This window comes from Kitasatospora sp. NPDC001119 (genome assembly GCF_053598475.1).
Window position 1 is genome coordinate 112,504 of the sequence record NZ_JBSFKI010000005.1, and the last position, 56,234, is coordinate 168,737.

At 72.4% G+C, this 56,234-nt stretch carries 51 protein-coding genes and 1 tRNA gene (2 of these 52 only partly in view); 16 read left to right on the forward strand and 36 right to left on the reverse strand.

From position 1 onward, the window contains the following. Window positions 1-603 carry the 3' portion of a hypothetical protein gene (locus tag ACWDD9_RS07895; RefSeq protein ID WP_449811120.1) on the forward strand. Its footprint begins 129 nt before the window's first position, so 603 of the gene's 732 nt are visible here — the last part of the coding sequence; the start codon falls outside the window, past its left edge; the stop codon is at window positions 601-603. A 187-nt stretch (window positions 604-790) separates the two neighbouring features. On the opposite strand, the gene ACWDD9_RS07900 is transcribed toward ACWDD9_RS07895, so the two are convergent. After that, complete coding sequence (locus ACWDD9_RS07900) at window positions 791-2,371, reverse strand: MFS transporter (protein ID WP_449811175.1); 1,581 nt, start codon at window positions 2,369-2,371, stop codon at window positions 791-793. Between the two features lie 205 nt (window positions 2,372-2,576). On the opposite strand from ACWDD9_RS07900, the gene ACWDD9_RS07905 reads away from it, so the two are divergent. Continuing rightward, the gene (locus ACWDD9_RS07905) at window positions 2,577-3,569 is read left to right on the forward strand and encodes an Lrp/AsnC family transcriptional regulator (RefSeq protein ID WP_449811121.1); all 993 of its coding nucleotides are present in this window, start codon (window positions 2,577-2,579) and stop codon (window positions 3,567-3,569) included. A gap of 64 nt (window positions 3,570-3,633) precedes the next feature. On the opposite strand, the gene polA is transcribed toward ACWDD9_RS07905, so the two are convergent. Then, window positions 3,634-6,321 carry a DNA polymerase I gene (polA, locus tag ACWDD9_RS07910; RefSeq protein WP_449811176.1) on the reverse strand — a complete coding sequence of 896 codons (2,688 nt, stop codon included), beginning with the start codon at window positions 6,319-6,321 and terminating at the stop codon, window positions 3,634-3,636. Window positions 6,322-6,545: 224 nt separating this feature from the next. Here polA and ACWDD9_RS07915 point away from each other — a divergent pair, with 224 nt between their 5' ends. The 6 genes from ACWDD9_RS07915 (at window position 6,546) to ACWDD9_RS07940 (ending at window position 13,464) form a co-directional block, all read left to right on the forward strand. Then, window positions 6,546-7,058 (forward strand): PaaI family thioesterase, encoded by a 513-nt coding sequence (locus ACWDD9_RS07915; RefSeq protein WP_380738784.1) that lies wholly within the window; start codon window positions 6,546-6,548, stop codon window positions 7,056-7,058. Window positions 7,059-7,659: 601 nt separating this feature from the next. Continuing rightward, complete coding sequence (locus tag ACWDD9_RS07920) at window positions 7,660-8,886, forward strand: branched-chain amino acid ABC transporter substrate-binding protein (RefSeq protein WP_049651560.1); 1,227 nt, start codon at window positions 7,660-7,662, stop codon at window positions 8,884-8,886. A gap of 177 nt (window positions 8,887-9,063) precedes the next feature. Next, window positions 9,064-9,993 (forward strand): branched-chain amino acid ABC transporter permease, encoded by a 930-nt coding sequence (locus ACWDD9_RS07925; protein WP_049651559.1) that lies wholly within the window; start codon window positions 9,064-9,066, stop codon window positions 9,991-9,993. Window positions 9,994-9,998: 5 nt separating this feature from the next. After that, the gene (locus ACWDD9_RS07930; protein ID WP_449811177.1) at window positions 9,999-11,930 is read left to right on the forward strand and encodes a branched-chain amino acid ABC transporter permease; all 1,932 of its coding nucleotides are present in this window, start codon (window positions 9,999-10,001) and stop codon (window positions 11,928-11,930) included. Between the two features lie 8 nt (window positions 11,931-11,938). Next, the gene (locus tag ACWDD9_RS07935; RefSeq protein WP_049651563.1) at window positions 11,939-12,751 is read left to right on the forward strand and encodes an ABC transporter ATP-binding protein; all 813 of its coding nucleotides are present in this window, start codon (window positions 11,939-11,941) and stop codon (window positions 12,749-12,751) included. Then, entirely contained in the window at window positions 12,748-13,464 is a 717-nt protein-coding gene (locus tag ACWDD9_RS07940; RefSeq protein WP_049651557.1) for an ABC transporter ATP-binding protein, read from the forward strand. Before ACWDD9_RS07935 ends, ACWDD9_RS07940 begins: the two co-directional genes overlap by 4 nt. Before the next feature lie 59 nt (window positions 13,465-13,523). Here the strand turns inward: ACWDD9_RS07940 and ACWDD9_RS07945 are convergent, their stop codons facing one another. Then, window positions 13,524-14,180: an ANTAR domain-containing response regulator gene (locus ACWDD9_RS07945; protein WP_049651556.1), complete on the reverse strand. Its 657-nt coding sequence runs from the start codon at window positions 14,178-14,180 to the stop codon at window positions 13,524-13,526. A gap of 100 nt (window positions 14,181-14,280) precedes the next feature. Here ACWDD9_RS07945 and ACWDD9_RS07950 point away from each other — a divergent pair. Next, a tRNA-Leu gene (locus ACWDD9_RS07950) sits at window positions 14,281-14,353 on the forward strand. A gap of 74 nt (window positions 14,354-14,427) precedes the next feature. Here the strand turns inward: ACWDD9_RS07950 and ACWDD9_RS07955 are convergent. The 3 genes from ACWDD9_RS07955 to pyk all read right to left on the reverse strand — a co-directional run bounded on the left by ACWDD9_RS07955 (window position 14,428) and on the right by pyk (window position 16,624). Then, entirely contained in the window at window positions 14,428-14,727 is a 300-nt protein-coding gene (locus ACWDD9_RS07955; RefSeq protein WP_117487392.1) for a helix-turn-helix domain-containing protein, read from the reverse strand. Next, window positions 14,724-15,083, reverse strand: coding sequence for a type II toxin-antitoxin system RelE/ParE family toxin (locus ACWDD9_RS07960; RefSeq protein ID WP_117487393.1), 360 nt, complete (start codon window positions 15,081-15,083; stop codon window positions 14,724-14,726). The genes ACWDD9_RS07955 and ACWDD9_RS07960 overlap by 4 nt, the downstream gene beginning before the upstream one ends. A 110-nt stretch (window positions 15,084-15,193) precedes the next feature. Next, entirely contained in the window at window positions 15,194-16,624 is a 1,431-nt protein-coding gene (gene pyk / locus ACWDD9_RS07965; RefSeq protein WP_049651553.1) for a pyruvate kinase, read from the reverse strand. A 343-nt stretch (window positions 16,625-16,967) separates the two neighbouring features. Here pyk and ACWDD9_RS07970 point away from each other — a divergent pair, with 343 nt between their 5' ends. The 5 genes from ACWDD9_RS07970 to ACWDD9_RS07990 all read left to right on the forward strand — a co-directional run bounded on the left by ACWDD9_RS07970 (window position 16,968) and on the right by ACWDD9_RS07990 (window position 23,004). Further along, complete coding sequence (locus ACWDD9_RS07970) at window positions 16,968-18,056, forward strand: substrate-binding domain-containing protein (RefSeq protein WP_049651552.1); 1,089 nt, start codon at window positions 16,968-16,970, stop codon at window positions 18,054-18,056. Beyond that, on the forward strand, window positions 18,053-19,708 hold the full coding sequence (locus tag ACWDD9_RS07975) for a VWA domain-containing protein (protein ID WP_449811122.1): 1,656 nt from the start codon (window positions 18,053-18,055) through the stop codon (window positions 19,706-19,708). Before ACWDD9_RS07970 ends, ACWDD9_RS07975 begins: the two co-directional genes overlap by 4 nt. Further along, window positions 19,695-20,255 (forward strand): hypothetical protein, encoded by a 561-nt coding sequence (locus ACWDD9_RS07980; protein WP_449811123.1) that lies wholly within the window; start codon window positions 19,695-19,697, stop codon window positions 20,253-20,255. Before ACWDD9_RS07975 ends, ACWDD9_RS07980 begins: the two co-directional genes overlap by 14 nt. A 267-nt stretch (window positions 20,256-20,522) precedes the next feature. Next, a complete protein-coding gene (locus tag ACWDD9_RS07985; protein ID WP_049651205.1) occupies window positions 20,523-22,358 on the forward strand; it encodes a bifunctional metallophosphatase/5'-nucleotidase in 1,836 nt (611 codons plus the stop codon). A 76-nt stretch (window positions 22,359-22,434) separates the two neighbouring features. Then, window positions 22,435-23,004: a Uma2 family endonuclease gene (locus ACWDD9_RS07990; protein ID WP_049651206.1), complete on the forward strand. Its 570-nt coding sequence runs from the start codon at window positions 22,435-22,437 to the stop codon at window positions 23,002-23,004. A gap of 55 nt (window positions 23,005-23,059) precedes the next feature. Here the strand turns inward: ACWDD9_RS07990 and ACWDD9_RS07995 are convergent, their stop codons facing one another. From ACWDD9_RS07995 to cseB, 25 genes are all read right to left on the reverse strand, one after another. Then, a complete protein-coding gene (locus tag ACWDD9_RS07995; protein ID WP_049651207.1) occupies window positions 23,060-24,517 on the reverse strand; it encodes an aldehyde dehydrogenase family protein in 1,458 nt (485 codons plus the stop codon). Window positions 24,518-24,567: 50 nt separating this feature from the next. Beyond that, window positions 24,568-25,434, reverse strand: coding sequence for a helix-turn-helix domain-containing protein (locus tag ACWDD9_RS08000; protein WP_049651208.1), 867 nt, complete (start codon window positions 25,432-25,434; stop codon window positions 24,568-24,570). Between the two features lie 324 nt (window positions 25,435-25,758). Beyond that, window positions 25,759-27,219: a glutamate synthase subunit beta gene (locus ACWDD9_RS08005; RefSeq protein ID WP_049651209.1), complete on the reverse strand. Its 1,461-nt coding sequence runs from the start codon at window positions 27,217-27,219 to the stop codon at window positions 25,759-25,761. Beyond that, complete coding sequence (gene gltB / locus ACWDD9_RS08010; RefSeq protein WP_198959309.1) at window positions 27,212-31,813, reverse strand: glutamate synthase large subunit; 4,602 nt, start codon at window positions 31,811-31,813, stop codon at window positions 27,212-27,214. The genes ACWDD9_RS08005 and gltB overlap by 8 nt, the downstream gene beginning before the upstream one ends. A gap of 416 nt (window positions 31,814-32,229) precedes the next feature. After that, a complete protein-coding gene (locus tag ACWDD9_RS08015) occupies window positions 32,230-32,955 on the reverse strand; it encodes a VIT1/CCC1 transporter family protein (RefSeq protein WP_107418648.1) in 726 nt (241 codons plus the stop codon). Window positions 32,956-33,114: 159 nt separating this feature from the next. Further along, entirely contained in the window at window positions 33,115-34,173 is a 1,059-nt protein-coding gene (gene lgt / locus ACWDD9_RS08020) for a prolipoprotein diacylglyceryl transferase (protein ID WP_449811124.1), read from the reverse strand. A gap of 118 nt (window positions 34,174-34,291) precedes the next feature. After that, window positions 34,292-35,155 (reverse strand): DsbA family protein, encoded by an 864-nt coding sequence (locus ACWDD9_RS08025; protein ID WP_380782918.1) that lies wholly within the window; start codon window positions 35,153-35,155, stop codon window positions 34,292-34,294. Between the two features lie 51 nt (window positions 35,156-35,206). After that, window positions 35,207-35,716, reverse strand: coding sequence for a MauE/DoxX family redox-associated membrane protein (locus ACWDD9_RS08030; protein ID WP_449811125.1), 510 nt, complete (start codon window positions 35,714-35,716; stop codon window positions 35,207-35,209). Window positions 35,717-35,844: 128 nt separating this feature from the next. Continuing rightward, window positions 35,845-36,048 carry a hypothetical protein gene (locus ACWDD9_RS08035; protein ID WP_049651214.1) on the reverse strand — a complete coding sequence of 68 codons (204 nt, stop codon included), beginning with the start codon at window positions 36,046-36,048 and terminating at the stop codon, window positions 35,845-35,847. 261 nt (window positions 36,049-36,309) lie between these two features. Next, a complete protein-coding gene (gene trpA / locus ACWDD9_RS08040; RefSeq protein WP_375873970.1) occupies window positions 36,310-37,119 on the reverse strand; it encodes a tryptophan synthase subunit alpha in 810 nt (269 codons plus the stop codon). Window positions 37,120-37,121: 2 nt separating this feature from the next. After that, entirely contained in the window at window positions 37,122-38,390 is a 1,269-nt protein-coding gene (gene trpB, locus ACWDD9_RS08045) for a tryptophan synthase subunit beta (protein WP_074000949.1), read from the reverse strand. Window positions 38,391-38,443: 53 nt separating this feature from the next. Continuing rightward, window positions 38,444-38,593, reverse strand: a complete 150-nt coding sequence (gene trpM, locus ACWDD9_RS08050) for a tryptophan biosynthesis modulator TrpM (RefSeq protein ID WP_188296911.1) — start codon at window positions 38,591-38,593, stop codon at window positions 38,444-38,446. 10 nt (window positions 38,594-38,603) lie between these two features. Next, window positions 38,604-39,410 carry an indole-3-glycerol phosphate synthase TrpC gene (trpC, locus tag ACWDD9_RS08055; RefSeq protein ID WP_049651216.1) on the reverse strand — a complete coding sequence of 269 codons (807 nt, stop codon included), beginning with the start codon at window positions 39,408-39,410 and terminating at the stop codon, window positions 38,604-38,606. Between the two features lie 341 nt (window positions 39,411-39,751). After that, window positions 39,752-40,201 (reverse strand): DUF2752 domain-containing protein, encoded by a 450-nt coding sequence (locus tag ACWDD9_RS08060; protein ID WP_049651217.1) that lies wholly within the window; start codon window positions 40,199-40,201, stop codon window positions 39,752-39,754. A 110-nt stretch (window positions 40,202-40,311) separates the two neighbouring features. Next, window positions 40,312-40,575 carry an HGxxPAAW family protein gene (locus ACWDD9_RS08065; protein WP_049651218.1) on the reverse strand — a complete coding sequence of 88 codons (264 nt, stop codon included), beginning with the start codon at window positions 40,573-40,575 and terminating at the stop codon, window positions 40,312-40,314. 156 nt (window positions 40,576-40,731) lie between these two features. Further along, window positions 40,732-41,262, reverse strand: a complete 531-nt coding sequence (locus ACWDD9_RS08070) for a TIGR02234 family membrane protein (RefSeq protein ID WP_241852746.1) — start codon at window positions 41,260-41,262, stop codon at window positions 40,732-40,734. A gap of 176 nt (window positions 41,263-41,438) precedes the next feature. Then, on the reverse strand, window positions 41,439-41,891 hold the full coding sequence (locus ACWDD9_RS08075; RefSeq protein ID WP_053111997.1) for a Uma2 family endonuclease: 453 nt from the start codon (window positions 41,889-41,891) through the stop codon (window positions 41,439-41,441). Window positions 41,892-41,911: 20 nt separating this feature from the next. Further along, on the reverse strand, window positions 41,912-43,435 hold the full coding sequence (locus ACWDD9_RS08080) for an anthranilate synthase component I (RefSeq protein ID WP_049650355.1): 1,524 nt from the start codon (window positions 43,433-43,435) through the stop codon (window positions 41,912-41,914). A gap of 40 nt (window positions 43,436-43,475) precedes the next feature. After that, complete coding sequence (gene hisI / locus ACWDD9_RS08085; RefSeq protein ID WP_074000946.1) at window positions 43,476-43,847, reverse strand: phosphoribosyl-AMP cyclohydrolase; 372 nt, start codon at window positions 43,845-43,847, stop codon at window positions 43,476-43,478. A gap of 57 nt (window positions 43,848-43,904) precedes the next feature. Continuing rightward, entirely contained in the window at window positions 43,905-44,474 is a 570-nt protein-coding gene (locus tag ACWDD9_RS08090) for a hypothetical protein (protein ID WP_449811126.1), read from the reverse strand. Between the two features lie 153 nt (window positions 44,475-44,627). Then, window positions 44,628-45,050 carry a GNAT family N-acetyltransferase gene (locus ACWDD9_RS08095; RefSeq protein WP_449811127.1) on the reverse strand — a complete coding sequence of 141 codons (423 nt, stop codon included), beginning with the start codon at window positions 45,048-45,050 and terminating at the stop codon, window positions 44,628-44,630. A gap of 67 nt (window positions 45,051-45,117) precedes the next feature. Further along, window positions 45,118-47,676, reverse strand: a complete 2,559-nt coding sequence (locus ACWDD9_RS08100; RefSeq protein WP_449811128.1) for an ABC transporter permease — start codon at window positions 47,674-47,676, stop codon at window positions 45,118-45,120. A 65-nt stretch (window positions 47,677-47,741) separates the two neighbouring features. Next, a complete protein-coding gene (locus ACWDD9_RS08105) occupies window positions 47,742-48,476 on the reverse strand; it encodes an ABC transporter ATP-binding protein (RefSeq protein ID WP_074001196.1) in 735 nt (244 codons plus the stop codon). A gap of 168 nt (window positions 48,477-48,644) precedes the next feature. Beyond that, a complete protein-coding gene (locus ACWDD9_RS08110) occupies window positions 48,645-49,943 on the reverse strand; it encodes a HAMP domain-containing sensor histidine kinase (RefSeq protein ID WP_449811129.1) in 1,299 nt (432 codons plus the stop codon). 5 nt (window positions 49,944-49,948) lie between these two features. Then, entirely contained in the window at window positions 49,949-50,620 is a 672-nt protein-coding gene (gene cseB / locus ACWDD9_RS08115) for a two-component system response regulator CseB (protein WP_234348271.1), read from the reverse strand. Between the two features lie 880 nt (window positions 50,621-51,500). Between cseB and ACWDD9_RS08120 the strand changes: the two genes are divergently transcribed. Next, entirely contained in the window at window positions 51,501-52,145 is a 645-nt protein-coding gene (locus ACWDD9_RS08120; RefSeq protein WP_074000941.1) for a TIGR03085 family metal-binding protein, read from the forward strand. Between the two features lie 77 nt (window positions 52,146-52,222). Here the strand turns inward: ACWDD9_RS08120 and ACWDD9_RS08125 are convergent, their stop codons facing one another. Together ACWDD9_RS08125 and ACWDD9_RS08130 are read right to left on the reverse strand one after the other, a co-directional pair. Next, window positions 52,223-52,813 (reverse strand): PASTA domain-containing protein, encoded by a 591-nt coding sequence (locus ACWDD9_RS08125; protein WP_449811130.1) that lies wholly within the window; start codon window positions 52,811-52,813, stop codon window positions 52,223-52,225. Next, on the reverse strand, window positions 52,813-53,352 hold the full coding sequence (locus ACWDD9_RS08130) for a SigE family RNA polymerase sigma factor (protein WP_255357401.1): 540 nt from the start codon (window positions 53,350-53,352) through the stop codon (window positions 52,813-52,815). Before ACWDD9_RS08130 ends, ACWDD9_RS08125 begins: the two co-directional genes overlap by 1 nt. A gap of 219 nt (window positions 53,353-53,571) precedes the next feature. Here ACWDD9_RS08130 and ACWDD9_RS08135 point away from each other — a divergent pair, with 219 nt between their 5' ends. Continuing rightward, entirely contained in the window at window positions 53,572-54,351 is a 780-nt protein-coding gene (locus ACWDD9_RS08135) for a VOC family protein (RefSeq protein WP_375873978.1), read from the forward strand. 71 nt (window positions 54,352-54,422) lie between these two features. Here ACWDD9_RS08135 and hisF read toward each other — a convergent pair whose 3' ends face one another. The 3 genes in view from hisF to priA are tightly spaced (each overlapping or abutting the next) and all read right to left on the reverse strand, a layout consistent with a single transcriptional unit that may run on beyond the window. After that, window positions 54,423-55,193, reverse strand: a complete 771-nt coding sequence (gene hisF, locus ACWDD9_RS08140) for an imidazole glycerol phosphate synthase subunit HisF (protein WP_049650364.1) — start codon at window positions 55,191-55,193, stop codon at window positions 54,423-54,425. Next, entirely contained in the window at window positions 55,190-55,753 is a 564-nt protein-coding gene (locus ACWDD9_RS08145) for a RidA family protein (RefSeq protein ID WP_380776779.1), read from the reverse strand. The genes hisF and ACWDD9_RS08145 overlap by 4 nt, the downstream gene beginning before the upstream one ends. Continuing rightward, window positions 55,750-56,234, reverse strand: partial view of a bifunctional 1-(5-phosphoribosyl)-5-((5-phosphoribosylamino)methylideneamino)imidazole-4-carboxamide isomerase/phosphoribosylanthranilate isomerase PriA gene (gene priA, locus ACWDD9_RS08150; protein WP_107086387.1) — the 3' portion only. 241 nt of this gene lie beyond the right edge of the window; only the last 485 of its 726 coding nucleotides appear in the window; the start codon falls outside the window, past its right edge; it ends in the stop codon at window positions 55,750-55,752. The genes ACWDD9_RS08145 and priA overlap by 4 nt, the downstream gene beginning before the upstream one ends.

The following is a 56,234-nucleotide window of genomic DNA, read 5'->3' on the forward strand; positions in this document are numbered from 1 at the left end:
CCCCTCGGCCCCACCGAGGCCGAACTCCTGCGCGCACCACACAACACGCCGGAAGCCGAGGCCGTAGAACTCGTCGCCTTCCCCGCCCCGCGCCCGCCGGAGACCACGGACGCCCCCTGGTGGACGGTCCGCCCGCCGTTCACCCCCACACCGCGCACCCGCTACGCCAACCACGCCACCAGCCCTGCAGGCGACCTCACCGTCACGGTGAACCCCGCGAACGGACAGCGGCTCGGCATCCACCTCGACAACTGGGACCGGCTTCCGTACGCCCGACGCCGGTTGTCCCGCCGCAGACTGTGCTTCAACGCGGGCCCGGGCTCCCGCTACCTCCTCATCGGCGACACCGACGTGTCGGCCATCTGCCGGCGCCTCGGCAGGGACGACCCGGCGCACCACCCGCACACCGACGACATCCGCGCCTACGTGCGCGCCGGGCATCCGCTCCGCTGCCTGCGACTGCGGATCGACCCCGGCGAGGGGTACCTCGCCCCCACCGAACTACTGCCCCACGACGGCTCCACAACGGACCTCCCCGAGCCCTCCACCGCCGCGTTCTGGCTCGACCACTGGCTGATCGGGGCGTTCCCCTCCCCGATCTGACCGACCGGACACGAGGCCGGCTGCGACGGGTGACACCGCGGACCGCCGCCGTCGGCGGGAGAACGCGTGCGCAGGAAGTCGGCGGGGCCGACTTCCTGCGCACGGGTTGGGGCGGTCCGGACGGCGAAGGGCGGCCACCGCACCACGGGGATCGCCCCGGAGCGCCGGTCGGCCGAGCCGGCCGCTGTCACGGGGTGTGCTGCGACCCCTGGGTGGACGCGCTGCCCGCGGTGACGAGGACGGGGCCGGCGGCGGTCCGCGGCGCCGGGGCCCCGGCGCCGCGACGGCCGGGCGCGGCGGGCGCGGCCGGCCGCAGGAGGACGGCGCAGGCGAGGGCGGCCAGCAGGGCGAGCGAGGCCGACACGACCAGGCAGAGCTGGAGGCCGTCGAGGAAGGAGCCGCTGAGCGCGCTCAGGGCCGGCCTGGTGGCGGGGCCGAGGTCGAGCCCGGCGACGGCGCCGAGGCCCTGTTCCCGGGCGACGGCGAGGACGTGGCCGCCGGTCTCCGTGGGCACGCCGGCGTCGGCGAGGCGGCCGGGCAGGGCGTCGAGGGCGCGGGTGGTGAGCAGGGTGCCGAGGACGGCGGGGCCGAGGGCGCCGCCGAGCTGGCGGAAGGCGTTGTTGCCCGCCGCGGCCATGCCGGCCAGGTGGTGCGGTACGGAGGAGACGGCGGAGGCCGTCATCGGGGTGAGGACGGCGCCGATGCCGAGGCCGAGCAGGACCAGGCGCCAGGCGAGCGACCCGTACGAGGTGGCCGCGTCGACGCCGGTCAGCGACAGCAGCGAGCCCGCCATCACCACCAGACCGGTGGTGATCATGACCCGGGGGGAGACCCGGTGCATCAGCCGTCCGACCGGGACGCCCGCGACCAGGGACGTCCCGGACACCAGGACCATCCGCAGTCCGGCCTCCCACGTGCTCAGGTGCTGCACCAGGCCGAAGTACAGGCTCAGGACGAAGAAGAAGCCGATCAGCCCCAGGAAGCTGATCATGGCGACCAGTGACGTGGCGGCGAAGGCGGGGCTGCGGAACAGGGCCAGGTCGAGCATCGGGCTGTCGCTGCGGCGCTCCACGAGGACGAACGCGACGGCGCTGACGGCGCCGATCACCAGGGCCACCACCACGGAGGGCGTGCCGAAGCCGTCGGCGCCGCCCTCGATCACGCCGTAGACGACGGCGGTGACCGTGACGGCCGCGCTGATCTGCCCGGGCCAGTCGAGCCGCCGGCCGTGCGGCGCCCGGGAGTCGGGCAGCAGGAAGGCCGCGACGACCAGTACGACCAGGGACACCGGGATCGGCAGGAGGAAGATCCAGCGCACCGCGACGTGCTGCTGCAGCAGCCCGGCGATCAGCGGTCCCATGGCCAGCGAGGCCAGCATGGACATCGCCCACAGGCCGATGAACCTCCCGCGCTCCCGGTGGTCGGGGACGGCGTGGCTGATCAGGGCCAGCGTGGTGGGCAGCAGGGCCGCCGCACCCAGTCCGGAGGCCGCCTGCCCGACCCACAGCGACTGCACCGAGTCCGCGGTCAGCGAGACGGCCGCGCCCAGGGCGCAGAAGGCCATGCCCGCCTGGAACACCCGCTTGCGGCCGTGGACGTCGCCCCACACCCCGGTGGTCAGGATCAGCGCGGCCATCGGCAGCACGAACGCGTCCGAGACCCAGGACAGTTGGGAGGTCGAGGCGCCCAGCACCCGCTGGAGCGCCGGCAGGCTCACGGACACGGTGGTCACGGGGAGGTAGGCGACGAAGACGCCCAGGCAGGCCATGACGAGCGTGACGCCTCGTCCGGCCACGGGGCGCTGCACCGTTGCGGAGTTCACGGGGTGGTTCCTTCGACTGCGGGATGCCGCGCGGGCACCGGTTGCTGGGGGCACCGCAAAGCTTCGGCCCCACGGGCGGGGAATCCCCAAGCGATCCCGGTAGACGTACCGGAACCTCCGTTCCGGCCCGCACCTGTGTCAGGATTCCTCCGTGCCTGACGATCTGGACCGCAAAATCATCCACGGGCTCTACAGCGCCCCCCGGGTCTCGTTCCGCCGCCTCGGCGAGGTCGTGGGGGTGTCCGAACAGACCGTGGCCCGCCGCTACAACGCGCTGCGGCGCGGCGGGATCCTGCGCGTCATCGGGCAGCGGAGCCCGTCCGCCCACGGGCAGGCGGAGTGGGTCGCGCGGCTGCGCTGCCGCCCGGAGGCCGTGGGGCCCGTCGCCGACTCCCTGGCCCGCAGGCCCGAGGTCGGCTACGCCAGCATCGCCTCCGGCGGGTCGGAGATCATCTGCACCATCCGCTCGGCCGCCGGCACCGGGCGCGACGACGTCCTGCTGCGGCAGCTCCCGCGCGCCGCCTCGGTCCTCGACATGAGCGTCGACCTCCTCCTGCACGCGTTCGGCGCCCCGGACGCGGTCGGCTGGGCCGGCGGGGAGCGCTCCCTGACCGACGAGCAGGTGCGACTGCTGACGGCGGAGCGCCCCGTGGCCGCCGGGCCGCCGCTCGCCCCGGCCGACGAGGACCTCCCGCTCTTCGAGGCCCTGGCGGAGGACGGCCGCGCCTCCCACACCCGCCTGGCGGAGGTCACCGGCTGGTCCACGCCCCGGGTCGCCCGCCGGCTGGAGGCCCTGGAGGCCTCCGGCTCCCTCGCCTACGGCATCGACATCCTGCCGGAGCGCCTCGGCTACGAGCTCAACGCCGTCCTCTGGCTCCAGGTCGACCTGCCCGGGCTCGACCGGATCGGCGAGGAGCTCGGCCGGCACGACGAATGCGCCTTCGTCGCGGCGACCAGTGGCAGGCACAACCTCATGGCCGTCGTCATCTGCCGGGACACCCCCGACTTCTACCGCTACCTCAGCGGCCGCCTGGCCCGCATCGAGGGCATCAGGGGCTACGAGATCAGCATCCGCGTCCGCCGCCTCAAGCAGTCCGTGTCCCTGATCCACCACGGACGGCTGATCCACCCCCCGCTGGGCTGACGCGGGCGCACCGAGGAACGGGCCCGGACGCCTCGCGCGCCCGGACCCGCCCGAAGGCCACCCGTCAGTGCGCGGCGGCCTCCCAGTTCGGGCCGACGCCGACCGAGACGTCCAGCGGGGCGCGCAGCGGGTAGGCGCCCGCCATCTGCTCGCGGACGACGGCCTCGACCCGCTCGCGCTCGCCGGGGGCCAGCTCCAGCACGATTTCGTCGTGCACCTGGAGCAGCATCCGGGAGGTGAGGCCGGCCGTGCGCAGCGCCTCGTCGACCCGGAGCATGGCGATCTTGACGATGTCGGCGGCCGAGCCCTGGATCGGGGCGTTGAGGGCCATCCGCTCGGCCATCTCGCGGCGCTGGCGGTTGTCGCTGTTGAGGTCCGGCAGGTAGCGGCGGCGGCCGAGGAGGGTCTCGGTGTAGCCGGTGGCCCGGGCCTCGTCGACGACCCGGCGCAGGTAGTCCCGGACGCCGCCGAAGCGCTCGAAGTAGGTGTCCATCAGGCCCTGGGCCTCGGTCGGCTTGATGCCGAGCTGCTGCGAGAGCCCGTACGCGGACAGCCCGTACGCCAGGCCGTAGGACATCGCCTTGATCTTGCGGCGCATCTCGGCGTCCACCGCCGCGCCCGGCACCTCGAAGACCTGGGAGGCGACGGTGGTGTGCAGGTCCTCGCCGGAGGCGAAGGCCTCCAGTAGCGCCTCGTCCTCGGACAGGTGCGCCATGATCCGCAGTTCGATCTGCGAGTAGTCGGCGGTGAGCAGCGACTCGTAGCCCTCGCCGACGATGAAGGCGCGGCGGATCGCCCGGCCCTCCTCGGTGCGGACCGGGATGTTCTGCAGGTTCGGGTCCTGCGAGGAGAGCCGGCCGGTGGCGGCGACCATCTGGTTGAAGGTGGTGTGGATCCGGCCCTTGGGCGAGACGGTCTTGAGCAGGCCCTCGACGGTGGTGCGCAGCTTGGCCTGGTCGCGGTGGCGCAGCAGGATGACCGGCAGTTCGTTGTCGGTCTGGGTGGCCAGCCAGGTGAGCGCGTCGGCGTCGGTGGTGTAGCCGGTCTTGATCTTCTTCGTCTTGGGGAGCGCGAGCTCGCCGAAGAGGATCTCCTGGAGCTGCTTGGGCGAGCCGAGGTTGAACTCGCGGCCGGCGGCGGCGTGCGCCTCCTCCACCACGCGCTGGATCTCGGCGGCGAACTGCGCCTCCAGCCGGGTGAGCCACTCGCGGTCGGCGGCGATGCCGTAGCGCTCCATGCGGGCGAGCAGGGCGGCGATGGGCAGTTCCATGTCGCGCGTCAGCTCGACGGCGCCGACCTCGGCGAGGCGGGTGTCGAAGAGCGCGGCGAGGTCGAGCACGGCGCGGGCCTGGAGCATCAGCGACCGGGCGGCGGCCGTCTCGTCCTCCTCCGGCGCGTCGAAGGAGAGTTGGCCGCTCTCGGTGGCGGGGGCCGGGGTGAGCGAGCGGCCCAGGTACTCCTCGGCGAGCACCTCCAGGGTGAAGGTGCGGCGGCCGGGCTTGATCAGGTAGGCGGCGAGCGCGGTGTCGGCGACGACGCCGTCGATCGTCCAGCCGCGCTCGGCGAAGGCGCGCATGACGTGCTTGGCGATGTGCAGGGCCTTGGGGGCGGCGGCGTCGGCGAGCCAGCCGGCGAAGGCCCGCTCGTCCTCCTCGGCGAGCAGCGCCGGGTCGAACCAGGCGGCCGTCTCTCCCGCGGCGAGGGCGACTTCGGTGACCTCGCCGGTGCCGAGCGCCCACTGGTAGACGGCGGCGAGGGCGACGGTGGTCTTGCCGTCGGAGGCGTGCTCGGCCAGCCAGGCGGCCAGGGTGCCCGGGTCGGTGAGGAGTTCGCCGTCCACCTCGACGCCGGGGGCGAGCTCGGCCTCGGCGGCGTCCGAGCCGGTGGACGGGTCGATGCCGAAGACGCGGTCGCGGAAGTTGGCGTTGCGGAACTCCAGCGACTCCATCAGGGTGCCGACGGCGTCCTTGTCGAACGGCTTGCGGTCCAGGTCGGTGACGCCGAGCGGGAGTTCGACGTCGCGGACCAGCTCGGTGAGCACCCGGTTGCGCTTGACCGAGTCGAGGTGGTCGCGCAGCTTCTCGCCGATCTTGCCCTTGACCTCGTCGGCGCGGGCGACGAGTTCGTCGAAGGAGCCGAACTGGTTGACCCACTTGGCGGCCGTCTTCTCGCCGACGCCGGGGATGCCGGGCAGGTTGTCGGACGGGTCGCCGCGCAGCGCGGCGAGGTCCGGGTACTGGCGCGGGGTGACGCCGTACTTCTCGGCGACCTTCTCCGGGGTGTAACGGGTGAGCTCGGAGACGCCCTTGGTCGGGTAGAGCACGGTGACGTGGTCGGTGACCAGCTGGAGCGAGTCGCGGTCGCCGGTGACGATGTCGACGTCGTAGCCGGCCGCCTCGGCGGCGGTGGCCAGGGTGGCGATGATGTCGTCGGCCTCGAAGCCCTCGGCCGTCAGCCGGGGGACGTGCATGGCGTCGAGCAGTTCGCCGATCAGGCCGACCTGGCTCTTGAACTCGTCCGGCGTCTTGGCGCGGTTGGCCTTGTAGTCGGGGAACTCGACGGAGCGGAACGTCTGCCGGGAGAGGTCGAAGGCGACGGCGAGGTGGGTGGGCTGCTCGTCCCGGACGGTGTTGGCGAGCATCGAGGCGAAGCCGTAGACCGCGTTGGTGGGCTGGCCGGTGGAGGTGTTGAAGTTCTCCACGGGCAGGGCGTAGAAGGCCCGGTAGGCCATCGAGTGCCCGTCGAGCAGCATCAGCCGGGGCCGCGGGCCGGCCCCGCCGCCACCCGTCGCGCCCTTGTCCGTACTCTGCGTAGCCACGTCAACGTCCGTTCCTGCCGATTCCACTACCGGCCACCGATCCTATGGCCCGGCACCGACAAAAAGGACGCCGCGCCGGTCCGGCCACCGCTGCTACCTATGAGTAGGACGGTCGTACGATCACAGGCGGCACACCCCCGAGCGGCAGGAGTTCCCCCATGACCGACGCGGTCCCCGACACCGCCCCCGAGACCGTCCCCGGCACCGCCCCCGACAGCGCGCACGACGGCACGCCCGTCCTGAACGTCCCGCAGGACGTGCTGGACCACTTCGCCAAGCTCGGCGTGAACGCGCAGACCTTCTCCGGCGGCCACCTCGGCGAGAAGCTCGGCATCCGGATCGTCGAGGCCTCCGGCGACCGCGTGGTCGGCACCATGCCGGTGGAGGGCAACCAGCAGCCGTACGGGCTGCTGCACGGCGGCGCGTCGGCGGCGCTGGCCGAGACGCTGGGCTCGATCGGGGCGATGCTGCACGCCGGTCCCGGCCGCTACGCGGTCGGCGTGGACCTCAACGCCACCCACCACCGCTCGGCCACCTCCGGGCTGGTGACCGGGGTGGCGACGGCCGTGTTCAAGGGCCGCACCGCCGCCACCTACGAGATCGCGATCACCGACGACACCGGCCGGCGGATCACCAGCTGCCGACTGACCTGCATGCTGCGCGACCTCTGACCGAACTCCGAGGCGTGACAACGTCCGCACAGCGGACCGGAGTTCACTCCGGACAACATCAAGTCCCTTTTCCGCCCCCTTGTTTGACCTTCCGCCACCTTGGGCAGGCGTTGGTCTGGACAAGGGGGCGTTCACATGTCCGGGCGCGGTCGGCACACATCCCGCGCTCGTAACGCTGCGTAACAAGTAGGAAATCCGATCAATTGCCGGTTCCGAGGCCTTCAGGCGCCCCGGGACCACTCGACCGCGCCCCCGTTGTCCGCAATGCGGACGCTCAAGGTCGGAAGCAGGGCATCGGACACGAGCGTCCGATAATCGGCGCTGCCAGCTGCAACCCCCATTTCTGGGCCTTACATCGCCCTACCAGCGCGTAAACGCCCGCCATCTCGGGATCGATCGAACCGGAACGACCACATGGTGAGACAAATACTCCGTGTGCTCATAACAAGAGAATCACAGCCTGCGCCCAGTACTGCCCGAGTCGCCCAAGGGCATCTAGAGTCACGGCCAGTCACCGCGCCATTCGATTGGGCCAGGCCCTCCGCGCACTCCGGCTCCCGCCACTCCGGCGCGGGCGCCTCCTGAACCGAAGGGGACCCTCGTGCGTCACCGTTCAGCAGTTGTCGTGAGCATTGCCGTTATCGGTGCCCTCAGCCTCAGCGCCTGCGGCTCCCGCGGAGAGAAGAAGGCCGACGGCGGCAACTCCAACTCCGGCTCCACCACCGTCGTCATCGGCGTCGACTCCCCGCTCACCGGCGACCTCTCCGCCCTCGGCCTCGGCATCCGCAACTCCGCCGACCTCGCGATCAAGAAGGCCAACGAGACCAACGAGGTCCCCGGCGTCAAGTTCGAGATCAAGGCCCTCGACGACACCGGCAAGCCCGCCCCCGGCCAGCAGAACGCCACCCAGCTGGTCGGCGACCCCAAGGTCCTCGGCGTCGTCGGCCCGCTCAACTCCAGTGTGTCGCAGTCGATGCAGCAGATCTTCGACGACGCCAGCCTGGTCCAGGTCTCCCCCGCCAACACCGGCGTCGCCCTCAGCCAGGGCGAGAAGTGGGCCAGCGGCGAGAAGAAGCGCCCGTTCACGTCCTACTTCCGCACCGCCACCACCGACGCCGTCCAGGGCCCGTTCGCCGCCCAGTTCCTCTACAACGACGCCAAGAAGACCAAGGTCTTCCTGATCGACGACCAGAAGACCTACGGCGCGGGCCTGGCCGGCACCTTCAAGGGCGAGTTCACCAAGCTCGGCGGCCAGCTCGTCGGCGAGGAGCACGTCAACCCCGACGACCGCGACTTCGCCGCCATCGTCACCAAGGTCAAGAGCTCCGGAGCCGAAGCCGTCTACTACGGCGGCGAGTACCCCGCGGCCGGCCCGCTCTCCCTCCAGCTCAAGGAGGCCAACGTCAACATCCCGCTGATGGGCGGCGACGGCATCCAGAGCGGCGACTTCATCAAGCTCAACCCCAAGAGCCAGGGCGACTACGCCACCGCCGTCGGCCTGCCGGTCGAGAGCCTGGACACCGCCAAGAAGTTCATCGCCGACTACAAGGCGGCCGGCTACAAGGACGCCTACGAGACCTACGGCGGCTACTCGTACGACAGCGCCTGGGCCATCATCCAGGGCGTCAAGCAGGCCGTGAAGGACAACAACGGCAAGGTCCCCGACCGCAAGGCCGTCCGCGACGCCGTCCAGAAGGTCAGCTTCGCCGGCGTGACCGGCACCGTCTCCTTCGACGAGTTCGGCGACACCACCAACAAGCAGCTCACCGTCTACACCGTCAAGGACGGCAAGTGGGCCGTGGAGAAGTCCGGCACCTTCAAGGGCTGATCCAGGGCCGGTTCAGGGACTGGCCGAAGAATCGCCCTTTCAACTGACTCCCAGTCACCACCGGTACCGCCGACGCCACTTCACCACCACCACGCGCGGGGGCGCCACGAGTGCCCCCGCGCGCACCCACATCCACCACCCACGCGGACACCCCGAACGCACTACGGAGGCCCAGCGGTGCACGACCTACCGCAGCAGCTGGCCAACGGCCTGATCCTCGGAGCCCTCTACGGGCTCGTCGCGATCGGCTACACGATGGTCTACGGCATCGTCCAGCTCATCAACTTCGCCCACGGCGAGATCGTCATGGTCGGCGGCTTCGGCGCCCTGACCGCCTACCTCGCCCTCCCCGGCGGCACCACCCTGTGGCTGGCCCTGCCGCTCATGCTGATCGCCGGCATCCTGGTCTCCACCCTCACCGCCGTCGCCGCCGAGCGCTTCGCCTACCGCCCGCTGCGCAACGCCCCACGGCTCGCCCCGCTGATCACCGCGATCGGGCTGTCCATCCTGCTCCAGCAGCTCGTCTTCTCCTTCTACCCGGACGCCAAGAAGGCCCGGGTCTTCCCCAAGATCCCCGGCGACCCGTTCAGCCTCGGCTCCGTCACCATCCAGCGCAGCGACCTCTTCCTGATCATCGCCGCCCCGCTGTGCATGCTCGCCCTCGGCTGGTTCGTCACCCGCACCCGCTCCGGGCGCGCCATGCAGGCCACCAGCCAGGACCCGGACACCGCCAAGCTGATGGGCATCGACACCGACCGCATCATCGTCATGGCCTTCGCCATCGGCGCCGCGTTCGCCGCCGTCGCCGCCGTCGCCTACGGGCTGCGCAGCGGCCAGGTCGACTTCCGGATGGGCTTCATCCTCGGCCTCAAGGCCTTCACCGCCGCCGTCCTCGGCGGCATCGGCAACATCTACGGCGCCATGCTCGGCGGCCTCGCCCTCGGCCTCGCCGAAGCCCTCGCCACCGGCTACATCCAGCACCTGCCCGGCATGCACCTCTTCGGGGGCGGCGCCTGGAAGGACGTCTGGGCCTTCGTTCTCCTCATCCTCGTCCTCCTGATCCGGCCCCAGGGCCTGCTCGGCGAGCGCGTCGCGGACAGGGCGTGACCACCATGACCACCACCCACACCGAGACGACCCCGGTCATCCCGCTGCCGGCCCGCGCCGCCGCCGCCGTCACCGGACTCGGCGCCCTCGCCACCGCCGCCTCCGCCGCCATGTCCTGGACCTGGACCTCCGACTTCCCCGGCGACCTCACCTACTACGGCTCCCCGGCCGGCCTCCAGTGGCTCGCCCTCGCCGCCGGCCTGCTCACCCTGGTCCTGCTGCTCGCCGCCCAGGGCGTCCCCGGCCTGCGCTGGGCCGCCCCCACCCGCAGCAACAACGCCGTCCTGTACGCCGCCACCGGCGCCCTCACCGTCGCCGTCTACGCGGTCGCCGCCATCTCCTCCGAGCTCGGCGGCACCACCAACCTCGAACCCGGCGGCTGGGTGCTCGCCGCGGGCGGCCTGCTCGCCGTCCTCGGCGCCCTCGGCCTGCCCCTCGACCGCCGCACCGCCGTACCGCTGCGGATCCTCGACAGGCGCCTCTTCCTGCTCGTCCCGGTCGCCCCCGCCGCCTGGTTCGGCGCCCACGCCATCCCCGGCGACAAGCCGGTGGCCCCGGTCATGACCGCCCTGTCCGGCGGCCTCGCCATCGCGGCCGCCGTCGTCCTGCTGCTCCAGCTCGGCCACCTCGCCAACAGCGGGCTGCGGCTGGGCCGGATCGACCGCCCGCTGGCCGCGCCGCGGGCCCTCCCCTCCTGGGTCGAGGTGCTGCTGATCGCCCTCGCCTTCGGGACCGGACTGTTCGCGATCACCTTCGGCATCGACACCGAGTACGGCGAACTCTTCACCGGCTACCTGCTGTTCGTCGCCCTCGCCGTCCCCGCCCTGACCAGGTCCGGCCTGCTCGCCCGGCTGCGCGCGCTGACCGTCAAGCACCGCCCGGTCACCACCGGCGCCGCCTTCGCCGCCGCCGCCGGCTTCCCGTTCACCCAGACCAGCGACCAGTACACCTCGGTCGCCACCAACATCCTGATCTTCGCCACCGTAGCCCTCGGCCTCAACATCGTCGTCGGCCTGGCCGGCCTGCTCGACCTCGGGTACGTCGCCTTCCTCGGCGTCGGCGCCTACGCCGCCGCCCTGGTCTCCGGCTCCCCCGCCTCGCCCATCCACGTCCAGTTCCCGTTCTGGGCCGCGATGCTCACCGGCGCCGTCGTCTCGATGGTCTTCGGCGTCCTGATCGGCGCCCCCACCCTGCGGCTGCGCGGCGACTACCTCGCCATCGTCACCCTCGGGTTCGGCGAGATCTTCCGCATCACCATGCTCAACCTCAACGGCACCACCGGCCCCAAGGTCACCAACGGCTCCAACGGCATCCCGCGCATCCCGGACCTGCAGATCCTCGGCTTCGACCTTGGCAAGCCGCACACCGTGGCCGGCGTCGAACTCGGCCGCTTCTCCAACTACTACCTGCTGATGCTGCTGGTCACCGCCCTGGTCGTGCTGGTCTTCGCCCGGGTCGGCAACTCCCGCATCGGCCGCGCCTGGGTCGCCATCCGCGAGGACGAGACCGCCGCCGAGGCCATGGGCATCAACGGCTTCCGGCTCAAGCTGCTCGCCTTCGCCCTCGGCGCCCTGCTGGCCGGCCTGGCCGGCACCGTCCAGGCCCACGTCAGCTACACCGTCACCCCCGACCAGTACACCTTCGCCGAGGCCCTCCCGCCGAACTCCGCCTTCCTGCTCGCCGCCGTCATCCTCGGCGGCATGGGCACCATCAGCGGCCCGCTGGCCGGCGCCACCCTGCTCTTCCTCATCCCGAAGAAGCTCGAGTTCCTCGCCGACTACCAGCTCCTCGCCTTCGGCGCCGCCCTCATCGTCCTGATGCGGGTCCGCCCCGAGGGCCTCATCCCCAACCGGCGCCGCCAGCTGGAGTTCCACGAGGCCGCCGTCCCGGCCCAGGCCGCCGGCGAGCCGACCGCACTCACCAAGTCAGGGGCGTGACCGACCCGATGACCACCACCACCGCCGCACCCCTGCTCGAAGTCACCGGCGTCACCATGCGCTTCGGCGGCCTCACCGCGGTCAACGACGTCTCCCTGACCGTCGGCGAGGGCGAGATCATCGGTCTGATCGGCCCCAACGGCGCCGGCAAGACCACCTTCTTCAACTGCCTCACCGGCCTGTACGTCCCCACCGAGGGCGCCGTCCGCTACCGCGACACCCTGCTGCCGCCCAAGCCCCACCTCGTCACCCAGGCCGGCATCGCCCGCACCTTCCAGAACATCCGGCTGTTCGCCAACATGACCGTCCTGGAGAACGTCCTGGTCGGCCGGCACACCCGCACCAAGGAGGGCATCTTCTCCGCCATCCTGCGCGGCCCCGGCTACCACCGCGCCGAGGCCGAGAGCCGCGAGAAGGCCATGGAACTCCTGATGTTCACCGGCCTCGCCGAGAAGGCCGACCACCTCGCCCGCAACCTCCCGTACGGCGAGCAGCGCAAGCTGGAGATCGCCCGCGCCCTCGCCTCCGAACCCGGCCTGCTGCTGCTCGACGAACCCACCGCCGGCATGAACCCCCAGGAGACCCGGGCCGCCGAGGAACTCGTCTTCGCGATCCGCGACAAGGGGATCTCCGTCCTCGTCATCGAGCACGACATGCGCTTCATCTTCAACCTCTGCGACCGCACCGCGGTGCTCGTCCAGGGCCAGAAGATCGTCGAGGGCGACCGCGAGACCGTCCAGAACGACGAACGCGTCATCACCGCCTACCTGGGCGCCCCGCTCGAAGGCACCACCCCCGCCGTTACGGAGTCCGACCAGTGACCGCACTTCTCGAGGTCGAGGACCTCCGCGTCGCCTACGGCAAGATCGAAGCCGTCAAGGGCATCAGCTTCACCGTCGAACAGGGCGAGGTCACCACCCTCATCGGCACCAACGGCGCCGGCAAGACCACCACCCTGCGCACCCTGTCCGGCCTGCTCAAGCCCACCGCCGGACGGATCACCTTCGACGGCCAGGACCTCTCGGCCGTCCCCGCCCACAGGATCGTCGCCCTCGGCCTCGCCCACTCCCCCGAGGGACGGCACATCTTCCCCCGGATGACCATCGAGGAGAACCTCCTCCTCGGCGCCTTCCTGCGCACCGACGCGGCCGGCATCACCGCGGACGTCGAACGGGCCTACACCCTGTTCCCGATCCTCGGCGAACGCCGCCGCCAGGCCGCCGGCACGCTCTCCGGCGGCGAGCAGCAGATGCTCGCGATGGGGCGGGCCCTGATGTCCCGGCCCAAGCTGCTCATGCTGGACGAGCCCTCCATGGGGCTCTCCCCGCTGATGATGCAGAAGATCATGTCCACCATCGTGGAACTGAAGTCCTCCGGTACGACCATCCTCCTGGTCGAGCAGAACGCCCAGGCGGCCCTCTCCCTCTCCGACCGCGGCTACGTCATGGAGACCGGCCGCATCGTCCTCTCCGGAACGGGCGCCGACCTCCTGCACGACGAGTCCGTCCGCAAGGCCTACCTCGGCGAGGACTGAGCCCCTGCACGCGGAAGGGCCCGGCAGAAACGTTCTTCTGCCGGGCCCTTCCCGCACGCCTACTCGGGCTTGGCCTCTTCCGCCTTCTTGCGGTCCTGGGCCTCGCCCTCCTCGATGACCGCCTCGGCCACCGCCGCCATCGTCATCCGACGGTCCATCGACGTCTTCTGGATCCACCGGAAGGCCGCCGGCTCGTTCAGCCCGAACTTGGTCTGCAGCACGCCCTTCGCCCGGTCCACCAGCTTCCGGGTCTCCAACCGCTGGCTGAGATCCCCGATCTCCTTCTCCAGCGCCCGCATCTCGGCGTACCGGGACACCGCCATCTCGATCGCCGGCACCAGGTCCGACTTCGAGAACGGCTTGACGATGTACGCCATCGCCCCCGCGTCCCGCGCCCGGTCCACCAGCTCCCGCTGCGAGAACGCCGTCAGCATCAGCACCGGCGCCAGGTGCTTGTCGTGGATCTGCTCGGCCGCGGACAACCCGTCCAGCACCGGCATCTTCACGTCGAAGATCGCCAGATCCGGCTTCAGCTCCTCCACGAGGCGCACCGCCGTCTCCCCGTCGCCGGCCTCACCGACGACGGTGTACCCCTCCTCCTCCAGCATCTCCTTCAGATCGAGACGGATCAGCGCCTCGTCCTCGGCGATCACGATCCGGGTGATCTGGGGCGTATCGGTCTCAAGCGGCTGCGCCTGCTCGTCGGCGGTGCTCACGGGGCTCCTAGTTCCGGCGGGGTACTGCATGCACGAGGGTACCTAGACACGGTATGTTTAGGGCATTCAGGGTCGGGGGCAACCTTCGATTCTGCGGTTGGCCCCGATAGCCCAGCGGTAGAGGCAGTGGTCTCAAACACCATCCAGCGTGGGTTCGAATCCCACTCGGGGTACCTCTCCTTCATTTCGAAGGATCGTCGACATGGCATGCCTTCACCAACTGTGGATGAAGAGCAGCTGATGTGACTCAGCTCGCCTTGTCCAACGGCTCCAGCTCGACAGTGAGCCTCATGCCGAGTGCTTCGGCGAACCTCTCCAGGACCACGATCGTGGGCATCGTCCCGCCCGCCTCGAAGCGGGCCACGGCCGGCTGCTGCATGCCGAGGGCCACCGCCAACTGAACCTGCGTCATTCCGAGGGCCTCGCGGCGCAGGCGGACGGCCTCACCGAGCTCGAAGCGGATCCGGGCAGCCTCGTACGCGGCACCGGCTCCGGGACGGTTCATGATCTCCTCGCGCATGGCCCGCCAGGACGTGCGTTCGCTCATCCCACCCACTCCTCGTCCTCGTCCACGGTGTGCTGCTCGACGACGCACCGACGCATCGCCCGCCTCGCCCGCTCGACCTCGCCGACCTCCCGCATACGCGTCTTGCGGAACACCGTCAGCAGGATGATCCTCCTACCGGTTGCGATCCAGTAGGTGATGCGCATCTCCAGTTCGTTCAAATGGAAGCGCAGTTCCCTCAGCTTTCCGTCCAACTGCCGGGTGTGCGGCTCTCCGAGCAGCGGCCCGCGGACGGCGAGCAGTTCGATATAGAAGGCGACCGTTTCCTGGTCGTCCTGGCCCATCCCGAGGATCCAGTCCCGGACCTCCGGTTCGAGTTCCACCTCTCCCCAAGTCATAACACGAATGTTATGGACGCACCAGGCGCCTCCCCCGCCGTTCCGACGGCGGGCGGGCGACGTCCCGTCGAATGGGGGACGCCGCCCGCGGACAGCCGTACGAGGATCGCTCAGGCGTCCAGCGTCCCCACGTGGTGGACGCGGACGAGGTTGGTGGAGCCGGCCAGGCCGGGGGGTGAGCCGGCGGTGATGACGACGATGTCGCCCTTCTGGCAGCGGCCGAGGGAGAGGAGGGCCGCGTCGACCTGTTCGACCATCTGGTCGGTGGTCGGGGCGAACGGGCCGAGGAAGGTCTCCACGCCCCAGGTGAGGGCGAGTTGGCTGCGTACGGCCGGTTCGTAGGTGAAGGCGAGGACGGGGATGGGCGAGCGGTAGCGGGTGAGCCGGCGGGCGGTGTCGCCGGACTGGGTGAAGGCGATCAGGTACTTGGCGTGCAGGAAGTCGCCGATCTCGGCGGCCGCGCGGGCGACGGCGCCGCCCTGGGTGCGCGGCTTGTTGCCGGTGGTGAGCGGCGGGAGGCCTGCGGCCAGGATGTCGTTCTCGGCGGCCTCGACGATCCGGGCCATGGTCTTGACCGTCTCGACGGGGTACTTGCCGACCGAGGTCTCGCCGGAGAGCATCACCGCGTCCGTCCCGTCGAGGACGGCGTTGGCGACGTCGGAGGCCTCGGCGCGGGTCGGCCGGGAGGTGTTGATCATCGAGTCGAGCATCTGGGTGGCGACGATGACCGGCTTGGCGTTGCGGCGGGCGAGCTTGATGGCGCGCTTCTGGACCAGCGGGACCTGTTCGAGGGGCATCTCCACGCCCAGGTCGCCGCGGGCCACCATGATCCCGTCGAAGGCGTCGACGACGGACTCCAGGTTGTCCACCGCCTGCGGCTTCTCGATCTTGGCGATGACCGGGACGTGCCGCCCCTCCTCCGCCATGATCCGGTGGACGTCCTCGATGTCCCGTCCGCTGCGGACGAACGAGAGCGCGATGAGGTCGGCCCCGGTCCGCAGTGCCCACCGCAGGTCGGCGACGTCCTTGTCGCTGAGTGCGGGGACGGAGACGGAGACGCCGGGGAGGTTGAGGCCCTTGTGGTCGGAGACCAGGCCGCCCTCGATGACGAGGCACCGTACGTGCGGCCCGTCGACGGCGACGACCTCCAGGGTGACCCGGCCGTCGTCGACCAGGATGCGCTCCCCGCGGCCGACGTCCCCGGCGAGCCCGGAGTAGGTGGTTCCGCAGCGGTCCTTGTCCCCCACGACGTCCTTGTCGGTGGAGATGGTGAACTCGTCGCCGCGTTCGAGAAGTACCGGCCCGTGGGCGAAGGTGTCGAGCCGGATCTTCGGGCCTTGAAGGTCGACGAGGACGCCGACGCTGCGGCCGGTCTCGTCGGCGGCCTTGCGGACGCGGCGGTAGCGTTCCTCGTGCTCGGCGTGCAGGCCGTGGCTGAGGTTCAGTCGGGCGATGTCCATCCCGGCGTCGACCAGGGATTTGATCTGGTCGTACGAGTCGGTGGCGGGCCCGAGGGTACAGACGATTTTTGCTCGGCGCATAGTGCTGAGACTAGGCATTACCGACGCGTAACCTCGACGCGGGTCCGGACTGCGGGATGACCGTTGCCGTAAGGCGAGTTGAACAATCTGACACATCCTCGGACCGCTGTGCGAACACCCTTCCCCACGCCCCTCCCGCGCTCCCTCCGCACGCCTCCCGCGCCGCCCGCGCCGCCCGCCGCCGCGATGCCGATGCGATTCCGTGAAGGCCTGTTCACCCCTGGTTCATCGCCGCTTCCGCCCCCGCTCCCCGCCCGGCGGGACGCTCGTCACCCCCGGGTCGCGGCCCGGGCGTCCGGGCCACCACCCGGACGAAGGAGCGGGCGAGGGGGAGGCGTTCGGTATGCGACGCGCACTGGGGGTGGTCGCGGCCCTGGTCCTGCTGGGCGGGGTCGGCTACGCGCTGATCGACCACAACGGACCGGACACCAAGACGGTCACCGTCACCGGCCTGATCGGCTCGGAGAAGCGCGCCTTCTTCGAGAACGACGAGGTCAAGGCCGAGTTGGCGAAGCAGGGCCTGCTGGTCCGGGCGGACTCGACCGGCTCCTGGACGATGAGCGACCAGGCGGCCAAGACCCCGGGGCTGGACTTCGCCTTCCCGGCGAGCGCGGCACCGGCCCGGGAGATCCAGCGCATCTGGAAGCTGCAAGACTCCCCGCTGGTGCCGTTCTACTCGCCGCTGGTGATCGTGGCCCACCCGTCGGTGGCCGAGGTCCTGCAGAACAACAAGCTGGCCGAGCTGGACCCCGTCAGCGGCGTCTGGACCTTCCGGATGGACGAGTACGTCAACGCCCTGAAGGGCGGCCGCAGATGGGAGGGCCTGTCCGGCGCCGACAAGCACCCCGAGCTGTCCGGCCAGCTCTTCGTGACCACCACCGACCCGGAAAGTTCGTCCTCCGGCGCGATGTACCTCGCGCTGCTCTCCTACGTCGCCAACAACCACCAGGTGGTGTCGGACGACGCCGGCGTCGCCGCCGTCAAGGACGTCCTGCACACCGCGAACGCGCTGCAGGGCATCCAGAAGAGCAGCAGCGACGAGCCGTTCCGGGACTTCGGCGCGGGGATCGGCAACCCGCTGATCTTCGCGTACGAGTCGCAGGCCGCCACCCTGGCGCTGCAGAACAAGCCGACCGGGGACATGGTGGTGCTGTACCCGGACACCACGGTCTACTCGGACCACACCCTCGTGGCCCACACCGACAGCGGCCGCAAGCTCGCCGACGTCCTCCAGAACGACGAGGTGCTGCGCAACCTGGAGGCCCGGTTCGGCCTGCGGCCGCAGGCCAAGCCGGAGGCCTTCGCGAACCTGATGCGGGAGAAGAAACCGACCTTCGCACCCGATCTGACCGCCGCCAGGATCAAGCAGGCGACCCTGCCCTCGCTGGACAACCTGCAGAAGCTGACCGCCGCGGCGAAGGGGACCAAGTGACCAACCCGACGAAACGCCGCGGCTGGCTCACGGCCGCGCTGGCCGCCGTGCTCGCCGCGGCCACCGCCTGCACCTCCACCGGCGGCGGCGACCCCGCCCCGAAGCCCACCGACCCGCCCGCCGAGACGGCCCGCCCCGGGGTGCTGCGCGTCCTGGCCGGCAGTGAACTCCAGGACCTGGCACCGGTCCTGGAGGACGCCCGGAAGGCCACCGGGGTGACCGTGCAGTTCTCCTGGACAGGCACCCTGGACGGCGCGGACACCGTCGCCTCGGGCCGGGCCGACGGCAAGTACGACGCCGTGTGGTTCCCGTCCAACCAGTACCTGCGGCTCGATCCGGCCGGGAAGTCCAAGCTGGTCTCGGAGACCCCGGTGATGGTGTCGCCGGTGGCGATCGGCGTGCGCTCCTCGGCGCTCGGCGAACTCGGCTGGGGCGACGGCTCGAAGGTCACCTGGGCGCAGGTCGGTGCCGCGGCCTCGGCCGGCAAGCTGCCGTACGGGATGGCCGACCCGTCCCGCTCCAACTCGGGCTTCTCCACCCTCGTCGCGGTGGCTTCGGCCTTCTCCGGCGCGGGCGCGGCGCTGACCGACGCGGACGTGCAGAAGGCCGCCCCGCAGCTGAAGGAGTTCTTCAAGGGCCAGAAGCTGACCTCGGGTTCGTCCGGCTGGCTGGCGCAGGCGTACACCCGGGCCGAATCGGGCGTGGTGGGCGCGCTGGTGAACTACGAGTCGGTGCTGCTGTCGCTGAACCGGACGCTGTCGCCGCAGCAGCAGCTGACCGTGGTGCGGCCGGTGGACGGCGTGGTGTCGGCGGACTACCCGCTCTCGCTGATGTCCTCCGCCGCGCAGGAGCAGCGCGACTCCTTCCAGCGGCTGACCGCGTACCTGCTCAAGGAGGACGTGCAGAAACGCATCTCCGAGGTGACGCTGCGCCGCCCGGTGACGGTGGGCGCGGCCCCGGCCGCCGGACTGCCCGCGGACCGCCGCCGGGAGCTGCCGTTCCCGGGCACCAGGGCGGTCGCGGACGGCCTGCTGGCCTCGTACCAGAACGAGCTGCGCCGCCCGTCCCGGACGGTGTACGTGCTGGACACCTCGGGCTCGATGGAGGGCTCGCGGATCGCCGCGCTGAAGAGCGCGCTGGGCCGGCTGACCGGGTCGGACGACACCCGCGGGGTACGCCGCTTCCGGGACCGCGAGGAGATCACGCTGCTCTCCTTCGCCTCTGCGGTGAAGTGGACCAGGACCCACGTGGTGCCGGCCACCGGCGGGACTCCGGGCCCGGAGGCGGAGCTGGCCTCGATCGACGCGGACGTGCAGTCGCTGGCCGCCTCCGGCGGGACGGCGGTGTACTCCTCGCTGGAGGAGGCGTACCGGGTGATCGAGCGCCAGCAGGCCGCGGCCGGCGACGACCGGTTCACCTCGATCGTGCTGATGACCGACGGGGAGAGCAACGCCGGTGCGACGGACGGCGACTTCAAGCGCTTCCACGACGCGCTGCCGGCCGGGGAGAAGGCGATCCCGGTGTTCCCGATCAGGTTCGGGGAGGCGGCGGTGAACCAGCTCCAGGGGATCGCGGACCTGAGCGGCGGCAAGCTGTTCGACGGGACGGGCTCGCTGGACGGGGTGTTCGAGGAGATCCGTGGCTACCAGTAACGGGTTCGGCCCCCGGGCGCTGCGCTACCTGGAGTCGGCCCGCAACCTGGTCGGCTGCGCGGGCGGCGCGGTCGGCCTGGGGCTGCACTTCGCCGGGCTGGGCGGGGTCTGGTGGCCGGGGGTCGTGGCGGGGCTGTACGGGGTGGGCGCGCTGCTGACGCCCGCCCCGAAGCCCCGGCCGCCGCTCCCGCCGCGGCCGGAGCCGCAGCCGCGGCCGCCCGAGGTCTCCGCTCCTCCGGCCCCCGGGCCGGAGCCGGTCCCCGCACCGGAGCCCGCCTCCGCGCCCGACCCGGAGCTGGTGGCGCTGGCCGCCTACCTGGACACCGTGCCGCTGCCGCCCTCCGCCGGGGTGGACGGCCTGCTGGCGGCGCTGCGCGCGGCCGGCCCGGGCCCGGTGGCGGAGCGGATCGTCCGGCACCGGCTGCCGGTCGCGGTGGCCGGCTACCTGCGGGCGCGGACCTGGCAGCCCTGGGCGGGGCCGGACGATCCGGACCCGGCGGTCCAGCTGGGCCGCGAGGTCGACCGGTTGGCGGGCGAGCTGGCCTGACCGGGCGTCGGCCGGCCCGCGCCCTTCGCACCTCCGCACCTCAGGCCTCCGCGCCTCCGTACCACCCCACGTCTCCCCCACGCCCGTCACGAACGAGTCGCCAAGATCTCACCTCCTGGACAGGTCAGGGGGCTATTCAGCACCCCGGCTCGCACGGCACACTTCTACGCGCGTCCCTCTACGCGCGTCGACGCGTGCACGCACACTTTTGTTCACGAACACCAGTTGACGGTCCATCCGCCGTCGTCCCACTCGGGAGAGTCGTCCATGACCCTGAACCGCCGTGACTTCGTCACCCGGTCCGCCGCCACCGCCGCCGGCGCAGCCCTGGCCGGCGGTGCCGCCCTGGCCGCCGCCCCCTCCGCCGCGGCCGCCCAGCCGGACGCGGCGGCCGCCAAGGGCCAGCAGCGCAAGCCGCGCACGCAGGCCTTCACCGTCATGGGCACCACCGACCTGCACGGCCGGGTGCTCAACTGGGACTACTTCACCGACGCCGAGTACACCGACAAGGCCCACAACGCGGTCGGCCTCGCCAAGATCTCCACGCTGGCCAACCAGGTGCGCGAGGAGAAGGGCTGGGACCGCTGCCTGCTGATCGACTCCGGCGACACCATCCAGGGCACCCAACTGTCCTACTACTACGCCCGGATCGAGTCGATCGACACCGAGGCCAACACCGTGCCGGACCACCCGATGGCCGTCGCCATGAACCTCATGGAGTACGACGCCGCCGCGCTCGGCAACCACGAGTTCAACTACGGCATCCCGCTCCTGAAGGCCTACGAGGAGCAGCTGGAGTTCCCGCTGCTGGGCGCCAACGCGCTGAACGCGAAGAACGAGAAGCCGGCCTTCAAGCCGTACGTGATCAAGGAGCTGCGCCTGGGCGGCGGCCGCCCGGTGCGGGTCGGCATCCTCGGCCTGACCAACCCGGGCATCGCGATCTGGGACAAGGCCAACGTCAGCGGCAAGATGGTCTTCCCGGGCATCGTGGAGACCGCCGCCACCTGGGTGCCGAAGATGAAGGCCGCGGGCGCGGACGTCATCGTGGTGTCGGCGCACTCCGGCTGCGACGAGGCGACCACCTGGGGCGACCAGCTGCCGTGGGCCGAGAACGTCTCGGTCGCGCTGGCGGAGACCGTCCCGGACATCGACGCGGTGCTGGTGGGCCACGCCCACAAGGAGGTCCCGCAGCGCCTGGTCGTCAACAAGAAGACCGGCCGCACGGTCGTCCTCTCCGAGCCGCTCTGCTACGGCCAGCGGCTGACCTGCTTCGACTTCGAGGTCGAGTTCACCGGCGGCGCCTGGAAGGTCGCCTCGGTCTCCTCCCGGCTGCTGAACTCCAACACCGTGCCGGAGAACCCGGAGATCACCGACGCGATCGCCGGGCAGCACAAGAAGGTCGTCGCGTACGTCAACCAGAACATCGGCACCAGCAAGATCGCGCTGTCGATCGCCGACGCCCCCTTCAAGGCCACCCCGATCATCGACCTGATCGGCCGGGTCCAGGCCGACGCCGTCAAGGCCGCGCTGGCGGGCGGGCAGTACGCCAACCTCCCGGTGCTGGCCCAGGCCGCCCCGTTCAACCGCACCGCCCTGATCCCGTCCGGCCAGGTGAAGCTGCGCGACGCCGCGGGCCTCTACATCTACGAGAACACCCTGGAGGCCCGCATCCTGACGGGCGCCCAGCTCAAGGACTACCTGGAGTACTCGGTCAAGTACTACAACCAGCTCGCCCCGGGCGCCCCGGTCGACAAGGACAAGCTGACCGGCGCCGAGGCCACCCCGGACTACAACTACGACTCGCTCTACGGCCTGAGCTACGACATCGACATCGCCCAGCCGAAGGGCTCGCGGATCGTCAACCTGTCCTTCCAGGGCAAGCCGATCGACCCGGCCGCCGAGTTCGTCCTCGCCGTCAACAACTACCGTGCCAACGGCGGCGGCAACTTCCCGCACGTCGCCAAGGCCAAGATGGTCTGGTCGAACTCCGACGAGATCCGCAACACCATGATCGCCTGGGTGAAGGCCAAGGGCGTCATCGACCCCGCCGACTTCTTCACCGACTCCTGGCGCCTGGTCCGCGCCGGCCAGCCGGTCTTCTGATCCGCACTCCCCGAGCGAAAGGCCGTCGCCCCGTCCGGCGACGGCCTTTCGGCCTATCCGGTGGAAGAATGGCGCCATGAGCGAGTTCCAGATCCCCGAGCGCCACGCGAGGCTGCTGGCCTACGCGGAGAGCCTGACGCCTCCGGCCGGGTGGAAGATCGAGATCTCCGGCGACGAGATCATCATGATGGCCGGCCCCTCGGTGATCCACCAGCGCAACCTGCTGCTCGTCCGCGAGCAGTTCGACGCCCACCGCCCCGCCGAAACGATGCCGAGCGAGAACACCGACCTCGCCTCCCCGAACGTCGGCAAGCTCCGCAACCCCGACCTGACCTACATCCCCCTCTCGGCGCTGGAGGAGGGCGGCAACCAGGTCCCCGCCGAGCAGGCGGCCATCGCGGTGGAGATCGTCTCCCCGTCGAACCCGGAGAACGACCTGGTCGGCAAGGTCCGCGACTACCCACTGATGGCCATCCCGCTGTACCTGCTGATCGACCCGCGCGAGGGCGACCTGACGCTCTACGCCGAGCCGTCCGACAGCGGCTACCGCTGGCGCTGGAACGGCAAGTTCGGCGACCCGGTCCCGCTCCCGGCCCCCTTCGGCTTCGAGCTCGCCACCGACGCCCTGCTCCGCTACCCCGCCTGACACCACGGGCCTCCCGGCGGCAGCCGCCGGGAGGCCCTCGCGTCCGAACCCCCGGTCAGAAGGGGAAGACCGCGCGCTCGTGCTGGACGGAGATCCACTTCAGGGTGGTGAAGGCGTCCACCGTGGACTCGCCGTTGAGGCGGCCGACGCCGGAGTTCTTCTCGCCGCCGAAGGGCACGCCCGGCTCGTCGGCTATGGTGCCGCCGTTGACGTGGATCATGCCGGTCTCGATCCGCTGGGCGAGCTTCACGCCGCGCTCGGTGTTCCCGGTGTGCACCGCGCCGCTGAGTCCGAAGGGCGTGGCGTTGGCGAGCCGGACGGCCTCGTCCTCGCCGTCGAAGGGCACCAGCAGGACGACCGGGCCGAAGAGTTCGGTCCGCAGGATCGGCGCGTCCTCGGCCAGGCCGGTGAGGACCACCGGCTCCATCAGGCTGCCGACCGTGTCGCCGCGCAGCAGCGCGGTGGCGCCGGCCGCGACGGCCTGGTCGACCTGGGCGCGCAGGCCGTCGGCCTGGACGGGGTTGATCAGCGGGCCGATGTGGGTGGCCGGGTCCCGCGGGTCGCCGACGGTGAGCGAGGCGACCTTGGCGACGAACTTCTCGGTGAACTCGGCCTCGACGGACCGGTCCACCAGCACCCGGTTGGCGGCCATGCAGACCTGTCCCTGGTGGACGAAGCGGCTGAACACCGCGGCGTCGACGGCGTGGTCCACGTCGGCGTCGTCCAGCACGATCAGCGCGCTGTTGCCGCCGAGTTCCAGGACGGTGCGCTTGAAGTGCCCGGCGGCGACGGTGGCGACGTGCCGGCCGACCTTGTCGGAGCCGGTGAAGGAGATCACCTTGGGCACCGGGTGCTCCAGGAAGCTGTCGCCGATCTCGGCGATGTCGGTGATCACCACGTTCAGCAGGCCGGGCGGGAGCCCCGCGTCCTCGAAGAGCTTGGCGATCAGCCCGCCGCCGACCACCGGGGTCTCCTGGTGCGGCTTGAGGACGACGCCGTTGCCGAGCGCGAGCGCCGGGGCGACGGCCTTGAGCGCCAGGAACAGCGGGAAGTTGAACGGGCTGATCACGCCGACCACGCCGACCGGCAGCCGGTAGAGGCGGTTCTCCCGGCCCTGGGCGGGCGAGGTCAGCAGCCGGCCCTCGGGGGCCACCGACAGGTGCAGGCACTCCCGCAGCACGTCCTTGACCAGCGACAGTTCGAAGCCCGCCTTCAGCGCGGTGCCGCCGAGTTCCGCCATGACCGCCTGGACGATCTCCGGCTCGCGCTCCTCCAGCAGCCGCAGCGCGCGCTCGAAGACCAGCCGCCGCTGGTAGGGGTTGGTGGCGGCCCACTGCTTCTGGGCGCGCTCGGCGGCGCGGTAGGCCAGGTCGACCTCGGCGACGGTGGCGACGGTGATGGTGGCGAGCTTGTCGCCGGTGTAGGGGTCGACGTCGACGATGTCCCAGGAGCCGCTGCCGCTGCGCCACTCACCATCGATGTACTGCAGGGCCAACTCGGAGAAGTACGACATCTGATCCCTCTCATGCACCCGACCTGATGGGGAATCATCGTACTGACGTATTAGAGTTCCTGGCGCACGGAATGCAGCAGGTCGCGGGTCAGTGCCGGGCTCAGACTGTCGGCGACCAGGTCGTCCATCGCGTGCCGGTACTCGGCCACCTCGGCGGGCTTGTCGAGGTAGAGCGCGGTGGTGAACTGCTCCAGGTACACCACGTCCGACAGTTCGGCCTCGGCGAAGCCCAGGACGGTGAACGCGCCGCTCTCGGCGCTCAGCCCGGCGTTGCCCAGCGGCAGCACCTGGAGCCGGACGTTGGGCAGTTCGCTCAGCTCCAGCAGCCGGTCCAGCTGGCCCCGCATCAGCTCCGCGCCGCCCCAGGGCCGGCGCAGCGCGGCCTCGTCCAGTACCGCGACCAGCCGCGGCGCCCGCTCGCCGGTCAGCACCGCCTGCCGCTTGAGCCGTACGTCGACCCGGCGCTCGATCTCCTCCGGCCCGGTGGCGTGGCAGCCGGCGGTGACCACGGCCCGGGCGTAGTCGGCGGTCTGGAGCAGCCCGTGGACGAACTGGACCTCGTAGCTGCGGATCTCGGCCGCGGCCTCCTCCAGTCCCAGGTAGTTCTGGAACCAGCCGGGCAGGACGTCCCCGTACTCGTGCCACCAGGAGCTGGCGTTGGCGTCGCGCAGCAGTCCGAGGACGGTGGCCCGCTCCTGTTCGACCTCGACCCCGTACAGGGTGAGCAGGTCGGCGACGTCCCGTTCCTTGAAGCCGACCCGGCCGAGCTCCATGCGGCTGATCTTGGACTCGGAGGCCCGGATCGAGTACCCGGCCTCCTCCCGGCTGACGCCTCTGGCCTCGCGGAGCTTGCGCAGCTGGGTACCGAGCAGCAGGCGCCGTACCGTGGCGCCCCCGCCTGCCTGAGTCGTGCCCATCGACGTCATCCTCCGCGCTCGCCCAGCCCCCCGGCCGTCGGCCGCAGTCTGCCACCTGGCACCGACGAACAACAGCCCACTGTCCCGGAACCCGCCGGGCGCCGAACAACTCCGGCCGTTTGTCCGAGAGTTGCCGCGGCCCGGGGAGGGCTCAGGGGCCTCCGTGCGGGTACGCGACGGCGCCCGCCCTCCAACTGGTCGGGGAAGAGGGCAGGCGCCAGGAGACCGCGTTGGCCCGGCGACTCTGACGGGGGCAGCGGGTTGAGCTCCCGGCGATGCGGCGCCGGGGGTTCGGGGTGGGCCGGTCGGAGCGTCCGGGGCCCGTCAGACCACCAGGGGGCGGTCGGTGGGCCGGATCGGCGCGGGAAGCGGGGTCTTGCCGCCGAGGTACTTGTCCACCGCCGCGGCGGCCGAGCGGCCTTCCGCGATGGCCCAGACGATCAGCGACTGGCCACGGCCGGCGTCTCCGCAGACGTACACGCCATCGACATTGGTGGCGAACCGGCCATCGCGGGCAATGTTACCGCGCGCGTCGAGGTCCGCTCCCAGCTGCTCGACCAGCCCGTTGCGCACGTCCGTCCCGGTGAAGCCCATGGCCAGGGTGACCAGCTGGGCCGGGATGGCCCGCTCGGTGCCGGGGACCTGCTCGAAGCGGCCGTCCCTGAACTCGACCTCGACGAGGTGCAGCTCCTGGACGTTGCCGTCCTCGTCGCCGCTGAAGTGGGTGGTGCTGACCGAGTAGATCCGCTCGCCGCCCTCCTCGTGCGCGGAGGTGACCTTGTACGTCATCGGCATGGTCGGCCACGGCTGGTGCCCGGGCCGGTCCTCGCCGGGCCGCGGCATGATCTCCAGCTGGGTGACGGAGGCCGCCCCCTGCCGGTGGGCGGTACCGACGCAGTCCGCGCCGGTGTCGCCGCCGCCGATCACGACCACGTGCTTGCCCTTGGCGCTGATCGGGGACTCCACGAAGTCGCCCTCCTGCACCTTGTTGGCCAGCGGCAGGTACTCCATGGCCTGGTGGACGCCCTTGAGCTCGCGCCCGGGCACCGGCAGGTCGCGGGCGGTGGTGGCGCCGGCCGCGACGACCACGGCGTCGAAGCGCTCGCGCAGCTGCTGCCCGGTGATGTCCTCGCCGACGTGCACGCCGGTGCGGAACCGGGTGCCCTCCGCCCGCATCTGCTCGATGCGGCGGTTGATGTGGCGCTTCTCCATCTTGAACTCGGGGATGCCGTAGCGCAGCAGTCCGCCGATCCGGTCGGCCCGCTCGTACACGACGACGGTGTGCCCGGCGCGGGTGAGCTGCTGGGCGGCGGCGAGGCCGGCCGGGCCGGAGCCGACGACGGCGACGGTCTTGCCGGAGAGCCGCTCCGGGACCTGCGGGGTGACCCCGCCGCGGTCCCAGGCCTTGTCGATGATGGTGACCTCGACGTTCTTGATGGTCACCGCGTCCTGGTTGATGCCGAGGACGCACGCGGACTCGCACGGGGCCGGGCACAGGCGGCCGGTGAACTCCGGGAAGTTGTTGGTGGCGTGCAGCCGCTCGATCGCGCCGACGAAGTCGTCCCGGTAGGCCAGGTCGTTCCACTCGGGGATGAGGTTCCCGAGCGGGCAGCCGTTGTGGCAGAACGGGATGCCGCAGTCCATGCAGCGGCCGGCCTGCTTGGTGATGATCGGCAGGAGGCTGCGCTCGACGTAGACCTCGTTCCAGTCCCGCAGACGGACGTCCACGGGGCGGCGCTCGGCCAGCTGCTTGGGCGTGGTCAGGAAGCCCTTGGGGTCAGCCATTAGCCGCCTCCATCATCTTGCGAGTGGTCTCGGCCTCGGAGAGGCCATCGCGCTCAGCGGCGTCCTTGGCGGCGAGCACTGCCTTGTAGTCGGTCGGCATGATCTTGGAGAAGCGGGAGACCCCGCTGCCCCAGTCCGCCAGGAGCTCGGCGGCGACGGTGGAGCCGGTCTCCTCGTAGTGCTGCTGCACGGTCTCGCGCAGCCAGTCGCGGTCGGCGGCGGTGGGGGCCTCGATGCCCACCATGCCGTCGTTGACGTTCGCGGGGCGCAGGTCCAGGACGTACGCGATGCCGCCGGACATGCCCGCCGCGAGGTTGCGCCCGGTCTCGCCGAGGACGACGACCCGGCCGCCGGTCATGTACTCCAGGCCGTGGTCGCCGACGCCCTCGACCACCAGGGTGGCCCCGGAGTTGCGGACGGCGAAGCGCTCGCCGGCCTTGCCGCGCAGGTGGACGCGGCCCGCGGTGGCACCGTAGCCGATGGTGTTGCCGGCGATGACGTGGTTCTGCGCGTCGTTGCCGATGGCGGCCGCCTCGCGGGCCGGGCGGACGATCACCACGCCGCCGGAGAGGCCCTTGCCGACGTAGTCGTTGGCGTCGCCCTCCAGCCGCAGGGTCACGCCGCGCGGCAGGAACGCGCCGAAGGACTGCCCGGCGGAGCCAGTGAAGGTGACGTCGATGGTCCCCTCCGGCAGGCCCTCGCCCCGGTACCGCTTGGTCACCTCGTGGCCGAGCATGGTGCCGACGGTGCGGTTGACGTTGCGGATCGGCAGCTGGATCCGGACGGTCTCGCCGCGCTCCAGCGCGTCCTCGGCGAGGGCGATCAGCTGGTTGTCCAGGGCCTTGTCCAGCGCGTGGTCCTGGGTGGTGGTGCGGTGGCGGGCGGCCCCCTCGGGCAGCGCCGGCACGTGGAACAGCGGGGCGAGGTCCAGCCCGGCGGCCTTCCAGTGGTCGATCGCGGCCCGGGCGTCGATGTGCTCGGCGCGGCCGACGGCCTCCTCGATCGAGCGGAAGCCCAGCGAGGCCAGGATCTCCCGGACCTCCTCGGCGATGAACTCGAAGAAGTTGACCACGAACTCGGGCTTGCCGGAGAACCGCTCGCGCAGCACCGGGTTCTGGGTGGCGACGCCGACCGGGCAGGTGTCCAGGTGGCAGACGCGCATCATGATGCAGCCGGAGACCACCAGCGGGGCGGTCGCGAAGCCGAACTCCTCGGCGCCGAGCAGCGCGGCGATGACCACGTCGCGGCCGGTCTTCAGCTGGCCGTCGGTCTGGACGACGATGCGGTCGCGCAGCCCGTTCAGCAGCAGGGTCTGCTGGGTCTCGGCGAGGCCGAGCTCCCAGGGGCCGCCCGCGTGCTTCAGCGAGGTGAGCGGCGAGGCGCCCGTCCCGCCGTCGTGCCCGGAGACCAGGACGACGTCGGCGTGCGCCTTGGAGACGCCGGCCGCGACCGTGCCGACGCCGACCTCGGAGACCAGCTTCACGTGGATGCGGGCCGCCGGGTTGGCGTTCTTGAGGTCGTGGATCAGCTGCGCCAGGTCCTCGATCGAGTAGATGTCGTGGTGCGGCGGCGGCGAGATCAGGCCGACGCCCGGGGTGGAGTGCCGGGTCCTGGCGACCCACGGGTAGACCTTGTGGCCGGGCAGCTGGCCGCCCTCGCCGGGCTTGGCGCCCTGGGCCATCTTGATCTGGATGTCGTCGGCGTTGACGAGGTACTCGGAGGTGACGCCGAACCGGCCGGAGGCGACCTGCTTGATCGCCGAGCGGCGCTCCGGGTCGTACAGGCGGTCCGGGTCCTCGCCGCCCTCGCCGGTGTTGGACTTGCCGCCGAGGCGGTTCATCGCGATGGCCAGGGTCTCGTGCGCCTCGCGGGAGATCGAGCCGTACGACATGGCGCCGGTGGAGAAGCGCCGGACGATCGCGGAGACCGGCTCGACCTCCTCGACCGGGATCGGCTCCCGCTCCAGGCCGTTCAGCCGGAACAGGCCGCGCAGCGTCATCAGCCGCTCGGACTGCTCGTTCACCCGGTCCGTGTACTGCTTGAAGATGTCGTACCGGCGGTTGCGGGTGGCGTGCTGGAGGCGGAAGACGGTGTCCGGGTCGAACAGGTGCGGCTCGCCCTCGCGGCGCCACTGGTACTCGCCGCCGATCTCCAGCGCGCGGTGCGCGGCCGGGATGCCGGAGGCCGGGTACGCCTTGGCGTGCCGGGCGGCGGTCTCGCGGGCGATCTCCTCCAGGCCGATGCCGCCGAGCTTGGTGGTGGTGCCGGAGAAGTAGCCGTCGACGAGGTCCTGGGAGAGGCCGATGGCCTCGAAGACCTGGGCGCCGCGGTAGGAGGCGACGGTCGAGATGCCCATCTTGGACATGACCTTGAGCACGCCCTTGCCGAGCGCCTTGATCAGGTTGCGGATCGCCTTCTCGGGCTCGACGCCCTCGATGAACACGCCCTGGGCGACCAGGTCCTCGACGGACTCCATCGCCAGGTACGGGTTGACCGCCCCGGCGCCGTAGCCGATCAGCAGCGCGACGTGGTGCACCTCGCGGACGTCGCCCGCCTCGACCAGCAGCGACACCCGGGTGCGCTGCTTGGTGCGGATCAGGTGGTGGTGCACGGCCGAGGTGAGCAGCAGCGAGGGGATCGGCGCGTGCTCGGCGTCGGAGTGCCGGTCGGAGAGCACGACGATCCGGGCGCCGTCGGCGATCGCCGCGTCGGCCTCGGCGGCGATCTCGGCGAGCCGGGAGGCCAGGCCCTCGCCGCCGGAGGCGACCTTGTAGAGGCCGGAGAGCGTGACGGCCTTCAGGCCGGGCTGGTCGCCGTCGGCGTTGATGTGGACGAGCTTGGCGAGCTCGTCGTTGTCGATCACGGGGAAGGTGATCCCGACCGAGCGGCAGGACGCGGCCTCGGCGGCCAGCAGGTTGCCCTCCGGGCCGAGGTTGGACAGCAGCGAGGTGACGAGCTCCTCGCGGATGGCGTCCAGCGGCGGGTTGGTGACCTGCGCGAAGAGCTGCACGAAGTAGTCGAACAGCAGGCGCGGCTTCTCGCTCAGCGCGGCGATCGGCGAGTCGGTGCCCATCGAGCCGAGCGCCTCGGCGCCGGTGCGCGCCATCGGCGCGAGGATGACCCGCAGCTCCTCCTCGGTGTAGCCGAAGGTCTGCTGGCGGCGGGTGACGGAGGCGTGGGTGTGGAAGATGTGCTCGCGCTCGGGCAGCTTGGCGAGCTGGATCTGCCCGCCGTCGACCCACTCCTGGTAGGGGTGCTCGGCGGCGAGGGCGGACTTGACCTCCTCGTCCGGGACGATCCGGCCCTCGGCGGTGTCCACCAGGAACATCCGGCCGGGCTGGAGGCGGCCCTTCCGGACGACCTTCTCCTGCTCGATGTCGAGGACGCCGACCTCGGAGGAGAGGACGACCAGGCCGTCCTCGGTGATCCAGTACCGGGCCGGGCGCAGGCCGTTGCGGTCGAGCACGGCGCCGATCTGGTTGCCGTCGGTGAAGGTGACGCAGGCCGGGCCGTCCCAGGGCTCCATCAGGTTGGAGTGGTACTGGTAGAAGGCGCGGCGGTCCGGGCTCATGGTGGCGTGGTTCTCCCACGCCTCCGGGATCATCATCAGCACCGAGTGCGGCAGCGAGCGGCCGCCGAGGTGGAGCAGCTCCAGGACCTCGTCGAAGGAGGCGGAGTCGGAGTGCTCCGGCGTGCAGATCGGGAAGATCCGCTCCAGGCCCTGGCCCTTGCTGTTGGCGGGGATGAGGTCGGTCGCGAGCTGCGACTCCCGGGCGTGCATCCAGTTGCGGTTGCCCTTGACCGTGTTGATCTCGCCGTTGTGCGCGACGAAGCGGTACGGGTGGGCGAGCGGCCAGCTCGGGAAGGTGTTGGTGGAGAACCGCGAGTGCACCAGGCCGATCGCGGACGCGTAGCCGCGGTCCGACAGGTCGGGGAAGAAGGGCTCCAGCTGGCCGGTGGTCAGCATGCCCTTGTAGACGATGGTGCGCGCGGACAGCGACGGGAAGTACACCCCGGCCTCGCGCTCGGCCCGCTTGCGGACCACGAAGGCGGTCCGGTCGAGCTCGATGCCGGCCGTGCCGTCCTTCGCCAGGAAGAGCTGCCGGAACCGCGGCATCACGCTGCGCGCGGTGGCGCCGAGCAGGTCCGGGGTGACGGGGACGTCGCGCCAGCCGAGGACGGTCGTGCCCTCCTCGGCGGCGATGGCCTCGATCCGCGCGACGGCGGCGGCGTCCTTCTCGTCGTCCTCGGGGAGGAAGGCGATGCCGACGGCGTAGGAGCCGGCCGCCGGGAGCTCGAAGGGGACCTTCCCGCGCAGGAAGGCGTCCGGGACCTGGGTCAGGATGCCGGCGCCGTCGCCGGAGTCCGGCTCGGCGCCGGTGGCGCCGCGGTGCTCCAGGTTGCGCAGGACGTTCAGCGCCTGCTCGACGATGGTGTGGTCGGCGATGCCCGTCAGCGTGGCGACGAAACCGACGCCACAGGCGTCGTGCTCGTTCCGCGGGTCGTACAGGCCCTGGGCAGCAGGTCGCGCATCCGGCACGAGCGCGTACGGCTGGCGGGCGGCGCCGGCCTGGGGCTCGTTGGCGGAGTGCATGGATGCAGACAGCATCGGCTCTCCCGTCGTCGTCTTTCGGCAAGGTGGTGCAAGGAGGGACGACGTTGGCCCTGATGCGATGGTGCGGTGTCGTGCGAGTTACATGATGCCCACGATCCCGAGAAGCGGAATATCCCGTCCACATGGCGGGACGGTGCGCAGGTCGGGGGGCGTGTGAGAGGACGTGCCACAGTGCACGTCCCGACGATTGTGCCCAACCGTCCACCGCCTGAAACAGGGGCGAAACCGGGCCGCCACAGAAGCCGATCATGGACGCCTGGGAATCCATCCCGGGAGCCCGTCCGCGGATGCGAATCCGCGGCTCGGAGGCCCGAATGCTGAGACACTGCCAGGCGCCGCCCGAGGCCCATGTGTGAAACGTCACCCACTCACCAGCATAACCATGCACTCCATGGTCACCCCAGATGGCCGCCGATCAGCCACCCGAGCAGGTAGGTCACCCCGGCCGCCGCGCCGCCCAGCACCAGCTGCCGCAGCCCGCTGAACCACCAGCTGCGCGCCGTCACCCGGGCCACCACCGCGCCGCACAGGAACAGCCCGGCCCCCGCCAGCAGCATCGCCGGCAGCAGCGCGGTCGCCCCCAGCAGGTACGGCAGCAGCGGCAGCAGCGCACCGAGCGCGAAGCACAGGAACGACGAGCCGGCCGCCACCAGCGGCGAGGGCAGGTCGGTCGGGTCGACGCCCAGCTCCTCCCGGGCGTGCACCTCCAGGGCCAGCTCCGGGTCCGCGGACAGCTGCCGGGCCACCTCGTGGGCCAGCTCCGGGTCCACCCCGCGCGAGACGTACAGCTGGGCCAGCTCGGCCAGCTCCCCGTGCGGGTTGCGGCTCAGCTCCAGCCGCTCGGCCTCGATCTCGGCCTGCACCAGCTCCCGCTGCGAGGCCACCGAGGTGTACTCCCCCGCCGCCATCGAGCAGGCACCGGCCGCCAGGCCCGCCAGCCCGGTCAGGATCACCGTCCCGTTGGACGCCGCCCCGCCGACCACGCCGGTCATCAGCGCGAAGTTGGACACCAGCCCGTCCACCGCGCCGAACACGGCCGGCCGCAGCCAGCCGCCGTTGACGTCCCGGTGGTGGTCCGCCGCGGGTATCCGGGGCTGGTGCCCGGCGTCGGCCTCCATCATGGTCGCACTCATCGTCGTTCCCCTCCGTCGTCGTTCGTCAGCCCTGAACGTAGCCCGTCTGACCTGGGCATTTCCAGCAAAGTAAGGCTGTCCGAACACCACTGAGGCCACCCTTCGCGAGCCTCGCGAAGGGTGGCCTCAGCCGGGGGAACTCCCAGGTCAGATCGGGTTCTTGACGTCCTCGCCGGCCGTCTCGGCGGCCGGCTTCCCGTCCACGGGCCCGGCCGGCTTCCGCAGAACCGGCTTCCCGTCGGCCTCCTCGGCCTTGCCGTCGGCCTTCTCCTCGGCCTTCCCGGCCTTCTTGCCGCCCTTGCCCTCGCCCCGGGCGGCCTCCGTCGCGGCACCGCCCGTCGCGGCGGCCTCCGACGCGGCGTCCCGCTCCTCCTGCGCGGCCGGATCGATGCTCGCCGGGTCCTCCCGCCCGGGCCGCTTCCTGCCCACGATCACGAAGTACGCCACCGCGCCCACGAACACCGCGATGGACACCCAGTCGTTCAGCCGCAGGCCGAAGTAGACGTGCGCGTCGTCGATCCGCAGCCACTCGATCCAGAACCGGCCCACCGTGTACGCGGCCACGTACAGCGCGAACGCCCGGCCGTGGCCCAGCGTGAAGCGGCGGTCCGCCCAGATCACCAGCAGCGCGACACCGACGCACCACAGCGACTCGTACAGGAAGGTCGGCTGGTAGACGCCCTTCACGACCTCGCCGTTGGGCAGCGTCTTGTCGATCTCCAGGCCCCACGGCAGGGTGGTCGACCGGCCGTACAGCTCCTGGTTGAAGTAGTTGCCCCAGCGGCCCAGCGCCTGCGCGAGGGCGATGCCCGGCGCGATGGCGTCGGCGTACGCGGGCAGCGGCACGCCCCGGCGGCGGGCGCCGATCCAGGCGCCGACCGCGCCCAGCGCGACCGCGCCCCAGATGCCGAGGCCGCCCTCCCAGATCTTGAGGGCGTCCCAGGGGTTCTTCCCCTCGGCGAAGTACAGGCGGCCGCCGTCGGTGATCACGTGGTAGAGGCGGCCGCCGACCAGGCCGAACGGCACGGCCCACACGGCGATGTCGCCGACGGTGTGCTTGGCACCGCCCCGGGCGACCCAGCGCTTGCTGCCGAGCCAGACGGCCACGACGACACCGAGGATGATGCAGAAGGCGTAGGCGCGCAGCGGGATCGGTCCGAGGTACAGGACGCCCCGCGACGGGCTGGGAATGTAGGCGATATCCATGGCAGTTCCGACGCTACAGGGTCCGAAGGCCCGCTCGGACACCCTTGGGGTCACAGAAACCGAACAACGGGCCGCGCCGCCGCCTCCGGACGGGGAGGGGCGGCGCGGCCCGGCGGGCTCAGCCGGCCGTCGGCGACGGGTTGTTGGCCTCCGAGGCGGTGCTGGTCGGCGCCGGGGTCTGCCCGTGCGAACCCGCCGTGCCCAGCTGCTTGCCCTGGTTCGCGGCGTCCACCCACTTCGCCAGGTTCGCCGGGGTGATCTCCTCGCTGCCGTTCTTCGGGTAGACCGGCTGGCCGTTGAGCAGCACCGTCGGCGTGGACTTGAAGCTGGACTTGTCGAAGTCCTGCTGCACCGCGGACACCCAGCCGCCGAACCTGCTGTCCTTGACGCAGGACTGGAACGCGGGCGTGTCCAGGCCGTTGACCTGCTTGGCCAGGCCGAGCAGCACGGCCTTGTCGCCGAAGGCGTCGTTGGTCTCGTCCGGCTGGTTGCGGTACAGCACGTCGTGGAAGTCCCGGAAGTGCCCGGCGTCCTGGGCGCAGCCCAGCGCGTTGGCGCCGTTCCGGGAGCCCTTGCCCGCCACGGCCCGGTCGATGAACGACACGATGTGGTAGTTCGTGTAGATCTTCCCGGCGTCCTCCAGCTGGTCGATGGTCGACGAGAACTCGCGCTCGAAGGTGCCGCAGGCGGGGCAGCGCGGGTCCTCGTAGACGGTGAGGACGGAGGGCGCGTTGTCGGCGCCGACCGGGATGACCAGGTTCTTGTCGCCGATCGTCCCGGCCGGGGCGGCGACCGGCGTCTCCGGCTTGGAGCGCTGGTTCTGCACCACGACGCCGACGATCACCGCGGCGGCGATCACCGCGAGCACGGAGCCGCCCACGATCAGCTTCTTCTTGCGCCGGGAGGAGGCCTCGTCGGCCGCCCGCTGCTCCAGCATCCGCTCACGGGCGGTGCGCTTGCCTTCTCGGTTCTTCTCGCTCATTGCGTTGACATCCACGGTCGGGGCCTTCGTCGGGGTGCAGGGATGTGGGGGTCAGCTCGCCAGCCAGCCGTCCGCCGACAGCCGGGTGCGGGGCCGCCACAGCAGCCACCCGGCCAGCAGCAGGAACCCGGTGTCGCGCAGGATCTCCTGGAGGTACTCCGTCTGGGACGCGTCGACGTGCCCGCCGCCGCCGAAGCAGCCGCAGTCGATCGAGATGCCGCGCGCCCAGGCGGAGGCGATCCCGGCGATGAAGGCCAGCAGCAGGAGCGCGGAGACCCCGGCCACCAGCCGGACGCCGAGGCCCACCACCAGCAGCAGGGCCAGCGCCAGCTCCAGGAACGGCAGGCCGTAGCCGATCGGCTTGACCAGGCCCTCGGGGAGGATCTCGTAGGCCCGGACGGCCTGCGCGGCCTCCGCCGGGTCGGAGATCTTCGCCAGCCCGGCCCACCCCCAGACCACCGCGAGGCCGAGCCGGACGGCCGTGCCGAGCCACTCGCTCCAGGCCGGCACCGGCCGCCCCGCCGTCGGCGTGGGCGCGGAGCCACCGGGCTGCGCGGTCATCAGGGAACCCCCCTCGGGAAACTCGTTCACTCCCTGAGGAACCGTCGGGGGCGGAGGGGGGTTTCTCCGCGGTCGGGAATGACGCCGGATGAGTGACGTTCCGTCCGAACAGTCCGAACACCCGAGCGTCAGCGACACCCCGCCAACCACCCCGCCTCGAACAGGTCGGGGTGCCGGGCCGCCTCCGCGCACGCCACCGCCTCCCGCTCCGCCCGCTCGGCGCCCCGCTTCGCCAACGCGTGGCCCACCTCGACGTGCACCCCGACCGCGCCGACGAGCACCACCACGGCCGCCGCCGCCCGCAGCAGGACGGCCCGCTGGACACTCCGCACCGGCTCACCCCTTCCCGCTCGCCCCGGCAACCGTTCGTGCACTCCTCCCTCCTCTCAACGTCCGCCAACCCCGCCTGATGCGTGTCCCCACCCCTTGTTCACCCGTTCGGGTCCGCACTCCGGTCGGCGCGCACGGCAAATGCCGCGCGCCCGGGGCCGCGCCCCTCAGGAGCGCGGCCCCGGAAACACACCCACGAAAAGACCGGCGGCCCCCCACTCCCGAGGAGTGGAGGGCCGCCGGCCTGATGGTCCTACCGCGCGTCAGCTCCGCCGCACGCCCGAGGCCAGTTCCCCGGCCAGGGCCCGCACCGCGTCCAGCGCCGCTTCCTCGTCCTCGCCCGCGGCCAGGATCCGCTTCACGAACGCCGACCCCACGATGACCCCGTCCGCGAACCGGGCGACCTCCGCCGCCTGCACCGCGTCCGAGACCCCGAGCCCGACGCAGACGGGCAGGTCGGTGGTGGCCCGGGTCCGGGCGACCAGGTCCTCGGCCATCGAGCCGACGGCCGACCGCGTCCCGGTCACGCCCATCACCGCGGCCGCGTACACGAACCCGCTGCCCGCCGCCGTGACCTCCGCCAGCCGCGCGTCCTTGCTGCTGGGGGCGACCACGAACACGGTGTCCAGACCGTGCTCGTCCGCCGCCTTGCGCCACTCCTCGGACTCCTCCACCGGCAGGTCCGGCAGGATGCAGCCGGCCCCGCCCGCGGCCGCCAGGTCGGCGGCGAACCGCGCCACCCCGTAGCGGTCGACCGGGTTCCAGTACGTCATCACCAGCACCGCCGCCGCGGGGTGCGCGGAGGCGACCTCCTGGACGGTGCGCAGCACGTCCTTGATCCGCACGCCGCCCCGCAGCGCGATGTCGTCGGCGGTCTGGATGACGGCGCCGTCCAGCACCGGGTCGGAGTGCGGCAGCCCGACCTCGACCACGTCGCAGCCGCCCTCGATCAGGGCGTTGACCGCCCGGATGCCGCCGTCCACGGTCGGGAAGCCGGCCGGCAGGTAGCCGATCAGCGCGGCCCGGTCCTCGGCCTTGGCCGCGGCCAGGATGTCGCTCAGCTTGGAAGCCATGATCACTTACCCCCCTCGGCGGAGTCGGCCGGCCCGGCGGACCCGGCCCCCGGCTCGTCGTACAGCCCGAAGTACTCGGCCGCGGTGTGCATGTCCTTGTCCCCGCGTCCCGACAGCGAGACCAGGATGGTCGCCTCCGGCCCGAGCTCGCGCCCCAGCTCCAGCGCCCCGGCGAGCGCGTGGGCGCTCTCGATGGCCGGGATGATCCCCTCGGTGCGGGACAGCAGCCGCAACGCCTGCATCGCGGCGTCGTCGGTGACCGGACGGTACTCGGCCCGCCCGGTGTCCTTCAGCCAGGCGTGCTCCGGTCCGACCCCCGGGTAGTCCAGCCCGGCCGAGATCGAGTGCGACTCGATGGTCTGCCCGTCCTCGTCCTGGAGGACGTACGTCCGGGAGCCGTGCAGCACACCCGGGTCCCCCTTGGTGAGGGTGGCCGCGTGCCGGGGCGTCTCGGCGCCCTCGCCGGCCGCCTCGCAGCCGATCAGCCGCACCCCGGCGTCCGGGATGAACTCGTGGAAGATCCCCATCGCGTTGGAGCCGCCGCCGACGCAGGCCACGACCGCGTCGGGCAGCCGGCCGGTCCGGTCGAGCACCTGCTGCCGCGCCTCGACGCCGATGACCCGGTGGAAGTCCCGGACCATCATCGGGAAGGGGTGCGGCCCGGCGACGGTGCCGAACAGGTAGTGGGTGGAGTCGACGTTGGCGACCCAGTCCCGGAACGCCTCGTTGATGGCGTCCTTGAGCGTCCGGCTGCCGGACTTGACGGCCACCACCTCGGCGCCGAGCATCCGCATCCGGGCGACGTTGAGCGCTTGGCGCTGGGTGTCGACCTCGCCCATGTAGATGGTGCAGTCGAAGCCGAACAGCGCGCAGGCGGTCGCGGTGGCCACGCCGTGCTGGCCGGCGCCGGTCTCGGCGATGATCCGGGTCTTGCCCATCCGCTTGGTGAGCAGCGCCTGGCCCAGCACGTTGTTGATCTTGTGCGAGCCGGTGTGGTTGAGGTCCTCGCGCTTGAGCAGGATGCGCGCGCCGCCCGCCTCGGCGGAGAAGCGGTGCACGTCGGTCAGCGGGCTCGGGCGCCCGGTGTAGTCCTTGAGCAGCGCGTCGAGCTCGGCGGTGAAGGCCGGGTCGGTCTTGGCCTTCTCGTACTCCTCGGCGACCTGCTCGACCGCGGCGACCAGCGCCTCGGGGATGAAGCGGCCGCCGTACGCGCCGAAGTAGCCGCGCGCGTCCGGCACCTGGGCGCCGGGCAGGTAGTCCTTTTCGGACATGGTGGTTTCCCTTGAACGGAGATGGACGACAACGACGTCTTCCCGGCTGGGCTTCAGCCGGACGTCACGCGCCATCGCCGTCCCGGCACCTGCCCGGGCTCGCACCCGATGACGTACCGCACCCGACGCCCCAGCACCCGGCGTGCGGGCGCGCGGCAGCCGCGCGGGCGGCAACCGGGGGCGAGTCGGGCGGCGATCTTCATGGGGTGGGGGTCAGTCCTTGTGCCGGACGGCGGGGTGGGCCCCGGCGGCGACCAGGTCGGCGACCGCGGCGCGCGGGTCCTTGCCGGTCACCAGGGACTCGCCGACCAGCACCGCGTCGGCGCCGAGGTTGGCGTAGTTGATCACGTCCAGCGGGCCGCGCACACCGGACTCGGCGATCTTGACGATGCCGTCCGGGATGGCGTGGGCGACGTTCTCGAAGGTGTTGCGGTCCACCTCGAGCGTCTTCAGGTTGCGGGCGTTGACGCCGATGATCCGGGCGCCGGCGTCCACCGCGCGCTTGATCTCCTCCTCGTCGTGCACCTCGACCAGCGGGGTGAGGCCGATCGACTCGGCGCGCTCGATCAGCGACACCAGGGCCGGCTGGTCGAGGGCCGCGACGATCAGCAGCGCGAGGTCGGCGCCGTGCGCACGGGCCTCCCACAGCTGGTAGGCGGTGACGATGAAGTCCTTGCGCAGCAGCGGGGTGTCCACCGCGGCGCGGACGGCGTCCAGGTCGGCCAGCGAACCGCCGAAGCGGCGCTGCTCGGTCAGCACGCTGATCGCGGCGGCACCGCCGGCCGCGTAGTCCACCGCCAGGGCGGCCGGATCGGCGATCGAGGCCAGGGCGCCCTTGGACGGGCTGGAGCGCTTCACCTCGCAGATCACCCGGACCCCGTCGCCCCGGAGGGCGGCGACGCCGTCCTTGGCCTCCGGAGCCTTGGCGGCCAGCGCCTTGAGCTCGTCCAGGGAGACCCGGGCCTGCCGCTCGGCGAGGTCCTCGCGGACCCCTTCGATGATCGAGTCGAGCACACTCACTCAGGAGCCCCCATCTTTTCTGCCAGTTGGCCGGCGCGAGCCGGCGGGCGACAGCCCACCGACTCTTCGATGGTATCGGCACCCGGGGGCGGGGGGCGCACCGGTTCGAACCGCGTCTCGCGGACCGGACTCCCGCTCCGGCGGTCCCCAGCTGCGGCTTCACCGGGCGTGCACCGGTTTTCGGACGGTCTTCGCACCGGTTTTCGGACGCTCTCCGAGCCGGCCGCGACCGGTGGCCGGGACGTGGCGTCACGGCGTACGGGAAGCGGCGGCCGCGCGGTCGAGGACCACGGTCAGGGGCCGCGGTACGGCAGCCGGGACGCGGCGGTCGCGCGGCCCGGTCAGACCAGCGGCGGCGCCAGCCCGGCACCGACCCCCGAGTTGCGCACCACGGTGAACACCAGCACCAGCAGGGCGATCAGCGCCCACCGCCGGCCCCCGACGGTGATCCTGGGCGGCGGCCCGCCGGTCAGCGCGGCCCAGCCCCAGCGCAGCCACAGCACCGCCAGTACGCCGAACAGCAGGACCACGACGGCGTTGTCGTGCAGGGCGCCGGTGAGGTCCCCGTGGCTCAGCGCGTGGACGCAGCGCAGCCCCCCGCAGCCGGGGCACCACCAGCCGGTGGCGGTCAGGAACGGGCACTCGGGGTAGTGCCCGGGGGTGTTCGGGTCCACCACGGCGACGTACGCGGCGGGGACGGCCACCGCCGCCAGCGCGGTCAGCGGCGGGCTCAGCCGGCGCCGCACGGGCGGCGGGGCGGAGGCGGTGGAAGCGGTGGGGGCGGCGTTCACGCCCCGATTCTGCCCGGGTCGGGCCCGGACACGACGAAACGGCGGGCGTGGCGCGCCCGCCGTTCCGATGTACGACAAACGTGTGGTCGTGTGGTGCGACGAGCCCGTCGTCAGGCGGCGACGGCGGCGCGGGCCTCACGGGCCGCGAGCTGCTCCTCGGCCGACTTGTAGACGTTGGCGCTGGGCTGCTTGCCCATGCCCGCGAGGGACATGGCCTTGCCGACCACGCCGCCGGCCAGGATGACCGCCAGGCCGACCCAGACGAGCAGAACCGACGGCAGGATCATGGCGACGCCCGCGACGCCGAAGCCGACGAAGGAGATGACGACGCCGGTCCAGGCGGCGGTGGTGTGGCCGTGTGCTGCTGCTGCCATCTGAGTGGTGCTCCTTGGCTCTCGGGGCCCGGCCGGGCCTGCGGGGCCGCCGGCGGGTTGACGGGTTCCATTGTGCCGGGCCACACACCGACGGCCCAAAGCGGGTGGCGGGTCTATCGCGTCACATGCGCGCGGGCCGCGTCACGTGCGCGCGGCTCACACCGCGGTCGGGTCCTCGCCCCGGTCCAGGGCCTTCCACAGGTCGCCCGGCGTCTCGGTCCGCGCCGGGGCCTTGCGGGTCGGCGCCTCGTAGCGGCTGCCCATGGCCGGCCAGCCCCGGCCGTAGCGCAGGGTGAGCAGTCCGGCCAGCGCCAGCAGGACCCCGCCGACCAGCGCGACCCAGGGCCAGGCGGTGTGCGAGACCTCGGTGGCCGCCGAACCGGTCAGCGCCAGCTTGCGGGCGGCCTCGGCGTCCAGCGCGGCGGTGTCGCCGGCCCCGGCCACCGAGGCGGCGGCCGCGCCGAGCCCGGCCAGCAGGGTCAGCGCGCCGACCGCCAGCCGGCCGGCGCCGCGCACCGCGAACACCGCGACGGCCGCGGCGAGGCCCACCAGGGCCAGCCCGCCGGGCAGTTCGGAGATCCTGCCGCCGGTGACGGACACGTCCAGGGTGCCGGCCCGGCCCTCGGCCCAGGTCCGCCCGACCGCGGTCAGCACCAGCACGGCGCTCAGCACGGTCAGCAGCAGCATGATGCCGAGGGTGCGGCGGCTGGGGGCGGCGGGGGCGGGGGTCTGCTCAGCGGTCACCCGTCCACTATCCCCCGACCGACGCCGGGGTCCGTACCCGGGGTGGGGAACGGGCCGGCCGGCGAGCCGTCGGGCGGGGCGGCGGGCGGGGCGGCGGGCGGGTCGGCCGGCGGGGTGGGTTACGGCGTGGGGAAGCCGTCCGTCCGCAGCACCACCGTGCGGCCGCCGAGCGGCAGGAACAGGTCGTTGCCGAACGGCACCCGCTCCGCCTCCCGGTACACCCCCTCGGGGGACGGCGCGGTGTGCACGGTGCAGACCGCCGCCGCCGGATCGACCACCACGTACAGCGGCACGCCGCTCTCCGCGCAGGCCCGCGCGAAGACGTGGTCACGGCCCGGGTGCGCCACCTCCAGCACCGCCTCGGCGTCCGCGGCCCCGTACCGGCCCCGGGCGGTGCGGGCGGCGCCGGGGGCGACCACCACCAGGTCCGGGGCGAGCGGGCCGTGCGCGGCCGGGAAGTCGATCAGGACCCCGGACAGCACCCGCCCCGCCCCCGCGAGCCCTTCCCGGATCTGGGAGGCCGTCCCGAAAACGGCCTCCCAGCGCAGCTCGTCGTACGGCGCCTCGGGCATCCCGGCCGCCTCCTCACACGTCAGGACAGTTCCGGCGTCCGCAGCGTATTGGCGGTGGCGACCGCCCGCAGCACGGCGGCCGCCTTGTTGCGGCACTCGGTGTCCTCGCCGTGCGGGTCGGAGTCGGCGACCACGCCCGCGCCGGCCTGCACGTACGCGGTGCCGTCGCGCAGCACCGCGGTGCGGATCGCGATCGCGGTGTCCGAGTCCCCGGCGAAGTCCAGGTAGCCGACGCAGCCGCCGTACAGGCCGCGGCGGGTGGGCTCCAGCTCCTCGATGATCCGCATCGCCCGCGGCTTGGGCGCGCCGGAGAGGGTGCCGGCCGGGAAGCAGGCGGTCAGCACGTCGAAGGCGGTGCGCCCCGGGGCGACCGTGCCGGTCACCGTCGACACGATGTGCATCACGTGGCTGTAGCGCTCGATGTGCATGAAGTCGACCACCTCGACGCTGCCCGGCTCGCAGACCCGGCCGAGATCGTTGCGGCCGAGGTCCACCAGCATCAGGTGCTCGGCCCGCTCCTTGGGGTCGGCGAGCAGCTCGGCGGCCAGCTCCGCGTCCTCCTGCGGGGTGTCGCCGCGGTGCCGGGTGCCGGCGATCGGGTGCAGCATCGCCTCGCCGTCGGTGACCTTGACCAGCGCCTCCGGGCTGGAGCCGACCACGTCGAAGCCGCCCTCGGCCCCGCCGTCCGGCCCGGGGAAGCGGAACAGGTACATGTACGGGCTGGGGTTGGTGGTGCGCAGCACCCGGTAGACGTCCAGCGCGGAGGCCGGGCAGGGCGCCTCGAAGCGCTGCGAGGGCACCACCTGGAAGGCCTCGCCGGCCCGGATCCGCTCCTTGATCGTCTCCACCGCGGCCCGGTACGGCTCGCCGCCGAACGGCGAGTGCACCTCGCCGGGGCCGGCCGGGGTGAAGGTGGCCAGGCCCGGGTCGACCGGCTTGGACAGCTCGGCCTCCATCGCGTCCAGCCGGGCCACCGCGTCCGCCCAGGCCTCGTCCGCGCCGCTGGCCAGGTCGTTGTGGTTGACGGCGTTGGCGATCAGCAGCACCGTGCCGTCGACGTGGTCGAGCACCGCGAGGTCGGTGGCGAGCAGCATGGTCAGCTCGGGCAGGCCCAGGTCGTCCGGGTTGAGGTCGGGCAGCTTCTCCAGCCGGCGGACGATGTCGTAGCCGAGGTAGCCGACCAGGCCGCCGGTGAGCGGGGGCAGGCCGTCGTCCTCCAGCCGCGGGGTGTGCAGCGCCTGGAGGGTGGCGCGCAGCACCTCCAGCGGGTCGCCCGCGGTGGGGATGCCGACCGGCGGGGTGCCGAGCCAGCGGGCCCCGCCGTCCGGGCCGACGGTCAGCGCGGCGGCGCTGCGCACCCCGACGAAGGAGTAGCGCGACCAGCTGCGGCCCTGCTCGGCGGACTCCAGCAGGAAGGTGCCGGGCCGCTCCTCGGCGAGGGTGCGGTAGAGGCCGATCGGGGTGAGACCGTCCGCGAGGAGCCTGCGGGTGACCGGGATGACCCGGGTGTCGACGGCGAGCTTGCGGAAGGCTTCGAGATCCATGACGGGCGGCACCTTCTTGAGTTCTTCGAGTGGACTGGGGTCAGGAGAGCGGGAGCACGTCGGCGTCGAAGCAGGTGCGGTCGCCGGTGTGGCAGGCCGCGCCGCTCTGGTCGACCCTGACCAGCAGGGTGTCGCCGTCGCAGTCCAGGGCCACCGACTTGACCGCCTGGACGTGGCCCGAGGTGTCGCCCTTCACCCAGTACTCACGGCGGCTGCGGCTCCAGTAGGTGCAGCGGCCCGTGGTGAGGGTGCGGTGCAGCGCCTCGTCGTCCATCCACCCGAGCATCAGCACCTCGCCGGTGTCGTACTGCTGGGCGATGGCCGGGACCAGCCCGTCCTCGGAGCGCTTGAGCCGCGCGGCGATCTCGGGGGCGAGGGCGGTGCTGCCGGGAGCGGCGGGTGTGGTGGACATGCGCCCCATTGTGTCAGCCCGCCCCGCCGCACCCGCCTCGCTCCCCCGCCGGAGCCGCTACGGGTGCAGCTGCGCGGTGAGCTTGGGGCCGCCCTGCTTGTTGCTGGCGGCCAGGGTGCAGGTGTAGTCACGCCAGCCCTGCTGGTAGTTGGCCATGGCAGGGCCGAACTGGCGGCCGTAGTAGGTCTTTCCGTCGCCCTGGCGGGCCTTGGCGGCGGCTTCGACCTCCTTGCAGCCGTCGCGCATGGCAAGCGCCAGCGGGATGTCGCCGGTGATCCCGTCCGCGAGCTTGAGGTCGGCGATCACCTCGCCGTCGTGGTCCCCGGCGCAAGGACGCTCCTCGGGCTTGGTGATCACCGGGCTCAGCTGCGGGTGGTCGAAGCAGGCGCCGACCGGGAAGAACGCGTACGGCGGCTGCGGCGTGGGCGTGGGGGTGGGTGTCGGCGCCTGGGTGGCCGTGGGAGTCGGCGTGGGCGGAGGCGGCGCGGCGGCCGGCTTCTTGTCGTCCGGCCACAGCACCGCGGTGGCCACCACCGCGAGCAGGACGACCAGCACGGCGGCAACGGTGAGGACCAGGCCGCGGGACGGGCGGGAGCCGACTGCGGACGGCGGCTGCTCGGAGGTCATGGCCACGAGGATGGCCCACCCGACCCCCACCTGGCAGCCGCTTCGCCAAACTCGCCCCGTACGGGCGGCCCGCCGGGACCTGAAGGTCGGTAGACCCGCCATCCGAGACCGGCTCACCAACCGGCTGCACCCTGAAGTGACGCCGCAGGAAACCTATCCTGGATAGAGAAAATTCAAATAAAAGAAAATTGTTTCTTCCGACCCCTTCCCACGCAGGGGAAGGGGTCGGAAGAAACAAAGAATCCCCGAGAGAAAAGATTCCCGCGCCTCGCTGCCTCGCCCGGACGGCGAGGCGGCGAGGCCCTTGCCCCACGCGGCCGGATGGAGGGCGAACCCGATGGTCGCGGCCTGTTGTGGCTCGGTGGCCAGCCGCGCGTAGCCGATCAGCCGGTGTTCACCGCGCCGGGTGACGGCGAGGCAGTACTCGGTGCGCGGGGTGGCGCGCGCGGAGTCGATGGAGCGGGCGGTGATCGCTTCGACCTGTTCACGGGTGCGGGGTTCGAAGCTGAGATGCCAGGTGGCCCCAGATTGGGGGCAACCCCTCACGAGTTCGAATCTCGTATCCTCCGCCTTCACGAAGGCCCCGACCGGTTCGCCGGCCGGGGCCTTCGTCGTTCCGCGATTGCCGTGCCGGGGCCCGGGGTCACGCCTCCGCGACGGCTTCGAGCGGCTTCAGGGCGGCTGCCCGGCGGGCCGGTACGGCGGCGGCGAGAGCGCCGACCGCGAGGGACAGCAGGCAGACGAGGAGCAGGGTCCCCCAGGGCAGCGCCAGGGAGTACTGCTTCACCGCGCCGTTGGCCAACGCTCCGACGGCCCAAGCGCCGAACAGGCCGCCGGCCAGGCCGAGCAGGGTGCCGAAGCCCGCGACGGTCACCGCTTCCAGGCGGATCATCCGCCGGACGCCCGCGCGGTCCATGCCGATGGCGCGCAGTACACCGATCTCGCGGGTTCGTTCGGCGACCGAGATGGCCAGGGTGTTCACGATGCCGAGCCCCGCGATCACGACGCCGATGGCGAGCAGCCCGTACATCAGGGTGAGCAGGTTGCCCATGGTGCCCGCGGCCTCGCGGACGAGTGCGGGCCGGTCCTGCACCTTCAGCAGCGGGTTGTTGCCGACGGCGGCACGCAGCCGGTCCTCGGTGGCGGGGGAGACCGAGCCGGGGTCGGTGCGGACCAGGATCCGCTGGACGGAGTCCGGCAGGAAGCCGTCCTGCTGCACCTCGGCGCGGGCGCCGAGGGCGTCGTGGGCGGTGGGATTGTCCTGGTAGACGCCCACGACGGTGTACTTGGCGAAGGTCCGGCTCCGGCCGATGGTGGCGTCGACCTGGCTGCCGGTGCTCAGGCCGCTCTCCCGGGCGATGGTGCTGGAGACGGCGATCCGGCCGGGCCCGAGGTCCTTCGCGGAGCCGCTGAGGAAGTCGAGCCTCATGACGTCGTCCACGGAGTCGGGGTCGACACCGGAGATGTCACGGACCCGGCCGCCGATGAACAGGACGGAGTCCGCGACGGCGCTCGCGGCCCGCACCCCGGCGGTGTGGGCGACTCGCTGGACGGCGGCCGGGTCGACGCCGGTCGTGGTGGTGCGGGTGCTGATCACGTATTCGGCGCCGAGGCCGGCCGCGGCCTGACGGTCGAGCGCCTGCCCGGTGGAGTTGCCGATGACGGCGAGGCCGGTCACCAGCGCGGTGCTGACCAGCAGGGTGGCGGCGGTGGCGGCGGTGCGCCGCGGGTCGCGCAGCGCGTTCTGCTGTGCGAGGTGGCCGGTGATCCCGGAACGGCCGGTCAGGCGGCCGATCAGCCGGATCGCCGGGCCCACGAGTAGCGGCGCCAGCACGATCAGGGCGAGGACGAGGACGCCGCAGCCGAGCATCGCGCCGCGCAGGTTCCCCTCCGAGGCGTCCTTCGCGCCGGTGAGCGGGACGAGCAGGCCGACGCCCAGGGCGAGGAGGGCGAGCCCCGCGACGGCGCGGACGCGGAACCGGCCGGCGGGCGGCTGCTGCGCCGTACGCAACGCCTCGACGGGTGCGACGCGTGCGGCCTTGCGGGCAGGCAGCCAGGCGGCGAGCACGGTGACCCCCACCCCGACGCCGAGCGCCGCCAGGACGGGGCGCGGGCCGATGACCAGCGGGCCGTCGGGCAGCAGGTCCCCGCCGGTGCTCAGCAGGCCGGGCAGGACGGCGGCGATGCCGAGGCCGAGGACGAACCCGGCCGCCGAGGCGGCGAGCCCGACCAGGACGGCCTCCACGAGGACGGACCGGACCACCTGACGGCGTGAGGCTCCGATCGCCCGGAGCAACGCGATCTCCCGGGTGCGCCGGGTGACGAGCATGGTGAAGGTGTTGATGACCAGGAAGGACCCGATGAACAGCGCGATTCCGGCGAAGACCGTCGGCATCTTCTGGTGGCCCCGCGTCAGGGTGCCGACGTAGACCGCCTGTTGGGCGGCCCGGGCGGCGGCGGTGGTGACCTCGGCCCTGTCGGGCGGGAGCACGGTGGCGACCCGCCGGGCGAGTTCGGACTGGCCGGTGCCGGCCGCGGCGGACAGGTCGATCGCGGTGTAGTGGCCCGAAGTGGCGAACAGCCGCTGGGCGGTCGCCCGGTCGAACAGGACGAGGGTGCCGCCCGCGAGCACCCGGGTGTCCGTGGTGGTGACGACGCCGACGAGCCGCATGGTCATGGCCGGGCCGTCGGTGGCCAGCGTGACCGAGTCACCGACGTGCAGGTGCCCGGCGGCAGCGGTGCCGCTGTCCACGGCGATCTCGTCGCCGCCAGCCGGGGCACGGCCAGCGGCGAGGGGGTGGCGGCGGTCCTCGCCGTCGGGGCCGGGTACGTAGGCGGCGGCCGGGTTCGCGCCCGGCCTGACCCGCAACGGGGTACCGTCCGCCGCGTTCAGGGCGGCCCGGCCGTCGACGGACGGCCGCACGGCGGCGACACCGGGGACGGCGGCCAGTCGCCGGGCGAGCGCGTCGTCGAGGACGCTGTCCGGCTGGTCCGCGGCGGACCCGGCCGGGGCCTGTCGTGCGGTGACGGTGACCGCGATGTCGGCGAAGTTCCTCGACGCGGCGGCGCGGTAGGCGGCCGCGGCCGAGTCCGCGAAGACGAGGGTGCCGCTGGCGAATGCGACACCCAGGCAGACCGCGAGGACGGTCATGACCAGTCGGGCCTTGTGCGCCAGGACGTTGCGCACGGCTGTTCTCAGCATGGGTTCGGCTTCCGGGGGCGTGGGAGGGACGGGGCATGGGAGCGACGGGGATGTGCGGGCGCGGGTCAGCTGGTGCGGGCGCGGGTGTCGAAGCGCTTCATGACGTCGAGGACCCGGTCCGGGGTGGGGCGGGTCATCTCGTCGACAAGCCGTCCGTCGGAGAGGAACACCACGCGGTCGGCGTAGCCGGCGGCGACGGGGTCGTGGGTGACCATGACCACGGTCTGGCCGAGTTCGCGCACCGAGTCGCGCAGGAAGCCGAGGACCTCGGCGCCGGAGCGGGAGTCGAGGTTGCCGGTGGGCTCGTCGCCGAAGACGATCGCGGGCCGCGAAGCGAGGGCGCGGGCGACCGCGACGCGCTGCTGCTGACCGCCGGACAGCTGCGCGGGCCGGTGGTCGAGGCGCCCGGAGAGGCCGACCATGGAGACCACGCGGTCCAGCCACTGCCGGTCGGGGTGGCGGCCGGCGATGCTCAGCGGCAGCGTGATGTTCTCCAGCGCGGTCAGCGTCGGCAGCAGGTTGAACGCCTGGAAGACGAAGCCGATCCGGTCGCGGCGCAGCCGGGTCAGCGGCCGGTCGCGCAAGGAGCCCAGCTCGGTGGTGCCGATGCGGACGCCGCCGGAGGTGGGGGTGTCGAGCCCGGCGGCGCAGTGCATCAGAGTGGACTTGCCACAGCCGGAGGGGCCCATGATCGCGGTGAACTCGCTCTCCCGGAAGCCGATGCTGACCCGGTCCAGGGCCACGACCCGGGTGTCGCCGCTGCCGTAGACCTTCGTCAGGTCGGTGGTGGCGGCCGCGATCCCGGGGGCCGGGTTCGGCGGGTACGGGGTGAGGGGGACGGTGGTCACGGGGACTCCTCTTCGGTGCGGACGGTGCACTTCGAAGGGTGTCCGGGCGACGTATCGGGACCCGCGCCGGCGTGTATCGGCGTCCGCTCCGCTTCGTAGCGGTTCCGCGGAGCCGGGCGGTCAGGCCGGCAGGCGCAGAGTGGCGACGGCCCCACCGTCCGGGGCGTTGTCCAGGCGAAGCTCGGCGCCGAGCAGCCGAGCCTGTCCGAGGGCAATGGTCAGGCCCAGGCCGTGGCCCGAACCGCGCCCGGCGGCGCCGCTGTGGAAGCGACGCGGGCCGTGGAGCAGCAGGTCCGCCGGGAAGCCGAGGCCGTGGTCGCGCACCACGACGGTGCGGCCCTCGACGGTGACCCGCACCGGGGCCCGTCCGTGGCGGTGGGCGTTGACGACGAGGTTGCTGACGATCCGTTCCAGGCGGCGCGGGTCGGTCTCCACGGTCGTCGCGTCCTCCGAGCGGTGCGCGTCCTCCGGGCCGTACGCGGCGGCCGGGCCGTGCGCGGCGGCGACGGTGACCTCGGCGTCGAGGCCGGTGCGCGCCACGGCATCGGCGACGACCTCGCCGAGCGGAACCCGGGCGCGGACCGGCTGCTCGGCCCCGGCGTCCAGGCGGGAGATCTCGAGGAGGTCCTCGACCAGGGCGCGCAGGTCGCGCACCCTGGCGCGGAGCAGGTCCTCGGTCTCGCCGGGCGGCAGCAGGTCGACGGTGACCAGCAGGCCGCCGACGGGTGTGCGCAGCTCGTGAGCCACGTCCGCGGTGAACTGGCGCTCGGTGCGCAGCCGCCGGCCGAGGCTGTCGGCCATGAGGTCGACGGTGGCCGCGATGTCGGCGACCTCGTCGTTGCCCCCGGTGGGCCCGGTCCGGGCATCGAGGTCACCGGCGGAGATCCGGACCGCGGTTTCGGAGACCTGCCGCAGCCGACGGGCGACCAGCCCGGCGCCGTAGACGGCCAGAGGCGTGGCCGCCGCGAGCGCGACCAGCGACGCGACGGTCATGGTCAGGTCGAGCCGGTGCAGTCCGTAGAGTTGCGGGCCCGTGTTGACCCGGACGGCGAGGACCGGGCTGCCGGGGCCGGCGGTTCGCTGGGCGGCCCAGACGCTCGGCCCGAGGGGTCCGTCGACCCGCCCGTCGTAGACCGTGTGCCGGGCGTCGTCGGCCGGGTGGCGCAGCTCGGCGGGCAGCTCGGCCGGGTCGAGTCCGGCTCCGTCCGCCAGGGTTCCGGTGCGTCGGTAGACGTCCATGGCCGAGTACACGGCGTTGAAGGCCTGCGCCTCGGCCCGGCTCCGGATGTCGCGGGCGGTCCACAGGTGCACGAGCACGCCCACCGCCGCCACGACCAGGCAGGCCGTGGCCGCCGCCAGCGCGGCGATCTTCCACCGCAGGGACGCCCGGGCCGGCCGCGGCCGGCGGAACCCGCGCACCGGGCTCAGCGCCTGAACTTGTAGCCGAAGCCGCGGACCGTCTCGATCCGCTCCCGCCCCAGCTTCCTGCGCAGCCGCTGCACGCACAGGTCCACGACCCGGCTGTCGCCGTCCCAGCCGTAGTCCCAGACGTTGCGCAGCAGGGTGTGCCGCTCCAGAACCACGCCCGGGTGTGCGGCGAACTCCAGGAGCAGCTTCAGCTCGGTCGGGGTGAGCGCCACCGGTTCTCCGGCGACGGCCACCTCCAGTCCGGCGGTGTCGAGGCGCAGGTCCCCGAACACCAGCACCTCCCCGTCGGCGGGCGGCGCCCCGGCAGTGACGCGCTCGGGCTGAGAGGCGGCGGACGGCGTGTAGGTGGCCCGCCGCAGCAACGAGCGGATGCGTGCGACCAGCACGTAGGTGTCCACGGGCTTGACCACGTAGTCGTCCGCCCCGGCCTCCAGGCCGGCGACGACATCGAGCCCGTCGCCACGGGCGGACATCATCAGGACGGGTACCAGGCTGGTCTCCCGGACTCTCCTGCACAGGCCGATCCCGTCCAGCCCAGGCAGCATCACGTCGAGGATCAGCAGGTCGAAACTCCCGTCACGGAAGATCTCCAGCCCGCTCAGACCGTCGGCGGCGGCCGCCATCTCATAGCCGTAACGTTCCAGCGCGACCGTGAAGGACCGGCGCATCAGATCGTCGTCCTCCACCAGCAGCACGCGGACCGGGCGCGAGGAAGCCCCAGCCGGGGCGGAAGATGACACGGGCGGATGGCTCCTGTTCGAACGGTCCGGTGACCAGCCGACTGCCCACGGGACGGCAGCCACAAGGGGACGATACGGCAGGCACCGAACACGCCCCCGGCGCGCGGCAGGACCTGCGACGCCATTCCCACACCCCCTCTCCTACGCGAAACCCCAGGTCATCCCAGGTGCGATCGGCCCGACCACCGAGGGGGGCCGCCGTACTCCCGCACCCTGTCCGCCCCTTCGCACGGACCGGCGCGCCCATTCGATGGACAACCAAGCGCTCCCTGATACCCACCCGATACAGAACCCCGTCGGCCCCGGCGACACCCTCCCGACCACGACCCGGGAGGAGTCGGCCGGCTGCCCGACCGACGGCTCCGTGGTCTCGGTTCGGGCTTCCGTCCCGTCAGGGCTTTGATCCGCCCAATCGCGCGGGGCGGCCGTGTGCGTGGTGTCGGGCCAGTCGCGGTTGCGGGGCCGGGCCCGGGGTGCCTCAATGGCCCCGGCGGCGACCACCGCCTGCGGGCGAGGAGGGCGGACATGCCACGGGTCGCGGTGAACGGCGTCGAGCTCCTCTACGAGGTGGACGGGGACGGCGAGCCGCTGGTCCTGGTGCACGGCTCGTGGGGCGACCACGGCATCTGGGGACCGGTCCTGCCCGCCCTCGCGCAGAAGCTCCGGGTCCTCGCGGGCGGAGCCGGCGGTACCAGGAGCACAGCGAGACCTGCTCCAAGCGGTGTTCGGAGGGCCCGCATCCGAACGGGTCGGCGCTGCGCCGCAACCGACCGGGCCCGGTGGGCAGATGAGCCCATAGGCTTCCACCATGTCGAACCATGCCCTCGCCGAACGCCACCGGCTCGCCCAACTCCTCACCGCTGCCGGGCCGGACGCCCCCACCCTCTGTGAGGGGTGGACGACCCGGGATCTGGCCGCGCACCTGGTGGTCCGGGAGCGGCGGCCCGATGCGGCGGCGGGGATCCGGGTCGGGGCGCTGGCCGGCTGGACGCGGCGGGTGCAGGACGGGTACGCCGAGCGGCCGTACGAGGAGTTGGTGCGGCTGTTCCGGGCCGGGCCTCCGGTCTACTCGCCGTTCGCCCTGCCCGGCGCGGACGAGGCGGCGAACACCGTCGAGTACTTCGTCCACGCCGAGGACGTGCTGCGCGCGGCCGACGACTGGACCCCGCAGCCCGTCCCGCCCGGCCGGGCCGAGGCCCTCTGGCGCCGTCTCCCCATGATCGCCCGCCTGGAGGCCGGCCGCCGCTCCCCCGTCCGGCTGGCGCTCGTCCACCCCGACGGCCGTTCCCTCACCGTCGGCCCCGCCGGCTCCCCCACCGTCCGCCTCACCGGCGAACCCGCCGAACTCGTGCTCTTCACCTACGGCCGGGGCGCCCGGACCACCCTCACCGTCGACGGCGACCCCGACGCCCTCGAAGCCCTCCGCCACGTCCTGCCGCTGCCCCCGAAGTAGCAGAGCAGCGGAAGCCGGTGTGGCCTCTCGGCATGCCGAGGGGCGACGCTCGCGGGCGGGACCGCGGGCGCGGGCGGTCAGCTTCCGGGGCGGCCCTTGGAGATGAAGAGCTGGACGGGGGTGTCCGTCGCCGTGGTGTGCCCGGGCAGGGGCGCGGAGTTGATGACCGAACCGGCGGGCAGCTTCCAGTCGGTGAGTTCGTGGACCTCGTAGTGCAGTCCGGCCGCGTCGAGCAGCCGGGTGGCGGCGTCCCGGGTCAGGCCGGCGACCGGGGGGACGGTCACGGTCGTGGCGCCGGGTGCGGGCGGGGCGACGGGGGACGGGGTGCCTTTGGTCGCGGAAAGGGAGGAAGGGGAGGCGGAGGGGGACGGGGGCGCGGAGTGGACGGCCGGGGCCGGCGCGGTCCCGGCCGGGCGGTCGCCGCCGCTCGGCGATCCGGGCAGGAGCAGGGCCGCGCCCGTGGCGATGGCGGCCACCGCCGCCACGGCCGCGGCCCCGGTGAGGGCGGTGCGCCGGCGGACCGTGCGCCGGATTCCGGCGGCGTCGATCACGGGGGTGGCGGTGGTGTCGGCGAACAGGGTCATGGCGGCGAGGAGTTCCTTGTCGAAGTCGGAGTCGGGGTCGGGCCCTGGGGTGGGGACGGGGTCCTGGGGCGGGAAGCGGATCATCACGCACCTTCACGCGGGGTCGACGACGCGGACGGGGCGTCCTGCCTGGGCAGCGCGGCCCGCAGTTTCGCGAGCCCGCGGGAGAGTTGCGAGCGCACGGCGCCCGGGGAGATGTCGAGGGTCTGCGCGATCTCCCGGTCCCCCAGGTCGTGGAGGTAGTACAGGACGACCACGGTGCGCATCCCCATCGGCAGGGTGTGCAGCGCCGCGACGAGTTCGGCGCGCAGTTCCACCGACCGGTAGGCGTCGCGGGGGTCGGGGTGTTCGACGGCGGGCTCCGGCGCGGGGCGCTCGCCCGAGCGGTGCAGGCGCCGCCAGCGGTCGTTGGCCAGGTTCACGAGGATCCGGCGCACGTACGCCTCGGGCACCTCGGCGCGCGCGACCCGCCGCCAGTGCCGGCAGGCCCGTTCCAGGGCCTCCTGGACGAGGTCCTCCGCGGTGTGGGCGTCCCCGGTGAGCACGTACGCCGTGCGGAACAGCGCGCCCGAACGCTGTTCCACGAACTCGACGAAGTCGATCCCGGGACTGCCCCTGCGCAGCCTCACCCGTGGCCTCACTCTCTGCCGCCGTCTTTTCCACCCTCTTGACGGCGCCCGCCCGCCGGCTGCTGCACGGCGGGCGGGGAAGTGACGCGGCTCACAGCGGGCCCCGGCGGCCTCCCCCGGCTGCGGATGTCAGACCCCGGGTGCAGACTCGCAGGTGGCCGGGGTCCGACCCGGGCACGCCCGGCCGTCCCTCCGTCGAAGGGCACCCCGCACATGCTCACCACCGACTTCCCCATCGGCTCGCCCTGCTGGATCGACCTGGGCAGCCCGGACATCCCCGCCACCGCCGGGTTCTACAACCAGGTGTTCGGCTGGACGTTCCTGGAGATCCCCGGGACCGGCGGCTACGGGTTCGTCCAGCTGGACGGCAGGACCGTCGGCGCCATCGGCCACCTCGACCAGGGCGCGCGGTCCGCGTGGACGACGTACTTCCGCACCGCCGACGCGGACGCCACCGCCAAGGCGGCCGAGCAGGCCGGCGCCGGCGTCCGGGTGCCGCCGTCGGACGTCATGCAGGAGGGCCGGTTCGCCGCGCTCACCGACCCGCAGGGCGCCGATTTCGCCGTCTGGCAGGCGGGGAGCACCAAGGGGCTGGACGCGGTGTCCGAGGAGGGCGCCCTGGTCTGGGCCGAGCTGCACACCTCCGCCCCGGACGTCGCCTTCGCCTTCTACGAGAAGCTGTTCGGCTGGCGGGTGGAGAACTTCGAGCCGTCGCCGGGGATGAGCTACCGGGTGGTCTCCACCGCCGAGGGCGACCAGCAGGCGACCAGCTTCGGCGGCATCGCGCCGACCATGGCCCCGGCGCAGCCGTCCGCCTGGACGCCGTACTTCGCGACCGCGGACGTGGACGCGCGGGTGGCCAAGGCGACGGCGGCCGGCGGCTCGGTGCTGATGGGGCCCGAGAACGTGAAGAACGTCGGCCGGATCGCGTGGGTCGCGGACCCGAACGGCGCCCCCTTCGCGCTGATCAAGGGCGACCCGAACCAGGCCTGAGCGAAGGAACAACGGACACGGTGCCTGTTCGCGTTCGCAAAACGCGCTCGCGAACAAGCACCGCGAAGAACTCACCGCACCGGGTGCCCGGCCTCCCGCAGCGCGCCCTTGACCTCGCCGATCCGCAGGTCCCCGAAGTGGAACACGCTGGCGGCCAGCACCGCGTCCGCGCCCGCGTCGACGGCCGGCGCGAAGTCCGCGAGCTTGCCCGCGCCGCCGGAGGCGATCACCGGCACCGAGACGCTCTTGCGCACGGCCCGGATCAGCTCCAGGTCGTAGCCGTCCTTGGTGCCGTCCGCGTCCATCGAGTTGAGCAGGATCTCGCCCGCGCCCAGTTCGGCGGCGCGGCCCGCCCAGGCGACGGCGTCGAGCCCGGTGCCCTGCCGCCCGCCGTGGGTGGTGACCTCGAAGCCGGACTCGGTCTCCGTCCCGGGCGGGCAGCGCCGGGCGTCCACCGAGAGCACCAGGACCTGCCGCCCGAACCGCTGGGCGATCTCGCGGACCAGCTCCGGCCGGGCGATGGCCGCGGTGTTGACGCCGACCTTGTCGGCGCCGGCCCGCAGCAGCTTGTCGACGTCCTCGACGGCCCGGATGCCGCCGCCCACCGTGAGCGGGATGAAGACCTGTTCGGCGGTGCGGCGGACCACGTCGTAGGTGGTCTCCCGGTCGCCGGAGGAGGCGGTGATGTCGAGGAAGGTCAGCTCGTCGGCGCCTTCGGCGTCGTAGAGCTTGGCCATCTCGACCGGGTCGCCGGCGTCGCGCAGGTTCTGGAAGTTGACGCCCTTGACCACCCGCCCGGCGTCCACGTCCAGGCAGGGGATGACACGTACTGCGAGGGTCACGGCTGTTCGCCTTCCACAACTTCCAGGGCTTCCGAGGCTTCCGGGACGTCCGAAACTTCCGGGGCGTCCGGGATTTCCGGGGCTTCCAGGGTCTTTGCCAGTCCGGACCGGTACGCGTCGAGTTCGACCTCGACCAGCATCCGGGAGTCGATCAGCCCGTCGACCACCACCATGGTGGCCACCGGGCGTGCGGCGTCGAAGAGTTCGCGGTGGGCGCGGCCCACCTCCTCGGCGTCGCGGACGTGGGTGATGTACATCCGGGTGCGGACCACGTCGTCGGTGGTCAGACCGTACGCGGCCAGGGCGGTGAGCCCGACGCCGAACGCGGCGAGGGTCTGCCGGTACGGGTCGCCCTCGTGCTCGATCCGGCCGTCCACCCAGGCGGTGGAGCCGGCCACGTGCACGTGGTCGCCCGCGGCGACGGCCCGGGAGTAGCCGAACTCGTCCTCCCACGGGGAGAATCCGCCGACCCGACCGGCCACGACCCGACCGGCCACGACCTGCCCGGCCTCGCCCCGACCGGCTACGACCTGCCCGCGTACGATCCGACCGTCCGTCATCCTGAAACCGCCTCCAGGGCCTCTTCGAGGGTGAACTTCTGCTCGTAGAGTGCCTTGCCCACGATGGCGCCCTCGACACCCTCGCCCACGAGCGAGGCGATCGCGCGCAGGTCGTCGAGCGAGGAGACGCCGCCGGAGGCGACCACGGGCCGGTCGGTCGCGGCGCAGACGTCGCGCAGCAGCTGGAGGTTGGGGCCGGTCAGGGTGCCGTCCCGGTTGACGTCGGTGACGACGTAGCGGGCGCAGCCCTCCGCGTTCAGCCGGGCCAGCACGTCGAAGAGCTGGCCGCCGTCGCGGGTCCAGCCGCGGCCGCGCAGGGTGGTGCCGACCACGTCCAGGCCGACGGCGATCTTGTCGCCGTGCTCGGCGATGGCCTTGGCGACCCACTCGGGGGCCTCCAGGGCGGCGGTGCCGAGGTTGACCCGGGTGCAGCCGGTGGCGAGCGCGCGGGCGAGCGACTCGTCGTCGCGGATGCCGCCGG

What these genes read in the sequence shown, in the direction of transcription:
- trpB (WP_074000949.1), bottom strand. Translation starts at nt 38,390, where the DNA reads ATGTCCGAAAAGGACTACCTGCCCGGCGCCCAGGTGCCGGACGCGCGC.
- hisI (WP_074000946.1), bottom strand. Translation starts at nt 43,847, where the DNA reads ATGTCCACCACACCCGCCGCTCCCGGCAGCACCGCCCTCGCCCCCGAG.
- ACWDD9_RS07960 (WP_117487393.1), bottom strand. Translation starts at nt 15,083, where the DNA reads ATGACTTGGGGAGAGGTGGAACTCGAACCGGAGGTCCGGGACTGGATC.
- ACWDD9_RS08090 (WP_449811126.1), bottom strand. Translation starts at nt 44,474, where the DNA reads ATGACCTCCGAGCAGCCGCCGTCCGCAGTCGGCTCCCGCCCGTCCCGC.
- ACWDD9_RS08025 (WP_380782918.1), bottom strand. Translation starts at nt 35,155, where the DNA reads ATGAGCGAGAAGAACCGAGAAGGCAAGCGCACCGCCCGTGAGCGGATG.
- lgt (WP_449811124.1), bottom strand. Translation starts at nt 34,173, where the DNA reads ATGGATATCGCCTACATTCCCAGCCCGTCGCGGGGCGTCCTGTACCTC.
- trpM (WP_188296911.1), bottom strand. Translation starts at nt 38,593, where the DNA reads ATGAAGATCGCCGCCCGACTCGCCCCCGGTTGCCGCCCGCGCGGCTGC.
- ACWDD9_RS08065 (WP_049651218.1), bottom strand. Translation starts at nt 40,575, where the DNA reads ATGGCAGCAGCAGCACACGGCCACACCACCGCCGCCTGGACCGGCGTC.
- ACWDD9_RS07900 (WP_449811175.1), bottom strand. Translation starts at nt 2,371, where the DNA reads ATGGCCTGCCTGGGCGTCTTCGTCGCCTACCTCCCCGTGACCACCGTG.
- ACWDD9_RS08005 (WP_049651209.1), bottom strand. Translation starts at nt 27,219, where the DNA reads ATGGCTGACCCCAAGGGCTTCCTGACCACGCCCAAGCAGCTGGCCGAG.
- gltB (WP_198959309.1), bottom strand. Translation starts at nt 31,813, where the DNA reads ATGCACTCCGCCAACGAGCCCCAGGCCGGCGCCGCCCGCCAGCCGTAC.
- ACWDD9_RS07995 (WP_049651207.1), bottom strand. Translation starts at nt 24,517, where the DNA reads ATGTCGTACTTCTCCGAGTTGGCCCTGCAGTACATCGATGGTGAGTGG.
- ACWDD9_RS08125 (WP_449811130.1), bottom strand. Translation starts at nt 52,813, where the DNA reads ATGATCCGCTTCCCGCCCCAGGACCCCGTCCCCACCCCAGGGCCCGAC.
- ACWDD9_RS07935 (WP_049651563.1), top strand. Translation starts at nt 11,939, where the DNA reads ATGACCACCACCACCGCCGCACCCCTGCTCGAAGTCACCGGCGTCACC.
- ACWDD9_RS08030 (WP_449811125.1), bottom strand. Translation starts at nt 35,716, where the DNA reads ATGACCGCGCAGCCCGGTGGCTCCGCGCCCACGCCGACGGCGGGGCGG.
- cseB (WP_234348271.1), bottom strand. Translation starts at nt 50,620, where the DNA reads ATGCGCCGGTCCTTCACGGTCGCGCTGGAACGTTACGGCTATGAGATG.
- trpA (WP_375873970.1), bottom strand. Translation starts at nt 37,119, where the DNA reads ATGGCTTCCAAGCTGAGCGACATCCTGGCCGCGGCCAAGGCCGAGGAC.
- ACWDD9_RS08100 (WP_449811128.1), bottom strand. Translation starts at nt 47,676, where the DNA reads ATGCTGAGAACAGCCGTGCGCAACGTCCTGGCGCACAAGGCCCGACTG.
- ACWDD9_RS08135 (WP_375873978.1), top strand. Translation starts at nt 53,572, where the DNA reads ATGCTCACCACCGACTTCCCCATCGGCTCGCCCTGCTGGATCGACCTG.
- polA (WP_449811176.1), bottom strand. Translation starts at nt 6,321, where the DNA reads ATGCTGCTCGACGGGCACTCGATGGCCTACCGGGCCTTCTACGCCCTG.
- ACWDD9_RS07955 (WP_117487392.1), bottom strand. Translation starts at nt 14,727, where the DNA reads ATGAGCGAACGCACGTCCTGGCGGGCCATGCGCGAGGAGATCATGAAC.
- ACWDD9_RS07990 (WP_049651206.1), top strand. Translation starts at nt 22,435, where the DNA reads ATGAGCGAGTTCCAGATCCCCGAGCGCCACGCGAGGCTGCTGGCCTAC.
- pyk (WP_049651553.1), bottom strand. Translation starts at nt 16,624, where the DNA reads ATGCGCCGAGCAAAAATCGTCTGTACCCTCGGGCCCGCCACCGACTCG.
- ACWDD9_RS08075 (WP_053111997.1), bottom strand. Translation starts at nt 41,891, where the DNA reads ATGCCCGAGGCGCCGTACGACGAGCTGCGCTGGGAGGCCGTTTTCGGG.
- ACWDD9_RS07915 (WP_380738784.1), top strand. Translation starts at nt 6,546, where the DNA reads ATGACCGACGCGGTCCCCGACACCGCCCCCGAGACCGTCCCCGGCACC.
- ACWDD9_RS08000 (WP_049651208.1), bottom strand. Translation starts at nt 25,434, where the DNA reads ATGGGCACGACTCAGGCAGGCGGGGGCGCCACGGTACGGCGCCTGCTG.
- ACWDD9_RS08080 (WP_049650355.1), bottom strand. Translation starts at nt 43,435, where the DNA reads ATGGATCTCGAAGCCTTCCGCAAGCTCGCCGTCGACACCCGGGTCATC.
- ACWDD9_RS08120 (WP_074000941.1), top strand. Translation starts at nt 51,501, where the DNA reads ATGTCGAACCATGCCCTCGCCGAACGCCACCGGCTCGCCCAACTCCTC.
- ACWDD9_RS07970 (WP_049651552.1), top strand. Translation starts at nt 16,968, where the DNA reads ATGCGACGCGCACTGGGGGTGGTCGCGGCCCTGGTCCTGCTGGGCGGG.
- ACWDD9_RS07930 (WP_449811177.1), top strand. Translation starts at nt 9,999, where the DNA reads ATGACCACCACCCACACCGAGACGACCCCGGTCATCCCGCTGCCGGCC.
- ACWDD9_RS08070 (WP_241852746.1), bottom strand. Translation starts at nt 41,262, where the DNA reads ATGCTGCTGCTGACCGTGCTGAGCGCCGTGCTGGTGCTGACCGCGGTC.
- ACWDD9_RS07985 (WP_049651205.1), top strand. Translation starts at nt 20,523, where the DNA reads ATGACCCTGAACCGCCGTGACTTCGTCACCCGGTCCGCCGCCACCGCC.
- ACWDD9_RS08015 (WP_107418648.1), bottom strand. Translation starts at nt 32,955, where the DNA reads ATGATGGAGGCCGACGCCGGGCACCAGCCCCGGATACCCGCGGCGGAC.
- ACWDD9_RS08145 (WP_380776779.1), bottom strand. Translation starts at nt 55,753, where the DNA reads ATGACGGACGGTCGGATCGTACGCGGGCAGGTCGTAGCCGGTCGGGGC.